Raw genomic sequence first — 57,671 nt, forward strand, 5'->3', positions numbered from 1 at the left:
GCCCCAGCGCGCATTGGCGGCATTGAGCGCATAGCGCGCGTTCATCACCGGCACGACCAGCTGCGGCCCGGCGACGATGGCGATCTCGGGGTCGACATGGTCGGTCGAGACGCTGAAGGCCGGCCCTTCCGACACCAAATAGCCGATCTCCTTCAGGAAGCCCTTGTAGCCCTCCTTGTCGATCGGTGCGCCGTTGGCGCGGTACCAGCCGTCGAGCTTCTCCTGCATGGCGTCGCGCTTGGCGAGCAGCGCCCGGTTCTTCGGCGCCAGCTCATGCACGATGGCCGAAAAACCGGTCCAGAATTGTTCGGCGTCGATGCCGGTGCCAGGCGCGGCCTCCTCGGCCACAAAGTCATGGAGCTCCCGGGCCACTCTAAGGCCGTAAAGGGCCACGCTAGTTTCAAATCGGCTCATTGCGTCCATGACGGAGGCCCCTTGGATCAAGCCGCAGCGGCACCGGCGTTGAACTGAGCAGAGACGCTTTCGGCAACCATCTGGGCGGTCACGGCCGAAAGCGTCCAGCCCAGATGACCATGGCCGGTGTTGTAGAACACTCCCGGCTGACGTCCCTTCCCGATCCTCGGCATCATGTTTGGCATCATCGGCCTCAAGCCCGCCCAAGGCACGACCTTGTGAGTGTCAACCGCTGGAAAAAGCGTACGCATCCACTCCACCAGCGGGGCGACACGATCATTGCGGATATCGCGGTTTGCGCCGTTGAACTCGGCCGTTCCCGCTACGCGGAAGCGGTCTGGCCCGAGACGGCTGGTGACGATCTTGGCTCGATCGTCGAGAAGACTGACCCAAGGTGCGGCCCCCTGGCTGCCGTCGTCCTCAAGATCCACCGTGATCGAATAGCCCTTCACTGGATATACGTTGACGCGGTCGCCAAGGATCTTCGCGAAATGGCGACTGGCAAGTCCGGCGCAGACGACGATGCCATCAACGTCAATTTCCTCCGACGGGCCGTCCAGACCATTGCGAGTGTAACCGATACGGAACTTCCCATCGCGCACAATGCTTTCGACTGTGGCATCGAAGACGAAATTCGCTCCTCGCCGCTCGCAGGCCTTGGCGAGGCCGGAGGTGAACTTGTGGATGTCGCCCGTTGAATCCGAAGGGGTGTAGAAACCTGCATGGAAGCTGCCGTGCAGCGCCGGTTCGATCGACTTGATTTCCGATGCCGTTACGGGTCGGCGGTCAAGGCCCCCCTCGACGAGCATGGAATTCACCTTGAGCGCGTGCTGAAAACTCGATTTGTCCCAGTAGACGTGCAAAATGCCGCGACAGACGTGGTTGAAGTCGATCTTCTCGCGTTCGGCGATGGCAAACAGGTGCTTGCGTGCCTCGATCGCCAGCTGTGTGGTCTTGACGGTGTTCTGACGGTAGTTCGCTATGTTGGAAACGAATTCGGCCAGCCATGAATATTTGTGCCACGTGGGCGCCGGATTCATGAGCAGGGGCGCGTCACGGCGCATCATCCACTTGATGCCCTTGAGCATGGTCGACCAGTGGTTCCAGACCTCGGCATTGCTTGCGGAGAGCTGACCTCCATTGGCGAACGAGGTCTCCATGGCCGCATAGCGTTGCCGCTCGATGACGGTAACCGAGTAGCTACGTTCCAACAGGGCATAGGCAGTGGTGACGCCGGTGATACCGGCACCGATGACAGCTATATGGGGCATTGCGCTCTCCGCGATAGGATGGGTGCGGGTTCGATCCCGCGGCTCTTCCCCAATCTGTCGCTATACCTGAGAGCTTAACCGCGCAGGCGTGGCCCGTTCGGCGTTCCCCTTCGGTGGGCGCCTTCCGCGCCTCTCTCCAGATCGTTCAACGGCATGGTCACCTTTGCCTGAGAGTTTCCTGGGGGGTTGCTCCGTCGGCGTCGCCTATCGCTCAAGCGATAGGTCGATCTCTCCCATGCCGCCATTTTTGAACGCATGTTAGTCAGCTAATTGGTCGTCGGGTTCTCCAGCTCCTGCCTATGCGACATCGCCTAGTTGCTCGAGCGATAGTCGAACAGCCTGTAGGGTTCCAACCGCTTTGCCTCGACCGTGGCGCCAAGACCCGGTTCTGACAGGACTTCGAGATAACCGTCCTTGATGCGATCCTCTGGAGCATTAGCAAGAACCTGCACATACCCGTCCGACTGGGGAAGATACGGATAGATCTCGAGCGGCATCGAATTGGCGCACGCCGCCCAGACCTGGAGCGAAGCCGCAGTGCAAAGCGTAGACGCGCAGTTGTGAGGCGATACACGCGCGTTGTAGGCCTCGGCCATGGCTGCGATCTGAACGAGTTCGAAGACGCCGCCGCAGTTGCCGACATCCGGCATCACCACATCGATCGCACCGGTGTCCAAAAGGTTGCGGAATCCATTGCGTGTGTAGACGCGCTCGCCGGCGGCAATCGGAAAGCGGAAACGCCCGGCAAGGTTCTTGAGACCAGCCAGATTGAACGCATCAAGGGGCTCCTCGACCCACATGACCTTCAATTCTTCACAGAGATCGAGGATGCGCAGCAGCTGGTCATTGCTGAGGCCACCGGACAGGTCGATCATCAACTCCGCTTGATCACCCACGACTTCCTTCAGGTTGCGAATGCGATCGACGGCGCGTGTGAACTCCTCTGGCGACAGCATACGGCGCTGAACATGTGTCAGCGTCCGGCCAGGTTGCTGCGTAGCCAGAGGATAACTTTTCAAAATCCTGTAACCGTCCTTCAAAGGCCGCTCAGCAGCCTTGGCCCATTCGACGGCATCGTTGCAGTGGTAGTTCCACCCGTTGGCATAGACCTGAGCCTTCGGCTCGAAGGAACCACCGAAGAATTCGTAGACTGGCATCCCGGCAGCCTTGCCCTTGATATCCCACAGGGCCTGGTCGATCGCACTGATAGCTGCAAACGAGATCGCGCCGCCGCCCTTGGTCCAGAATGAATTGTCGTAGAGATGGTGATAGACGTGCCGTGGGTAACGCGGATCGGCGCCAATCACCCGGTGAGCGTAGTCCGATATCATGCCAACGGCTGCCCGAGCGCCTAGACCATAAGCGACCGCCGCCTCACCCCATCCGGTGATGCCCTCGTCGGTCTCTACCTCAACCAGAACCGGGCGCACGCCGCCCGTGGGGATATGATAGGCACGGATGTTGGTGACGCGCATTGGAGGTTCCTCTAGCAAGGGAGACCTGAACATGCGCGTTGCTGATCATAAGAGCAAAATCGAAATCTTGATACCCGCATAAGCAATTCTTATGGCGAGACCAAATTCCTCCCGCACCTCGACAACCTAAGCGTCAGAAGCCGTGGCTTCAAAGGTCTGGTGCTTGCTGAGCTCCACGCGCAGGGCCTCGTAGCTCTGATCCGCCATGTGGGACCATGGCCGGTACCGCGTCCGCATCAGGTAGTATGGCGAGGGCTCGATACCTTCGAGCGCCCGGCATTCCGCGGGCAGGGTGTTGCGAGTCAGAGCTAGAAGCGTGCTGCACGTGATAGCATCGGCAATCGCGACGCTGCCACCAAGGACCGCGTAGCAGGCCATCGGAAAAAAGCTTCCGAACTCTACCCTCGGCGAACCGAGCTTCGCCCTCACAGCCTGTGCCGCTAGGTTTTCCTCGTACAGAGAGCAGATCTCAAGTCCGGCCAAATCCTGCAGAGAAAGGCTTGAACCTCGATTCGCGACAAGCCCCTTAGGGTAAATTGCGCAGACCGGAACATGAAAGACCTCGGAATCGAAAAGAGGGGATCCCAACGGAATCTCTCTGATGCCCAGATCGGTTATCGCGATGTCATGTCTCTGGTTCTCCATCTCCAGCACAATGGAGTCAGACGAGCCGTTCATGACCCTGAATTCCTGTCCACTCGCCGCGAGTTTTGTGATCGCGTGAGGCACAAGGTGAGTCGCCAGGTTACTGGACGCTATGATGGAAATCCGCGGCACTGGAAACGCGTCCAGTCGGTTGAACCGACCGCGAATTTCGCGAAGCTGCTGCATCACGGGGTTTATTTGTTCGAACAAGACCTTCGCTTCAGCTCTCGGCGTTATTCGACCGGCATGCCGGTCGAATAGTTTGACGGCCAATAGGTCTTCGAGACCGCCTATCGTCATGCTGACAGCAGGCTGCGTACGGCCCAGGTTCTTCGCAGCCTGTGAAATGCTGCCGGTCAGCATGACCTGGTAGAATGCTTCGAGCTGATTGTACTTCATCGTTTTCTACCACTCGTAGCTAGGCCATCGCGCGAAACTTGGCAACGCACAGCAATTTAGCCACCTACCGTACTAACGAGGCAGCGGCGATACCAATCGAAGCGATTCCTATGCAACTGCTGGATCGCTCAGGTAGTGCATTTGCGCCCTTCCTACCTGCGCCCTTCATAACATCGCGACGATGCGTGTTGGTGATGAATGGTTGCGAATGGGGTTGGCTTCACTCGGTTGAACCCCTCGCGACCATTTGGGGGATAGCCAAGGTCGTGTCCCATCAGGTGGTGTAGGTGAGGGTTATGAAGCCGCTCGCGAGCGCGCCGTTAGTAGCGCTGTAGCGAGCGAGCGGCCTGTCGGTGGTCATCGGCGCTTTCCGGTAGGGTTTGGTTGTTGACGCCAACCCATTTCGGAAGGAACCACCGATGACCGACGACATGATGAACCTGCGCGCGCTCGTGGAGAAGACCCCCGATGCGGATCTGCTGCGCGAGATGATCGGCTTTGCCGCCGAGCGGCTGATGGAGCTGGAAGTAGGTGCCGCCACGGGCGCCGGCTATGGCGAGAAGACCCCGCTGCGGACCACCCAGCGCAATGGCTACCGCGACAGGGACTGGGAGACCCGAGACCGGAACGGTCGAGCTGCGCATCCCCAAGCTGAGGAAGGGCTCCTACTTCCCCAGCTTCCTGGAGCCTCGCCGCATGGCTGAGAAGGCGCTGACGGCCGTCATCCAGGAGGCCTACGTGCAAGGCATCTCGACCCGCTCGGTCGACGACCTGGTTAAGGCAATGGGCATGAGCGGCATCTCCAAGAGCCAGGTGTCGCGGCTGTGCGAAGAGATCGACGGCAAGGTGAAAGCCTTCCTCGAACGGCCGATCGAGGGTGATTGGCCGTATCTTTGGATCGATGCGACTTATCTCAAGGTGCGCCGCGGCGGCCGCATGGTCTCGGTCGCCGTCATCATCGCAGTGGGCGTGAACAGCGACGGCCGGCGTGAGGTGCTCGGCATGGAGATCGGCACCTCGGAGGCCGAGCCGATCTGGACGGAGTTCCTGCGCAAGCTCACCCGGCGCGGTCGCGCGGGGTCAAGCTCGTCGTCTCCGATGCCCATGAGGGTCTGAAGGCCGCGGTGACCAAGGTGCTCTCAGCCACATGGCAGCGCTGCCGCGTTCACTTCATGAGGAACGTGCTGTCGCACGCCGGCAAGAGCGGGCGACGCGTCGTCTCGGCCTTCATCGCCACCGCCTTCGCCCAGGAAACGCCCGAGGCCGCGAGCACCCAATGGCGCGCCGTGGCTGATCAGACCCGGCCCAAGGTCCCGAAGCTGGCGACAATCATGGATGACGCCGAGCCCGACGTGCTGGCCTATATGACCTTCCCGAAGGAACATCGCGCCAAGCTCCACTCGACGAATCCGATCGAGCGTCTCAACGGCGAGATCAAGCGACGCACCGAGGTCGTCGGAATCTTCCCGAACGACGATGCGATCGTGCGCCTCGTCGGGGCGCTGCTGCTCGAACAGAATGATGAGTGGGCCGTCCAGCGGGCCCGCTATATGACCCTTGAGACAATCAGCCAGATGAGTGATGATCCCCTCATCAGCTTGCCAGCCGTGGCGCGCTGATCAGCCCGGCCCACGCCGGACAGCTCGGCGAACCAATGCCGTCAGCTACACCACCCCAGTGGGCACGATCATAGCCAACCGGGCAACACACTACGCAAGACGCTACCGCGCCCGCTCAAGGCATCAATGCCGCCCGCAAAACAAGCCACACGAACTAGGCGCGCCACCCATTCCGGGAGTTGCGCGTTTCAACTTCGACCTTGAGCCAGGTCAACCTTTCAAGCAATGGCCCAGTTTGTGTTTCCTTCCTCAGGGCACAGACCGAGAGCGTCGTATTTGGCATAGCTATCGTGTTTTCCGAAGGGCTAGATGAGACCGATGAGTGACGTTGATACGTAATCGTAATAGCCTGAATTCAATCGATTCAGCTGCTGATATCTGGGCTTCGCCCGTACGTGAGGAATATGAGCGACCAGAGAAAATCGATGCGGAAAGTCGAGTCCCCAGGCACGGCCACTGATGCTAAAGTCGACCTGATCGCGGTCGTAGTGGCCATAAACAGTGGCAAGCCAAGCGTTCTCACAGTCGGCGGCACGGACACGCTGCCGTCAGGCCCATTCGAGCTCGGCCATCGCTCCCTCCAATCTGGCTTACGGGTCTGGGTGGAACATCAAACGGGTCATCAGCTTGGCTATATCGAGCAGTGTATACGTTCGCTGACCGTGATCGAGCCGATGAGCAGCGCGAGCCGCGGGTCATCTCGATCAGCTATCTTGCGCTCACACGCGCCGAAGACGCCATTGGCGCTTCCCCGCCTGTCTGGCGGAGCTGGTACGACTACTTCCCTTGCGAGGATCATCGCTCCGGGGCGCCTGCGGTGGTCGAGAACGTTCTTCAGCCACGTCTGTTGGCCTGGGCTGAGGAGGCCACCCACGTCCCAGTGAGGCGCGAGCGTCGGCAGCGTGCGGCAATCGCGTTTGGCTTTGGCGGCTGCGACTGGAACGAGGAACTCGTCCTGCAACGTTACGAACTTCTCTATGAGGCAGCCCTGGTCGAAGAGGCGACGCGGCGGTCCCAGCAGAGCGCATCCCTTCCAATACCCGGAACTTCAATGATAGCTGACCATGGGCGTATCCTGGCGACGGGGATCGCGCGATTGCGTTCGAAGATCAAGTATCATGCATATGACCGCCAGCTTCCGGGCGACGGCGACAGCGGCTCGCTTGAAACCGAGTTTCTCACGAAGTTTGAGCCCCCAGGTTCGCAACTCACTTTCCGCATGAGTGCGCGTCAAGATCACGGTCGCGGCCTCATACAGAAGAGCTGGAAGAACGGCTCTCAACAGACACCGCCCTCATGAGGCGCAGGTCGGCGGTCGATTGAGCAAAATGCTCAACTGTTTGGTCCGTTTGCGCCGTTCCGGCTGAGCGATCCGCATCTCACAATTGCGGTACCTAGACCTTCACTGGAGGACCGCCATGACAATCTACAATATTGCTCTAATCGGCTTCGGCGGCGTTAATCGCGCTCTGGCCGAGCTCATCGCCACCAAGAACCATCTGTGGGAGCGCGACTTGGGGTTTCGATTGAATATCGTAGCGGTCAGCGACCTCTATCTGGGTTCGGTCATTTCTCCCAACGGCCTTGATGCCAAGACACTGGTCGAAGCCAATTTCGCAAAAGGCGGTTTTGGGCAGCTTTCGGGCGGGAGTTCCGAGGCTGACAATGAGACGATCATCAAGACGGCGCCCGCAGACATAGTCGTCGAGGCGACCTTCACCAATCCGAAGGACGGTGAACCCGCCGTTTCCCATTGCCGTTGGGCACTGCAGACCGGCCGGCATGTCGTCACCACGAACAAAGGCCCGGTGGCTATTGCAGTGCGGGAACTAAAGGCCCTGGCAAAGGCAAACGGAGTTCGTTTCGAATACGAAGGTTCGGTCATGAGCGGAACCCCGGTCATCCGGATGGCGGAGAAGACCCTTGCAGGTGCTGAAGTAAAGGGCTTCGAGGGAATTCTGAACGGAACATCCAACTTCGTCCTCGGCCGCATGGAAAGCGGCCTAGACTTTGCTGCTGCGGTCAAGGAGGCACAGGAACTCGGCTATGCCGAAGCCGACCCCACTGCCGACGTCGAGGGCTTCGACGTGCGCCTCAAGGTGGTCATTCTGGCGAACGAGTTGCTAGGGGCGAACCTGAAGCCGGAGGACGTGACGTGCAAGGGCATTTCCGATCTCTCGCCTTCCGAGATTGAGGCTGCTGCAAAGGCACACAGCCGCTGGAAGTTGATCGGATCTGCTGTCCGGGCGGAGGACGGAAAGGTAACAGGCAGTGTCGCGCCGAAGCGGCTTGCACTGGAGCATCGGCTGGCATCGGTCAGTGGGGCGACCAACGCCGTTTCGCTGAACACCGAGCTGCTAGGCGCTGTAACGATCACAGGACCCGGCGCCGGCCGGATCGAGACCGCATACGCGCTTCTTTCCGACATCGTTGCCATTCATGCCGCCGCCACGTCTGGCATCACCAAGGAGGCCGCGTGATGTACAATCGTGCGCTTGGCAAGACGACGGGCGCCGGGGAAATTGTCGTCAGCAATCCGTTTGACGGTTCGGTTGTCGGAACAGTCTCTGAGACCTGCGCTGCAGGCATACACACGCTTTTGGAACGAGCAAGCCGCGGTGCGCAGATTGCGAGAGATCTTCCACGACACCAACGGGCCACAATCCTGGAAAAGGCCGCCGCTGCAATCGAAGCCGCAAAGGAGGAATTCGCGCTCCTCATCGTAAGGGAAGCCGGCAAGACGATCACTCAGGCGCGCAAAGAGACGACCCGGTGCGTCAACACTCTGAAACTCTCCACCGATGAGGCGAGGCGTAATGCTGGCGAGGTTATTCCGTTCGACTCCTACGCCGGCTCGGAGTGCCGGAAGGGCTGGTACACAAGAGAGCCACTTGGCATCATCGCCGCCATCACGCCTTACAACGACCCTCTCAACCTCGTTGCTCACAAACTCGGTCCGGCAATAGCCGCCGGGAACGCAGTGATTTTGAAACCTTCCGAGCTCACCCCCCTTTCGGCGATCAAACTTGTCGAGGTTCTTCTCGAGTGCGGCCTTCCCGAGGAAATCGTGACGGTTGCGGTTGGCGGACCCGAGCTCGGGGAAGCTCTCGTTTCAGCAAAGCACGTCCGCATGATCTCCTTCACCGGCGGCTTCGCCACCGGCGAGGCAATTGCAAAGGCCGCGGGCATCAAGAAACTTGCGATGGATCTGGGCGGCAATGCGCCCGTCATCGTGATGGAGAATTGCGACTTTGACGCTGCTGTCGAAAGTTGCGTATCAGGGGCCTACTGGGCAGCCGGCCAAAATTGCATTGGCACGCAAAGAATCCTGGTTCAGCGTCCTATCTACCATCGTTTCAGGACGGAGTTCGTAGCTGCAACAAAGAAACTCAAGACTGGCAATCCCCTGGACGCGGATACCGACGTCGGCCCGATGATATCGAGCAAGGCCGTCGGTCGAGCCGCCGCGATGGTCAACCGCGCTCTCGCCGCTGGCTCGACACTGCTTTGCGGCCACGAGCCCGCCGGCAACCTTTACCCGCCGACAGTCCTGGAGAGCGTCCCCGCGTCTTGCGATGCGTGGATTGAAGAGGTGTTCGCCCCGATCGTCATTCTTGAGCCCTTCGATGAGCTCAGCGACGCGATCGTCCTTGCAAATGGCCCCGAGTACAGCCTCCACGCCGGCATTTTCACCAATGACCTCGATGGAGCTCTCGAGGCTGCCGATAAGATCGAGGCCGGCGGCGTCATGATCAACGACTCCTCGGACTACCGCTTCGATGCGATGCCATTTGGGGGTTTCAAGTATGGCAGCATGGGTCGCGAGGGCGTGCGGTTTGCTTATGAAGACATGTCGCAGCCCAAGGTCGTGTGTATCAACCGTTTGAGGCGGTGACGACAGCCTTCAGCTAATTCCCCTTACCGCACCCAGAGGTATTTATATGTTCAAAGGTTCCATTACCGCGCTAGTTACGCCGTTCGCTGAGGGTCGTGTCGATGAGGTTGCCCTGCGCACCCACGTCGAGTGGCAGATCAAGGAGGGATCCTCCGGCTTGGTTCCCTGCGGAACCACAGGCGAGAGCCCTACCCTCAGCCACGCCGAGCATAAGAAGGTTGTCGAGATTACTATCGAGACAGCCAAGGGCCGGGTCCCGGTGATTGCGGGGGCCGGCTCAAACAGTACGGCCGAGGCGATCGACTTTGTGCGTCACGCGCAACAGGCTGGCGCCGACGGGCTGCTAATCGTGTCACCCTACTACAACAAACCCACGCAGGAAGGCATCTATCAGCACTTCAAGGCTATCGATGCCGAGGCGACGGTTCCAATCATCGTCTACAACATTCCCGGGCGAAGCGTCATCGATATCCAGGTCGAAACGCTGGCGCGCATTTTCAAGGAATGCCGAAATGTGTCGGGCGTCAAGGACGCGACCGGCAACATCTTGCGCCCGTCTCTGGAACGGATGGCCTGCGGAAGAGAATTTAATCTTCTCACTGGCGAGGACGGGGCCGCCCTGGGCTACATGGCTCATGGCGGACATGGCTGCATCTCGGTCACGGCAAATGTCGCTCCCCGCCTTTGTGCGGACTTTCAGAAAGCATGCCTGAATTTTGACTTTGCCGCTGCCTTGGAGCTGCAAGATCGCCTGATGCCCCTCCACCGGGCCCTTTTCCTGGAGACCAACCCTGCCGGGCCCAAATATGCCCTGCAGCGCCTTGGTCGGATGCGCGATGACTTGCGACTGCCACTTGTCACAGTTAGTCCCTCGGTCCAGGCGGCAATCGATGAGGCTATGCGTTACGCCGGAATCCTGTCCTAAGAGGGGAACAATGATCGTCGAACGCATCGAATCGGACCTGATCGGACCGATCGCTATCCCTGGCAACGTCCTCTACGGCGTACATACCCGTCGCGCGGAACAGAACTTTGATGTGTCGGGATTGCGCCTGAGGGATTTTCCCGAGCTCATCCAGTCCATGGCCATGGTGAAAAAGGCTGCTGCACTCGCAAACACGGAGCTCGGACTGCTCTCGTCCGAGAAGGCGCAAGCGATATCAGACGCTTGTGACGACCTTGTGGAGCTCAGGGAAATCGACGAGAATTTCCCAGTAGACATGATGCAGGGCGGAGCAGGCACGTCCACAAATATGAATGTGAACGAGGTCGTGGCGAACCTGGCGTTGATCAAACTTGGCGCCGCCGTTGGCGACTATGCAAAACTGCACCCCAATGATGACGTCAACCTGTCCCAGTCGACGAACGATGTCTATCCAACCGCGATCCGCCTCACGGTATTGCGAGCTTGCGACGGGCTGGTATCGGCACAGGCCAGCCTGCGCGACGCCTTTCGAACAAAAGCAGCTCGATACGGAAATTCTGTGAAGGTCGGTCGCACGCAGCTTCAGGACGCCGTGCCGATGACGGCCGGTCAGGAGTTCGAGGCCTTTGCCGAGCTCATCGACGAGGACATCATCCAGCTTCAGTCGGCATCGAGACTGTTGTTGGAAATCAATCTCGGAGGGTCGGCCATTGGCACGTCGATCAATGTGCCTCGCGGGTTCCCAAGAATTGCCTGCGGTCATCTTTCACAGATTTCCGGCATCGAGCTTGTTGCCGCGCGCAATTTCATTGAGGCAACGTCGGACACCGGCGGTTTCGTTTCCTTTTCAGGCATGCTGAAGCGCATTGCTGTCAAGCTCACAAAGATCTGCAACGACCTGCGCCTGCTGAGCAGCGGACCGCTTGGCGGCCTGGGGGAAGTCCGCTTGCCGCCCGTCCAGGCAGGCTCTTCGATCATGCCCGGCAAGATCAATCCTGTTATCCCTGAGATGGTGAACCAGCTCAGCTTCCAGGTAATTGGCAATGATCTTACCGTGACGCTCGCCGCCAGCGCGGGTCAGCTGCAGTTAAACGCGATGGAGCCAGTGATCGTCTTGAACATTCTCCAATCCATGCGGATGTTGACGAGAGGGATGGAGATTTTCAAGCAGCGTTGCGTGGACGGGATCGAAGTCGACGTGGATCGTTGCAGAGACCTGCTTGACCGGTCCCTTGCTCTTGCTACGCCCTTGGCGAAGCTTATCGGCTACAGCAAAGCGGCGGAGCTGTCCAAACGGGCCTTGGCAGGGATGAGGAACCTGCGCCAGATCGTGGAAGAAGAGGGGGTTCTGCTTCCCGATCAGGTTGAGCAAATTTTCGGCAACTGTGCCGAGTTTGCGGGTTTCTCGCAAGCCTCTTCAGCTTAACGGGAGGCGAACGTGGCTGTATTTACCGCGCTGACAGACAAGGACCGCGACTTTATCGCATCGGCCTACGGTATGACCTCGTTGTCCTCTGTCGTTGGGATAGCGGATGGCGATCGGGAAACCACTTACCTGTTCCGAACCAAACAGGACGAGTTCATCGTAACTCTTTTCGAGAACGGCGCCGAACCGCTGGACTTGGAACGAGCCTTCGCGACCATGGAGACGCTGCATGAAAACGGCGTTCCATGTCCCAAGCCGATGCGCACGACAGACGGCCTTGCCACTCTTCATGCTGCTGGCCGACTGGTCGCAATCGTAAGTTTCGTATCGGGTTCGTCGACAAATGTGCCTACACTTGCCAGATGCGGAAGCCTTGGTCAGGTGATGGCACTCGTTCATACAATCCTGCAACGCAGTCCTAAAACGCAGGAAGCGCAGTTGCCGACCGGCGCTGTGCATGGGGCGCTGGTTCACCAGAATGTCTTCTTCCTCGGTGACGTGGTCAGCGGCGTGATAAACTTCAGGCTACGCCACGATGACGTCCTTGTTTCCGAGATTGCGGACGTGCTTGTCGGTTGGGCGAGCCAGCCGAATGGAGAGTTGGATAGAAACAAGACCAGTGCCATCCTTGCCGGGTATCAGAGCGTCAGGACACTTATGGACACCGAGAAAGCGGCCCTCCCCGGCTTTGTACTGGCGTCAGCAGCCAGGCGATATGCAAGCGATCACAACAAAAGCCGCCTCCCCGGAGCCGCCATATTGGCTTATGGGTCAATGCAGCTAGAAGTCATGGCCTGATCGGCTGGCTCAAACACACCATGAAGTATCTCCTCGACCGTACGGATGAACAGATCCTCAGTGAGTTGAGGACCAACGCGCGCATTTCCCACGCCGAGCTATCGGCCAAAGTAAATTTGTCCCGCAATGCGGTTCGAGTTCGAATCGAGCGGCTCGAACGAGAGGGTTTCATAAAGGGCTACACGATTGTCACCGGTGAAGGCGGGAATGAGCAGCACATCACCACCGCGCTGATGTTCGTTTATCGCCATGACCGCATGAGAGGCGGCGACGTCATCCATGCGCTGAAAAAGATTCCAGAGATTGTTTCTTGCGACGTGATGACAGGTGATTTCGACCTGCTGGTGAGAGTCGAGTCGCCAGAAGCCGATCGCATTCGCCAAATCTGGCAACAGCTATCAGAGTTGCCGGGCGTGCGGGATACCCTGACGGCATTTGTGTTGTCGTCAGTTATTCGAAAGTAGGTTGCTCGCCCAGAGAGGCTGAACCCCTGAGGGCAAAGCCCTGCTCTTCCAGTACCAAAGGCCGGACATGGCGATTCGCAAGTGCCGGGCCCCACTCGAGAAGATTCACCTTGGTTCCCGTGGCGTGGTGCGGGATGTGACAGCTGGCCCCTTGTCTCTCCAGCCGGTCTCGAATGAGATAGATACCGTTGGAAATGCGACGAACTGGGCCAGCCCGATTGCGCTTTGTCTCTTGTTCCGCGCCGGTCGGAAGCCAATCGTGTGCGTTATTAGTACAGCGGTAAGTTGCTATATTTTGTACAACCTAACGGCGTTGTCGTGAAACAATCTCTTCTTGTCGCCGGCTGAGAAGTCGTTCACGATATCTTTGAAGCAACTGAAGATCTCGTCGTACGTCTTGAACAGCTTGTCGACGGGGAAGTTGCTTGCAAACATGCATCGTTCGATACCAAAGCAATCGATCAGGTGCAATACCAGCGGCCGGATGCTCTCAAGTGTCCAATTCGGGTCGGACACACCGAATCCGGAGATTTTGGTCGCGATGTTCGGTGCACCGGCCAGCCGCTTCATCGCCGCGCGCCAGTTGATTAGGCCTTCCGCACTCTTGTCCAACGGAAAGCCGGCATGGTTGACGATGAACTGGGTGTTTGCGAAGCGTTTCGCGAGTTGGAACGAGTCCTCAGCCTGATGATAATAGGCTGCCAGATCAAATGACAGCGCCCGGTTTTCCAACTGCTGGAATCCGGCTCTGAATTCCACGCTATTGATGATATCTGGATGCTTTGAGAAGCTCTTTCTCGGATCCGGGTCATAGCAAAGCGTGTGCCTGATACCGCGGAAGTTCCCGTATTGCATGTGCTGGTCTAGAACATCGCCGGCATCGGCAGCAGCCAGGTCGGCATTGCCGACGATGCCATGCGGAAAGCCATGTTTGTCCGCATGGGCCTGTAGCCAGCGCGTCTCTTCGACTGGCTCCGTCTCATCGAACTCTGCTTCGATGTGAACGGATTTCACCACATTTTGGTTTTTCGTGTCCTCAAGATAGTCGCCGAGCAGATAATTCCGTTGGATCGCCGAGTAGTCGCCGAACACCCTGTCGCGGACCGGTCCGATTAACCAGTGGTGGCGTGCGAGGGACAAGTGCCAAAAATGCTGATGAGGGTCGACGATCGGCGAGGTCATTGTTGTTCTCCCGGCTAGACAGTTTTCAGGTATGATCGCATCGCAGCCAGACCGACCTCGAGGAGAAGTGCGAAGGCGATTAGGAGACCCTTGAACAGGTCCAGACTCGAGGGGTCCACCCCGGTGGTACGCAGTAGATGCGTTACCAGGCCAATGATGAGGGCTCCGCAGGCGATTCCAAAAACGGTGCCCTTGCCACCAAAAATGCTTGTTCCTCCAATGACGGCGGCAGCGATACCGTCCAGAAGAAGAGGCATGCCCCCGACGTTTGGAGTTACCACCAGGGTCCGAGAGATCATCACCACCGAAGCAACAAAGCAGATGACTGAGCTCGCTATAAAAACCATGAACTGATGGCGCTCGACCGCCAATCCTGCCAGCACGGCGTTTTCCCGGCTGGAACCAACCGCATAGGTCTTCAGTCCGAAACGTGACTGATGCAGCAGCAAATACGCTGTCAGTGCCGCGATCGCTGCGACGATATAGAGAAACGGAAAGCCGAGAACCGCGCCTCTTCCAAGGGCCTTGAGGACCGGGTCCTTGATGATGATGATGCCGGGCGAGAGGAAGATGTTTATTCCCTGCAGTGCAATGGCGGTTGCCAGCGTTGCCACGAATGCCGGCAGGCGCACAAAACCTGCAATCAGGCCGTTCCAAAAGCCGACAGCCGTCGCTGCAGCCAGTCCCAGCAACAGAGCGGGAACAGACGGCCAGCCCAGGTTCAAGCCGAAGCCGACAACGACGCTGACCAAGGCCACAGTAAGTCCGGCCGACAGGTCGATGCTCCCCGATATCAGGACCAAGCCTGCGGCCAGCGCGATCAGGAAGATTGGTATTGACTGGCTTGCCACTGCCGCCAGGTTGGCCCCCGATATTAGGGCCGGGTTGATGATGATACCGACGATGACGACTATCGCCAGCAAGACGGCTGGCGACCAGCCAAGCAAGCGGGACAAGATCTGGCGATAGGTTGCTGAAGCTGCAATCATGTCGACGCACCACCCAGTTGGAAGGCAATCGACATGACCTCGTTCTCGCTGCACCCGCGCGGGAGCTCGGCCGCAATGCGGCCATTCGACATGACGAGAATCCTGTCTGAAACCCCAAGCACTTCCGGAAGCTCGCTGGACACGAGCAGGATCGCCGCGCCTTGGGACTTATATCTGGAAATCAGCCGGTGAATTTCCGACTTTGCGCCGACATCGACGCCGTTGGTCGGTTCGTCGAGCAAGAGGACCTTTGGCTGGCCAGCCAACCATTTGCCTAACACGACCTTTTGTTGGTTTCCGCCGGAAAGTTCCCGGGCCTTCGCCTCGGGACGCGGGGGCTTGATCAGTAGCTCCGCGATCTTTTTTGTCGCCAGTTGCCTGATGCGCGGCGGCGAAACAAGCCCACCGCCATGGGTCATCCAAACCAGGCCGAGGTTATCTGCAACAGTCATCTGCGGGACAAAGCCCTCGGCATGCCGGTCTTCAGGCAAGTAGACGATTCCGTTTTGATAGGCTTGGCGGAGATCCCCGAACGCAATGGGCTTTCTACTCACCGTAATTTGGCCTTTCGCCTCTGGCGTAAGGCCAGCCAGGGCTCGTAGCAACTCGGTTCGGCCGCTGCCCATCAAGCCGCAGACGCCGACGATCTCACCAGCATACAAATCGACAGTCACATCTTGCAGAAGCCCGGCTTCGGCTATTTGCGCGCTCAGGATGAGATCCCCGCGCTGCACCTCGTCGTGAGGAAACACGTTCTCAAGTTTGCGGCCGACCATACCTTCGACAAGACTGGCAGGCGTGAAATTCGATATTTCGCCGCTTGCTACCACTTCGCCGTCGCGAAGAATGACGACATCGTCGCAGAGGCTAAAGACCTCTTCCAGCTTGTGCGAGATGTAAACGATCGCGCACCCCTTGGCCTTCAGATCGGAGACTAAGCTGAAGAGCCTGTCTCGCTCCCGAACGGAAAGTGCCGACGTGGGTTCATCCATGATGATGACCCAGGCGTGGGCCTCCAACGCTTTTGCAATCTCGACCAACTGGCGTTGCCCGACATTCAGTTGATCGAGGCGTGTCTCGGGATCGAAATCTAGGCCGAGAGCCTTAAGAGCGCTACGAGCGCGGGTGTTCATGTCACGCCTGGCAAGGAAGCCGTACCTGGTGCGTGGCTGGCCTAGAAACAGGTTCTCGGCAATCGTGAGATCGGGCAACAAGCTAAAATGCTGGTGGATTGCGGTTATCCCCGCCAGCCGAGCATCCCTGCTGCCGTTCACGGTTATCTCTGCACCATTGAGCGCGATGGACCCGGAGTCCGCCCGTTGAATCCCGGTCAGACACTTTACGAGGGTCGACTTGCCTGCTCCATTTTCGCCCACCAGTGCCAGCACGCGTCCGCCATGGATCTCAAGGGTGGCGTTGTCCAGCGCTCGGAAACTGCCGTAGGATTTGGAAAGACCATTAACAGACAGCGTCCGCTTTAAGCCGGGAGCCTGGCCTGACGCTTTGGTTGATTGACCCCAACCCAAGATTTTCGGGAAGGAAAGGGTCTCTGTCGTCAGCAACGCTGAAGCCAACAGGAGCGCGGCCTTGACAATGTATGTTGCTTCAAGTGGCACCTGAAGAAACGACAAGCCTGCAGAGATCACGCCCAGGAGAGTGGCGCCGAGGAGAGTGGGGAACATGGCTCCCTGCCCACCAGCCAAGGAAGCGCCCCCAATCATGGCTGCGGTGATAGCATCGAATTCGAGGCCCATTCCAGCCAACGGCTGCCCGGAGCCAAGCCGGCCGATGGTAACGACCGCGCATATGCCCGCGGACAGGCCGGCCAGCAAGTACACTACCAAATGGACGCGCCTAACCGGTACGAGAGAGGCGGCCGCCGCATTCTGATTGCCGCCGACGGCAAAAATCCAGCGGCCCAACAAGGTCCGGCTCATGAACAGGCTCCAGGCGACCGCCGCCAGTAGTGCCATCGCAAGAGGCGTTGGCACCCCAAAGATGATTGAGGAACCTGGCCAGATGAGAGCTTGATTGGCGACAGGGATGCTGTCTGCTCCAGACAGCACAAGGGTTGCACCTCGCATCATGGCCATTGTGGCGAGCGTGGCCATGAACGGTGCGACGCGCGCAAATCCGACGAAAAACCCGTTTGCAGCGCCCAGTGCACTGCCGCAGAGCAAGGCAGCCAGGATCGACGCAGCCCCGGACTGTGTAGCGTGTAAGGTGAGAGCCGCGACGATGCCGCTTAGTGCCAAGTTCGCACCGATCGAGAGATCAATGCCTCTGGCAATGATCAGCGCCGTCATGGGAAAGGCACATATCGCGATGACGGCGGTCTGTTGACCGATCGTCAAAAGGTTGCCGACGGATAGAAAGCCGGGAATGACGATCGCTAGAGCTGCAATAACAGCCAGGATTGCCAATGCCAGCAGCGAGGATGCGCTGTCGGAGGAAAATTGAGACACGCCAAAGCGATTGACGTGTCCCATATCCTTCATCTTTGACGAGGTCGCCACTGTTAGTCCGGTCAGTGCGAGCTCATCGCAGAAGCTGGAGCGTTTGGCCCAAGCTGCTGTGAATACTGACCGAGTTCCTCTGCGGCTTTGTCCGGCGTGATATAGTCGAACTTGAGCCCCTTGGCGGCTAGGGTATCGGCAGTTTGCTTCGAGGTAATGTACTTCACCGGCAGGTAGAGGGTGCGATCAAACTTTTCACCTCGCGCGATGCGTGCCGCGAGCGCAATGTTCCAATACCCCACGCGCGGCGCCCCGGTCAGGCCGTCAATGACCGTGGCGCCGGAGTTAAGTGAATCGGCCATCCCCGAGTCACCATCCCAGCCGGCATATTTGAGCTTGGCGCCAGCCGCATCAGCTATCGACTGCGCCGGATAGCAGAGATAGTCGGACAGGCACACTATTGCCTTGAGGTCTGGATTGGCGGCCAACCAGCTTTGCACTGCGTCGGCGGATTTTGCCGCATCCCAGTTGGTTGGCTGAATGCCGACGATCTGAATCTTCGGGAACTCGTTTTTGATCGTTTCGGTAAACGCTTTCTCGCGGTTATCCGATGTCCAGCTTCCACGCGCCCCGATAAGCAGGGCAATCTTGCCCTCTCCATCGATCGACTGTGCGAGCGCCCGGGCGACCGTCGGCCAGGTCTGCGCATCCGGGTAGATTGTGCTGTAGTTCGCTTTTCCCTCGACTTTGTTGCCCATGGTAATGACGGGGATGCCTGCATCGGTGGCCTTGTTGATCACCGGCATGAGCGCATTCTTGTCGAGAGGATCGACCAGGATCACGTCCACTTTTTGTGCTATGAAATTCTCTACGAGTGAAACTTCCTTCTCAAGACTCCCCTCTGCGCTCTGCCAGATAGCTTTGACTTTGTAGTCTTTCTCCGCCACATCGCCTGCCTTCTTCATATCCACGAAGAAGGAATTTTGCAGGTCTATAGCAACAACCCCAAGAATGGGGGGCTTGTAGTCAGCTAAAACTTCGGAACTGCCCAGAACGAAGCTGCATGAAAGCGTAGCGCTAAGCGCTATGGCGTTCAACATTGTGCGTCTTTTTATCACGTTCCACCTCCCATTTTCCTGTTCGGTGGAGTCAACCAGCGGCGTCGTCGGACGACAAGTCAGAATTCAGGCATCTGACCGTTGCCAAAAAGAGATGGTTGGGTGGGAGTGCTCGGCCCTTCCCTCGACTTTCGACTTCGGAGGATTTGATAGGCGCTGTTACGACGGCCGTGAAAATGTGGTAGGAGCCGACTAACGCACCGAGCCCGGCCGCTGCAAGTGATCAGATCGACCACACGTCAAAGCCTCGATTATTTCTTCCGCGTCGCTCAATTAGGCTCCATTCGCGCGGCGTCGGAGCATTTGCGCATTGCTCCATCCGCAGTCAGCCGCAAGGTTGCCCAGTTAGAATACGAGTTCGGTGTTGAGCTGATCATCCGGCAGGCGCGCGGTATCAAGCTCACCGAAGCTGGACAATACGTCTATCGGTACCTGCAGGAATCGAGAGTTCGTGACGCCTTGTTGTACGAGACAATCAGCGAGCTACAAGGATTGAAACGGGGGTCTGTTACGATCGCGGCAGGCAGCGGGTTTGTCGAAGGCTTGATCGCCCCGACGCTCACAAATTTCCTGCAGAAGTACCCTGACATACAGATCGAGATTCTGGCCGGCAATGCTGATGAGATCATAAACACCGTGATCGAGGACGAGGCCGACATCGGTATCGTATTTGGGACGATCTCGGAGGTCGGGATCGAGGTGGTATACGCAATCGAACAACCGCTGCGCCTGATCGTTTCCACGAACCACCCGTTGGCAACACGCGAGACAGTCGATCTGCGGTCGATCTGCGATTTGCCTTTGGCACTGCCGCCACTCACCGCTGGGATCAGGCAGGCGGTCACGCGAGCTTTCCGTGAGGCTGAACTCGAGCTATCTCCTAGTCTCACCGTCGGCCCAGTCCAGGGACTCGTCCAATACGCCGCCTCGGGTGTGGGGGCGACGTTTCTGCCGGAATTCAGCTGCAAAGCCGAAGTTCTGCGTGGGATGGTTCGCGCAATCCCGATAGAAGACGATATCGTCATGCGCACACGTACGAGCATGTTTATCCGGCACGAGCGGCATTTGCCTCCAGCGGCCAAGGCGCTCCTGGCCGCACTTGAGCTGGCATTCCCGTTTACAGCCTGATGTTGAGCTTCCCAGCTGGGATGGAGTGTACTGACTTCAGCAACGGTCGCATGCCGCTTTTGAGCTTGTCGGCGACGCGCCAACTCGTAGTTTTCCTAATCACCTCAATAGGAAATCGCGAGCATGACGTCACAAGTGGGAGTTGTTGGTCTAGGGCGGATGGGAATGGCGATGGCGGAGCGCTTCGCCGAGACCGGCCTAACGGTCATCGGAACGGACGTTAGCCAAGCCACTTTGGATCGGGCCGCAGAAGCGGGCATTCAAACGGCGCAGGACTCACTTGCCGTTATCAAGCAGGTTGACGTCGTGGTGCTGTCGCTGCCGACCGCCAACGACGTCAAGTTGACCTTGGACGGTCTGCCAGACGAAAATCTCGGTCGCGAGCTGTTCGTCATTGACACCACTACTTCCGATCCGCTGGTCACAAAGGAGCTGGCTGCAAAGCTCGAGCCGGCGGGTATCCATCTGCTCGATGCTCCCGTGAGCGGTGGCTTCTTTGGCGCCCGAGCCGGTACGCTTGGAATGATGGTTGGAGGCCAAGCAAGCCATCTCGATCGAGTTCGCGACTTGCTATCGAGAATTGCTGGCAAGATCGTCCACATGGGGCCGATTGGCAGTGGCCATGCGACTAAGCTGCTCAATAACCTGCTAGGCGCAGCCAACATGGTCGTGGCCTCCGAGATCGTGGAGCTTGGCGAATATCTTGGCTTGGCGCCGGCGGATCTGATTTCGGCCCTGAATGCGGGAACTGCACGCAATAGCGCGACCGAACTGAACTATCCGAAATGGATCCTGAGTGACAAGTTTGACTCCGGTTTCACCATGCGTCTGATGCGCAAAGATGTTGCACTCGCGGACCAACTCCTGCGTGCAAAGGGAAACCTGCCCGTGCTGACCGATGTGGCTTCAATCTGGGAGCAGAGCAAACCATCTGTGGCCGATGACGCAGATTTCAACAAGATCACACAATTCCACCCATCCAAGTGAGCTCGTGTCATGACAATCCTTGAAGACTTTAAAGCCGATCCACTCAACGAGGATCTGTTCGCCAGACTGACCACAGAATTCTTTGGCTCCGGACTCGAGATCGGAAGCTATGTCGACGGGCACATCATGCCAGGAAAAGGCAACTACATTGAGCTTGTCGAGCCGGCTTCGGGAACTGCGTACGCGAAATATCGGGACGCGGGGCCTGCAGTTGCCGCTGCCGCATGCGAAGCCGCGGCGCGTGCTCAGAGGGCCTGGTGGGCGATGACGGCCAGCGATCGCGGTCGAAAAATGCATGCAGCCGGGCGGCATCTTCGCACTAAGGCCGCAGCCGTGGCGCAGTTCGAAGCTTTGACCTCCGGCCGACCGCTTACAAGCACGGTCAATGAGATCGAAGCCGTCGCGCAGATGTTTGAGTACTTCGCAGGATGGTGCGACAAGCTGGAAGGCACAGTCATTCCGGTACCAACGACTCAACTCAACTATGTAATCAGGGCCCCATATGGCGTCGTGGTTCAAATGACGCCTTGGAACGCACCGCTTTCGACCGGAGGCTGGCAGATTGCCCCCGCACTAGCGTCTGGAAATTCGGTTGTTCTCAAGCCGTCCGAGCTGACGCCAGCCACCTCCATTATCCTGGCAAGGCTTTTGGAAGAGGGTGGTCTCCCACGCGGCCTGGTCAACGTTCTGGCCGGTCTTGGTGAAAGCACGGCGGCACCAGCGATTCTTGATCAGAACACCCGCATGGTTGTTTTCGTCGGATCCACCAGAACCGGCAGCATCATCGCCTCATTGGCGGCTAAACGTATCATACCATGCATTTTGGAGCTGGGCGGAAAGTCCGCGAACATTGTCTTCGACGATGCGGATTCCAGGATTGCGGTGTTAGGCGCGCAACGTGCCATATTCCAGAATGCAGGCCAGGCATGCACGGCTGGCTCGCGTTTGCTGGTTCAAAGGCGCGTCTACGACAAGATTGTGGGCCACCTAGCCGAAGTCACCCCGCAGATTCCCGTGGGACACCCGCTCGACCAGCGAACTCTTGTCGGGCCGATTAACAACAAGACGCAGCTAAATCAGATCAAGCGCATGGTCGACGAGGCCAAGACGGCAGGTGCAGAAGTGCTCGCCGGAGGCTCTGAGCTGGCATTGGTGAACCAGCCAGGCGGTATGTACTACGCTCCGACCCTGATTAGCGGCCTCAACGATCAGATCGAAGTCGGCCACGAGGAGGTTTTCGGGCCTGTTCTCGGCATTACGCCGTTCGAAGAGGAAGAAGAAGCGATCGCGATCGCCAACGCTTCACACTACGGTTTGGCGGGAGGAGTCTGGACGCAGAACGTTGGTCGCGCCCATCGCGTCGCCAGCAAGATCCAGGCCGGCACTTTCTGGATCAACGGTTATCGTTCGATCAGTGTCATGACACCCTTCGGCGGGTTCAAGAACAGCGGATATGGCCGTTCTAGTGGCTACGAAGGGCTCATGCAATATACTCAAACCAAGAGCGTCTGGGTGGAAACAGCGGAGACCTCGCCGGAAACCGGCACCCGGTATCCATTCTAGATCGCAAAAGGCAGACTTCATCAGAGGATCGCGGAACGAGGTAACCGACCTTCAAATTCGCAAATCCGAGCGCTGCGGAGTGGGTTGAGACGACGGCGTTGCACCTGTTTGGGTCCGGTGAGCCAACGCCGGCGATCAGATAGTTGGCGCAGCGGTAGACGCCTTGCGCGGAACTGACGCGCTTACATGCCAATCAGGGATATCCTCCCTTGACTGGCTCACCGCAGGACCGTCTCAGCCGAAAAAATCGCCTAAAGCAGGTCGCGTTTAATTGGCCTCATATCCGGCAGCTTTGAAGAAGTCTCTGCACTATATTGGGTCGAACAGGTCGCATATGTCCTTGAGCGCGTTGCATAAAGCGTCGAAGGATCGTGCGGCCTTCTTTCTGAGCAGCGCCTTGAGCTTCGAGAAGGCCATTTCGATTGGATTGAGATCTGGCGATTAGGCCGGCAGCGGCAGCAGCCAGGCACCGCGCTGGCGCACCAGTTCGGCCGCCCCGCTCGCTCTTGTGGAAGGCGACATTGTCGAGGATGACGACGTCGCCCGGCTTGAGTTCGGGTGCGAGCTGGGTCTCGACATAGAGTTCGAAACGCGCCCTGTTCATCGGCGCATCGACGATCCAAGGCGCGATCATGGCATGGCATCTCAAGCCGGCGATGAAGGTCTGCGTCTTCCGGCCGCCGAATGGTGCTGATGTTCGGTAGCGTTCGCTCTTGGGCGCCCAGCCGGTTCGCTTGGTCAGCCGTGTGTTGGTCGAGGTCTCGTCAATGAAGACGAGGCGCGTCAAGGCCTTGTCGAAGAACGGTTTGCGCCGCCACCTCCAATGCTCGCGCGCCTGCCGGATGTCGGGACGCTCCTGCTCGCTCGCCCGGAGTGTCTTTTTTTGTGACTGAGGCACAGCCGGTGAAGCAAACGCGCGACATTCGACCGGTGCACCGTAACGCCGCGCCCATCCAGTTCCACGCACAGCTCGTCGAGCGTCAGATCGCCATTCTCGGCCATCCGCTGGCGCACGAAGTCGGCGTGAGCGGCCAGCTTGCCGCCCCCCGTGCCATGGCCTTGCCGGCGCGGCTCAAGCGAACCCCTCTCGGCGCGCAGCTTCATCAGATCTTTCACGAACTTCGGCGAAACCCGGAAATGACGCGACGCCTCACGGTTGCTGTTGCCCTCATCCACAAACGCCGCAACACGCTTACGCAACGCCATCGCTAACGGCTTGCCCATCACGGTTCTCCCTTCCACCGCAATGAATCATCAAACCGTCAATCAGGGAATCCCCGAATCCTTTAAAAGGCGACGTGCTTTAGTCGCCCGCAATTATCACGGGACTTAGGCGGACCGCTGATCCTCTGCACACAAGGCGTGGCGAACAAGGGGCGCAGCGTAACCGCCATCGGCCCGCAATGGTGGAATTTGGCGGCGACCATCCGTGTCGTAGGCCCCGAGCTTGTCTTCGTCGATCTCGAGGTCGAGAACGGCAACTTGGCGCTTTATCTCGAGCGACGACCTGCGGCGAAAAGCCTAGGCCGGGGGAACAGCGCACACAGGGCGGCGGGTTGCTCGGTCAAGCCTCGCTAAACGACAGCATAACGCCGCCCAAGCGGTCGGCTTGCGGCAAGAGAATCATACCGTTGACCTCTCGTGGCACGAGCTCACTTTTGGCAAGCTGATCAAACAGTTTTGCTCGAGATCGAACTTTCAGGTCCACCGCGAATTCATATGGTTCGGCCGGAGCCGCAATCGAGGCCGGCAAGTCTCCATAGCGCTTGGCTGCACCGTTGCGATCCAGGACCAGGAATTTGCCATTGCCGGTGGGCACTTCAAATCCGCCGTCGATTGGCAGGATGCGATCTGTTCCGTGGAGCGTGCCTAGCCAGCGCTTCACTCCATCCTGATGATGCCGCTCAGCAAGGATGCAGACCGAGAGGAAGCCGTACGCAGAATTCGCATGGTCCATCCATTGTGGAAACTCGATAAGGTTGCGCTTGTGCTGCCGGCAGCCGAAATTGGACAGTCGCGGGTAATCGCGTGAGGCAAATATCTTCAGGGTTGTCTTTGTGCGGTCGTTGGTGCCGTCCGCCAGGACGACATCGCGTCCGAATTCGATCGTCCCTTGGCAGACCCCGCCGCGGCTGAGAACGGTTTGCTCGTCGCGCTCGGCGTCGTCGCTGTACAACGCTGTCAACGCAATTCCGTCCCGCTCCTTGATTGAGTTGGCGATGAAGCGGCCGAACCGGAAGTCCCCGGCAGGGTAGCTGTCGAGCAGAGCCGTGTCATAGATGCTCATCAACTCCAGAAGAGAGTTTTTGAACAACATTGCGCAGGTCGAAGTACCCCAGGGATGCTTGCCGATTGGCGTGACGTTGAAGCCAAGGGCGCCGTATGTATCACGCAGCGATGACAGGTCTTGAACGCAGACGATCGGATGGTCGATCCCCAGGACGTTGGTCATGGATGGTCTCCTGGGCCGAGGCTGAAGCCTGAAAATGAATGTGGCGAGCGCGACTTCAATTGGGCCGGGACGCCTGCCGCGGTTTGACCGGCCGGGACATCCTTGGTGACCACGGCCCCTGCCGCCACCACAGCGCCCTCCCCTATGGTGATGTCGCCCAAAATGCTGGCGCCGGCACCAATGACAGCGCCTCGCTTCACGGTCGGATGACGCTTGCCCTCTCGGCCCCTGAAGTTGCTGCCCAGAGTTACGCCGTGCCAGATGGAAACGTCATCCTCGATGACAGCAGTTTGGCCGATGACGATGCCCAGACCGTGATCGAACCACAACCCTCGACCGAATTCCGCCTCGGGCCTGATGTCACAGCCAAAAGCACGGCCCGTATGGCCCTTCACGGCAAGCGCCAACGATATCCGCTTGGCGCGATGCAGTGAGCGGCACACCCTGTAGGACAGCAAGACATGCAAACCGTTGGCAAAATGGAGCGTTGCGATCTCTCCACCCGGATCAAGGTCCTTGTTGGCGGTGGCATAGATGTCAGAAACCGCGTCCTCGAAGGCGCGCTCATCGTGAGAGAAAACGTCACGCGCGGCGGCGAAGACCACCTGCCGGCCACCTCCCGGTGGGATGCACCCCGCAAGCACATGCGCAAGGAGGGCGGCGTCATCCTCGAGGCCCCTCGGATCATATGAGAAGGCTTCCAGAAGATTTGGCTCGTGCCGAAAGAGCTGCACGGCAGCCCGCAACAAGCGATCGCGATGGGTCGTCTGGGAGGGATAAAGACGTTCAATTTGAATGGACATTGCTGGCACTGACTAGTGTTTCAGGACACGAGAAAGGAACGCCCTGGCCCGGTCATGCTGAGGATTCTGGAAGAAAGTCTCGGGATACCCGATCTCCGCAATTCTGCCGCCATCGATGTAGACGACCCTGTCGGCGACTTCACGGGCGAAGCCCATTTCATGCGTGACGATCATCATGGTCATTCCGTCGACCGCCAACTCGCGCATAACGTCCAGAACCTCTCCGACCATCTCAGGATCAAGCGCGGACGTCGGCTCGTCAAAAAGCATCACATGGGGATCCATTGCCAATGAGCGGGCGATGGCGACGCGCTGTTGCTGGCCACCTGAAAGTGCGGCAGGATACTTATGGGCTTGGTCTGATAGACCGACACGATCGAGCAAACGCCGTGCGTTTGCGTACGCGGCGTCCTTGGAGAGCTTTCGCACTCGGATTGGCGCCAGCGCTACGTTTTCCAGCACGGTCATATGGGGAAACAGGTTGAATTGCTGGAAGACCATGCCAACGCCCTTCCGAATCTGTTGGAGGTTCTTGTCGTCTCCAACCGCCCTTTCTTCCTCAACGGGCATTCGGTAACCGTCTACGATCAGGCTACCGTCCTGATATTGTTCCAGGCCATTCACACAACGGATCAGAGTCGACTTGCCCGAACCGCTTGGGCCGATGACGACCATGACTTCCCCCCTGGCAACAGATAAGCTCACCTCCTTCAGCACATGGAAATGTCCATAGTACTTGTTCAGCTGATCGAATTTGACGATCTCGGTGCCCTTCGCCGCTGTGCTATCGGCCTTCATTTGAGATTCCCTTAGAAAGGTGCGCTTCCAAGTGTCTGGCGAAATAGGTAACTGCGCTGCCAACGAGAAAGCAGACAATGAACAAGAATGTATACACCTCGTAGACTTTGTCGCTGTTCTGAGGGTCAGCCAATATCATTTGTCCGACACGTAGAAAATCTGCAAGGCCAATGATGAAAACAAGGGGGGCGTAGTTGAAGATGTCAAGGACGTTGCCAACCATGCCAGGGAGGGCCACACGCATGGCCTGCGGACCGACGATCCGGATTTTGATGTCCCAGGAACTCAGTCCAAGGGCCTCGGAGGCCTCGACCTGCCCGCGGGGGACCGCCTGCAAGCCGCTGCGGATATATTCGGCCGCGAACGCGGAATAGAAAATCACGAAGCCGATCAGTCCCCGCAGGACATCTGGGACCGGCACGGAGGGGAGAAGGAGAGGAAATGCGATCCAGATGAAATAGACCACCAGAATGAGCGGAACGGCCCGCATGAACTCGATGTATGCAGTGCAGAGGATCCTAATACTTCCGATCTTGCTTTGACGACCAAACGCCAGGGCAGCTCCGATCGGTATGGTCAGCGCCGCGGAAATGGCGGTAAGCAGCACCGACAGCAGAAAGCCGCCCCATGTCGCCGGCCCCGCCGGCACAAGAAGGTAGAGCGCGAGCCCCAGTGCGCCCAACGAGAGGCCGCCGGCCAGCTTGCGCACACGCGGGAGGGTTTGTCCTAAAAGCCATGCACATTCAAGTGAGCTGCCAACGAGGAAGGTGTTGATGCCCGCGGACCAAGACACCTGCAACGCCAGCGCAGTCACGGCCAGGATCCCAATGACGGTGCTAGCGGCACGCAATCCCCTCATGGGTATGATGGACGACACCAAAAGGCCCATCGCGACGGCGAACAGGAAGGCGGCAACCCATACGCGCCACAGCTCCGCGGCCGGGAATACTCCGACCATCAGAACCTTTGCGCTCTGCCCAATGACGTGCCACTGGGCGACCGCGAGAAGCCACGCGCAAAATGTCCAGATGCCCCAAAAAAGCGTGGGCACCACCAGTGCCGTGAGAAGCGTATCGAAGGGGGTGGCGAAGAGATTGACCTTCAGACGCTTGACCGCGTTTTCGATACCCATCAGCGAGCCCCCGGGATCTGTATCCTGGCATTGAGCCGATTGATGGTCGCGCTTATCCCAAGGCTGATCAGAAGATAGATGAGCGTAACGACGATTATGCCTTCGAGGCTTCGGCCAGTTTGATTGGCCACCGTGCCGTAGACGTTGAACAAGTCCGGAAATCCGATCGCGATCCCAAGAGAGGTGTTCTTGGCAAGACCGATATATTGGTTTCCAAACGATGGGAGGATCACGCGAAACACCTGGGGAAGGACGATGTCCTTTATGATGTCGTTCCTGGCGAGCCCGAGCGAGCGCGCCGCCTCCCATTGCCCGCGCGGCAGGCTTTCAATAGCGCCGCGCACAATCTCGCCAAGATATGCTGAGCTGTTGACGACAATACCGATCAGAATCGCCGTGAACTCAGGTGAAAGCATCGTGCCGCCGCTCGCCCGGAAGCGGCCGGCTTCGGGGATGTCGATGGTGAATGGGAAACCCCCAACAATCACGGCACCCAGCAGCAGGATGGCCGACAAGCCGACAATCACCCAGCGTCGTTTGCCCCCGGAAATGAAAGCGGACAGGACGCCGAGCACCAGAGCCAGAAGAAAGATGATGATCCCGGGTCCCGTGGCCGTATCTGTCGCTGCGATCGAGGGCAGCCAGATACCTTGCTGGCTTAATATCACTCCCGGAAACCCGGCCGCAGCGGAAATTGGAGGAAACTGCAGGACGACAGCGATGTACCAGAATGTCAGTTGTATGAGCAGCGGGGTGTTCCTGACGAACTCGACGAAATAGAAACAGAGCTGCCTTACCAGCCAATTCGTCGACAAACGTCCCACACCGAGCAGCGTTCCGAGCGCGGTAGCTACCACGATCGCCAAAATGGCGACTTTCAAGGTATTGAAAAGGCCAACTGTGAGCGCCTGCGCGTTGGTCATGCCAGAGGAGAACGGCACGAGGCCGAGAGGCGTGCTTATGGCAACGGCGTAACCTTCACTGATCTCGAATCCGGCGCCCGAGGCGAGATAGCCGAAACTGAAGGCAATTCCTCTTGCGGCCAGGCTGGACCGGATTGCGTAACCCAAGCCGATCATCAAGGCCGCAACCGCAGCAATGATCGCGGCCTGCACAAGATTTCTACGAAACGCACGTGCCTTAAGTGCGCGTCGTTCCGGTCTTTCGGAAACCGCACGATGCACCATCGTATCCATCGGAAGCCTTCGAGCGGAAAAGGTCAAGGGAATGGAGCGGCCCAGCCCTGCCGGGCCGCTCATCGACTTCACCACCACGGCGGCGAGATCATCGCCCCGCCGTCACGCGAGAGCGCATTTGGCGTGCCCTTGCGGTCGAGATAGTTGGGCGTTTTCGGGCCCAGGTTGCGATCATAGATCTCGCCGTAGTTTCCGACCTGCTTGAGGACTTGGGCAACGAAATCCGCCGGCAGACCGAAGTCGGCGCCGATCGTTCCGTTCACACCGAGGAACTTCTGGATGCCTGGGTCGGCCGACTTGGCCTCTGTGTCGACCTTGTCGGATGTGATGCCAACATCTTCGGCTTCAATCGTCGCGAAGACTATCCAGCGCAGGGCATTCCTCCAGCGCGAATCGTTAGCGACCACAAAGCCGGCAAAGGGCGATTTCGCCAGGATATCTGGGAGGATGACAAAGTCGTCGGGTTTGTTCGAGTTGCCGCGCCACGAGGCCAGCGCCGACTTGTCGGTCACCATGGCGTCACACCGCCCGCTGCTGAGGGCGCCGAACAGCTTCTCGAGATTCTCGTAGGTCAGCACCTGACTCTTCCAGCCCTTCTTCTTCAGAAGGTCGGCGATGATCGCCTCGGTGGCGGACCCTTGCGTCGTGCAGAAGCTGGCACCTGCGAGATCGTCGATTTTCGCCACCTTCGATGAGGCTTTCACCATGATGCCGCCGCCGTCCCAGAAATTCATTGGCAGGAAATCGATGGCAATCGCCGATTCCCGGACGGGGTAGACCGTTGTGTGGGCAAACACAACGTCGACTTGTCCCGTCTGCAGCGCCGTGAACCGGCTTTTGTCCGTGACAGTCACAAAATTGACCTTGTTGGCGTCGCCGAGGACGCCGGCAGCCACAGCGCGACAGAAGTCTACGTCCAAACCTTCCATCTTGCCGGTCTTGGTATTGAGATAGCCGAAACCAGGCGCCGTGTTGTCGGTGCCACAATTGAGCGTTCCCCGTTGCTTTACCGTATCCAGCACCCCCGCCTGCGAAGGTAGGGAGGCTACGGTCGCGAACGCTGCGAGTGCAGCGGAAATGAGAAGTTTCATCGAGTTCCCCTTTGCGATCGATCGGAGCTGCGCTGACGAAATTTTTATGTGCGCTCGGCAGCCGACGAACCGATCCTAGTTTGACACCGACACTTCAGTCTAGTTAAATGATTTTAGGCATTTGATTAGAAAAAGTGACGATTCTACGGAGAACGGCTTGAGCAACTTCATGGACATTCAGAGATTGAAGACGCTGCGCGAGCTGGCTGTCCGAGGGACGATGGCGGCTGTTTCCGAGATCCTTCGGATATCACCGTCGGCGGTCTCGCAGCAGATTTCGTTACTAGAGGAAGAGGTCGGCGCAGCGCTGGTCGAGAGGCGGGGCCGAGGGGTGTCAATCACGCCCGCGGGAAACGTGCTGGTCCAGCATGCCGAACGCATACTGGCTGTCATGGAAGAGGCGAAAACCGATCTCGCCGCCATCAGGGCGCAGGTGGCTGGTCAATTGTCGATTGCGTCCTTCCCTTCGATCGGCGCCAGTTTGCTGCCACCGGCGATCAGGCAAATGCAACTCGAGTACCCCGCGTTAGTCGTCTCCGCCATTGAATTGGAGCCATTGGCCGCATTAGCCGCGTTGCGCAGTTGGCAATGTGACATAGCGGTCGTCGACGACATAACCCTGAAACAGTCCAAGGACGCACCGAACCTGGAGACTTTTCCAATCTATCAAGATCAGTTGGTCGCCATCGTCAGGCGCGACCATGCGTTAGCTCAGAAAAGGGCCATTAGCATTTATGATCTGAAGGACGAGTGTTGGGCTATCGACACGCGTCCAAACACCTTCTCCGATGCCTTGCTCGCAATGTGTAACGAGAAAGGATTCCAGCCACGCATTGTTGCTAGATTTGATGAAACTGACGTCACTTGGGCAATGGTCGCTCACGGGTGCGCTATTGCGGTCGTTCCCCAGATTCGCACGCTCGTTAATCATAGCGGGCTCGCCGCTGTCCCGCTGTCGCCACCCCTGGGACGCGGAATCCTGCTCGCAATCCGAAATGGAGAGAACCGGCGGCCGTCGGTCAAAACAATGATCGAATCCCTCAAGCATCACGCAAGGCACCTACCCAGAGCCGATCAGTGAAACAGCTGCATAGCGCCGGCACAGGTGGCCGCACAGCCGCTTTGGTGGCCAATGCGCTCAAATCCTCCTTTTTGGACTCGCTCGGCCGAGGGTTGGCCGGGACGCCGGGGCTGGCAATGGTCCATCCATAAGTGATGACCCTTAAGGGACAAGCGAGCTTTCATAGAACATCGACGGCCACCGCCTTGCAGCGTTTCGATCTCATGGCCCGACTTTGAATTTGCTTCCCTAGCGTCATGCCCGCTGGCGTCGCATTTGGCACAATTTTGTATAGATCGAAAGGCTAAGCTGATGACGGAGCGTGCCGTGTTGACACCCAAAATGTGCTACTCCACGCTGCTTAAATCGATTGAGATGCTTCGCACTGGAAGCTCTGCCCAACCTATTCAGGCATCATGGACGTCCGGGCAAAAGGAACACGCAACGCTAGCGCCCCCGCTAAGGCTAAAGAAGTCGAGGCGGAGCTGATTGCCGTGGTTGTAGCCGTCAATGACGGCGAACCGGCCGCGCTCACTATCGGGCAAGCGCGTTCCCTGCCGTCGGGGCCGTTCGCGCTTGAGCATCGATCGCTGCAGTCCGGGTTGAGGGCATGGGTCGAGGAGCAGACCGGCCATCCGCTTGGCTACATCGAGCAACTCTATACATTCGCGGATCGCGACCGCATTGATGACGGGCATCAGCAGCGCGTTATTTCGATCAGCTATCTGGCTTCGACCCAAAAAGAACGGGCCGCCGGCTCGTCCGGCCGCGGGTGGCGCAGCTGGTACGAATATTTTCCGTGGGAGGATCATCGCGCCGGCACGCCGAAGGTGCTGGCAGATATCGTGAAGCCTCGTCTGCTTGCCTGGGCGGCCGACGCCGAGGAGGCCTCCACGCGCCGCGAGCGACAAAGGCGGGCGGCCATTGCCTTCGGCTTCGAAAACTACTCCTGGAACGAAGAGCTGGCGCTTCAGCGCTACGAATTGCTTTACGAAGCTGGCCTGGTGGCAGAGGCGACCCGCGATGGACGTTCGAGCGCTTTTGCCGCAATCCTCGGGATTGCCATGATTGCCGACCACCGCCGCATCCTGGCGACAGGCATTGCCCGCTTGCGCTCGAAGATCAAATATCGGCCGGTCGTCTTCGAGCTGATGCCACCTGTCTTCACGCTGCTACAGTTACAACGAGCCGTGGAAGCCTTGGCCGGTCGGCTCATCAACAAGCCCAATTTCCGCCGGCTGATTGAACAGCAGGAGCTGGTCGAGGAGACGGGCGAGACGTCTGTGGACACGGGTGGACGGCCCGCCAAGCTCTATCGATTCCGCCATGCCGTCCTGGACGAGACAGCCGCGGCGGGCACAAAATTGCCGCTCGCCCGGGGTTGACATGCTTATAGTCAACCGGGATATATGCCCCTTATAGTCAAATAGATTATAATTGGAGGGGCCATGAGCGGGGCGTTGCCTTCAGCCGCGTCTTTGTATCGGCGCGTCTGGCGCGTCATTCCGCCAGCGGAATGGGCAGCCTTCAGCCATGACGTAGAGGCTATCCTGGCGCTTAAGCGCGAGCGCAACGCAGTCATTCTGGCTCATAACTACCAGACGCCTGAGATCTTCCACTGCGTGGCCGACATTGTCGGCGACAGCCTGGCTCTTGCGCGCAAAGCCATGACGGTCGATGCGGATGTCATCGTGCTCGCCGGCGTGCATTTCATGGCCGAGACGGCCAAGCTCCTCAATCCGGACAAGACAGTCCTTATTCCCGATCTCGGCGCCGGGTGCTCGCTGGCCGACTCGATCACAGCTGACGACGTTCGGCTCATGCGGCAGCGCTATCCTGGCGTGCCGGTCGTCACCTACGTGAACACATCCGCTGCCGTGAAGGCCGAATCTGACATTTGCTGCACCTCCGGCAATGCGCTGGCAGTTGTGGAATCGCTGGGTGCGCCGCGCGTCATCATGCTGCCCGACGAATATCTGGCCGGGAATATCGCGGCGCAGACGGAGGTCGAGATAATCGCCTGGCAGGGACACTGCGAGGTGCATGAGCGTTTTGGCCCAGCCGACATTCGCGAACTGCGCGATGCCTATCCTGGCGTCACCGTGCTTGCCCATCCGGAGTGTCCGCCCGAGGTTGTGGCGGTCGCGGATTTCGCCGGCTCGACCGCGGCGATGTCCGACTATGTCGGACGGCACAAGCCCGCGCGGGTCGTACTGATGACCGAATGTTCGATGAGCGACAACGTCGCCGTCGAGCACCCCGAAGTCGAGTTCGTGCGGCCGTGCAATCTCTGCCCGCACATGAAGCGCATCACGCTCGCCAACATCCGCGCTGCACTCGAACAAGACCGCTATGTCGTCACCATCGATCCTGACGTCACTGACCGGGCGCGCCGCGTGGTGGAGCGGATGCTCGTCGTATGACCCAGCATATCCGCGACATCGGCGGTGCGCCGGTCATCGTCGGCGCCGGCATTGCCGGCCTGATGTGCGCGCTTCATCTGGCGCCGCAACCGGTGGTCCTTCTTTCCCGGACGCCACTGGGAAGCGAAGCTTCCAGCGCACTTGCCCAAGGCGGGCTGGCCGCGAGTGTAGGCGGCGATGATAGTCCGGAGCTGCATCTTGCCGACACACTTGCTGCCGGCGACGGGCTTTGCGACGAAGCCATGGCCAGGAGGGTGGTCGAGGGGACATACCGAGCCATCGGCAATCTGGTCCATCTGGGCGTCGCCTTCGATCGCACATCGGACGGGGCGCTGCGGCTTGGGCTCGAGGCGGCGCATTCCCGCCGCCGGATTGTCCACGCGGCCGGGGACGCCACTGGCCGCGAGCTTGTCCGGGCGCTCGCCACTGTCGCGCGGCGTACCCCTTCGATCACAATCCTTGAGGGCATGGACGCGCGCCGGCTTCTCGTCGAAAATGGTGCAATCGCCGGTGTGCTCGCGGTCGCTAACGCGGGTGCGGTAATATTTCCGACGCGTCGCGTGGTGCTTGCGACCGGCGGCATCGGCGCCCTGTTCAGGGACACGACAAATCCGACCGGCTCCTTCGGCCATGGCTTGGCGCTCGCTGCCTGTGCCGGTGCAGAACTGGCGGACCTCGAATTTGTCCAGTTCCATCCGACCGCGCTCGACATCTCACGGCGGCCGATGCCTCTGATAAGTGAAGCCGTCCGCGGCGAGGGGGCGGTACTGGTCAATGAACACGGTCAGCGCTTCCTTGCCGATACGCCTGGCGGCGAACTCGCATCGCGCGATGTCGTGACGCGGGCCATATGGCAACAGCTTGCGAAGGGAAGTCGGGTGTTTCTTGATGCCCGGCATTGTCTCGGTCCGACCCTTCCCAAGCGCTTTCCCAGTATCACCCGTCTATGCCAAGAGGTGGGAATCGATCCTGCTGTCGAACCAATCCCGGTACGTCCGGCAGTCCACTATCACATGGGCGGCGTGGCCGTTGATGCCGAAGGCCGCAGCTCGGTGAGCGGCCTATGGGCATGCGGCGAGGTTGCATGTACGGGTTTCCACGGCGCCAATCGGCTGGCCAGCAACTCGCTGACTGAAGCGGTGGCAACCGCCCTCTGGGTCGCCGAAACAGTGGCGGCTGCTCCTGCCGGCTGGCAGTGGCCAATGCTTGTTACGACCGTGCCACCGCCGCCCGACCCCTCCTCCATTAGACAGGTGGTCTCGGAGAGCCTCGGTGTCATCCGGCACGGCGAGTTGTTAGCCGAAACGGTGTCAGCGCTGCTGCCAATAGCGGCTGGCAACTCGGCCGCCTCAGATCCTGCTTTGGTCGCGCTGATGATCGCGGTTGCCGCACTTCGGCGTGAAGAAAGCCGAGGAGCTCATTACCGCTCGGATTTCCCCACACGCAACGCGGACACCCGATCTTCCCGCTTGACGCTTGCGACAGCAACGAAATTTGCGGCCACGCTTAGCCCGCGGCTCGCCGAACGGAGTGCCTCATGACATCACTTCCACCACTGACCGGGATCGCGATCGAACCGATCGTGCGCAGCGCTCTTCTGGAGGACTTGGGCAAAGCCGGCGATCTTACGAGCGATGCGATTGTACCCCTCGACCACAAGTCCACTTTCGCCTTCAGGACACGACAGTCCGGCGTTCTGGCCGGCCTTGATCTCGTGGCTTACGCTTTCCTGCTTGTAGATCAATCGATCGACATGCGTTTCGCGCGCTGCGACGGGAGCAAGGTCATGGCGGGCGAAACCATCGCAACGGTGAGTGGACCGGCGCGCGGGATGCTCGCGGCCGAGCGCACAGCGCTCAATTTCCTGTGCCATCTCAGCGGCATTGCAACGGCAACAGCCGAAATCGTCGAAGCGGTGCGCGGGCAGAAAGCAAAGATCGTGTGCACGCGAAAGACAACGCCCGGCCTGCGCGCGCTGGAAAAGTACGCGGTGCGCGCCGGCGGTGGCGCCAACCACCGCTTCGGGCTCGATGACGCCATGCTCATTAAGGACAACCACATTGCCACCGTCGGCGATGTCCGCACGGCGATAGAGCGAGCGCGGGCGACCGCAGGTCACATGGTAAAGATCGAGGTCGAGGTCGACACGCTTGAACAGCTCGATATCGCGCTGGCGACAGGGGTTGACGCGGTGCTGCTGGACAATATGTCTGTCGAGCAGCTGACCCAGGCAGTAGCGATGGTCGGCGGCCGCGCAATCACCGAGGCGTCCGGTGGGGTAACCGTGCAGACCGCACCAGCGATTGCCGCGACCGGAGTCGACTTGATTTCGGTCGGTTGGATCACGCATAGCGCGCCGGTCCTCGACATAGGCTTGGATGTCGCCGTCAATGTCAACAAGAACAACCTTTTGAACTAAGGGCCAAATACAGTCGAGTTCAGATCGGGCTTGGCTGATCGAAGGCAACCATCGCCGCCTGCACCCCAGAAGGTATGCGACGTGGAAGAGACTGTTTGGAGGAGAGGCATGCGTAAAATCGTCGCCGGCAAGCTGCACGGCATCTACGTCACCGAGGCCAATCTCGACTACCATGGCTCGATCACGCTCGATCCGGACCATTGCGAGGAGGCAGGCATCCTGCCGATGGAATTCGTGGAGATCTGGAACAAGAATTCGGGCGCACGGATCTCGACCTATGTCATCCTCGGCGAACGTGGATCGCGTTGCTGCATCCTCAACGGCGCCGCGGCGCGTACGTGCCAGCCAGGCGATCAGGTCATCATCTGCAACTCCGCCTATCTCGACGAGGCAAAGCTGACCGCGCTCAAGCCGCGTGTGCTAACGTTCGACAAGGACAATCGCATTGTTGACCGATTGACCTATTCGGTCGAGAGCAATGCCGAGGGGGGCTACAGCTTTTCCATACTCGATGAGGCCCGCAACGCTCTCCCCGTGCCGGCACTGGTGGGCAGATCATGACAGGCTTCCATGCTTGTTCTCTCGCGGCTGACGCCTAAACTTTGAAAATGGATGTGGCATGAACGCGGAACTCTGCCTGAACGCAGCCGTTGGGCCGTTCAACATGACATCGCCTCAATGGACCCGAGAGGTGGCCCAGGCCATCCACGACTTGCCCTTCAACGACCTCCTCTTCCAGGCGCAGACCATTCACCGCCAGAACTTCGATCCAAACAAGGTCCAGCTCAGCCGGCTTCTCAGCATCAAGACGGGCGGCTGTCCGGAGGATTGCGGCTATTGCAGCCAGTCGGCGCACCACGAAAGCGGGTTGAAGGCGTCGAAGCTGATGGAGGTCAGGCGCGTCATCGCCGAGGCGACCAAGGCACGCGACGCCGGCGCCACCCGCTATTGCATGGGCGCCGCCTGGCGAAATCCCAAGGGGCGCGACATGGATGCGGTCGTGGCGATGGTCGAGGGCGTCAAGGCGCTGGGCATGGAGACCTGCATGACGCTCGGCATGCTCGACCTCGGCCAGGCGCAGCGGCTGAAGGAGGCCGGCCTCGACTACTACAACCACAACTCGACACCTCCGAGCGCTACTACTCAGAGATCATCTCGACCCGGACGTTTGCCGACCGGCTGGACACACTGGCCAATGTCCGCGACAGCGGCATCAAGGTCTGCTGCGGCGGCATTGTCGGGATGGGTGAAGAGCCGGTGGACCGGATCGACATGCTGGTGACATTGGCCAACCTGCCGAAACATCCAGAAAGCGTGCCGATCAACATCCTCATCCCGATCGCCGGCACCCCGCTTGCCGATGCCAGGCCGATCGAGCCGATCGTGTTCGTGCGCGTGATCGCGCTGGCGCGCATCATGATGCCGAAATCGCATGTTCGGCTTTCGGCCGGGCGCACCGCCATGACCGACGAGATGCAAGCGCTGTGCTTCTTTGCCGGCGCCAACTCGATCTTCGTCGGCGACACGCTGCTGACTGCGGACAATCCCGGCGAGGACAAGGATAGCCTGCTGTTCCGCCGCCTCGGCATCGAGCCTATGGAACTCGAGGCGCTATGAACGGGGCACCGCTTGCCCGCTATGACGCGACCTTGCAGGGACTGGCGCGCAAGGACCGGTTGCGGACACTGTCGCCGCGCTCCGGTCTCGATTTCTCGTCGAACGACTACCTCGGCCTCGCCGCCTCGAGAAGGCTTGGCGACGCGGTTACGGCGGCGATCGCGCGGGGCACCCCGGTCGGCGCGACCGGATCTCGGCTGCTGCGCGGCAACGCGCCGGAACACGAGGCACTGGAGGCGGACGCGGCGGCGTTCTTCAGAGCCGACCGCGCGCTGTTCTTCGGCACCGGCTACATCGCCAATTTCGCCCTGCTGACCGCCCTGCCGCAGAAGGGTGACCTTTTGGTCCTCGACGAATTGGCTCATGCCAGCATGCATGAGGGGGCCCGCGCTGGCCGCGCCGAGTTCAAGCTCGCCGTGCACAACGACGTCGATGCCTTCGAGGATGCAATCACGCGCTGGCGCGCCGAAGGCGGCACCGGGCGCGTCTGGATCGTGGTCGAAAGCCTCTACAGCATGGACGGCGACCGCGCGCCGATGGAGGACCTGGTCGCGCTTGCCGACCGGCACGAGGCCTTCATCGTCCTCGACGAGGCGCATGCCACCGGCGTCTGGGGGCCCGACGGCCGCGGCCTTGCCGCCGCTTTCGAGGGTCGCGACAACATCGTCGCGCTCCACACTGCGGCAAGGCGCTCGGCGCGGCCGGTGCGCTCGTCACCCGGCCGGGACTGCTGTGCGACTATCTCGTCAACCGCTGCCGGCCCTTCATCTATTCCACCGCCCCTTCGCCGCTGATGGCCGTGGCAGCGCGCGAGGCGATTGCATTGCTGTCCGACGAGCCCCAACGCCGTGCCCAGCTGCAGGACCGCGTTGCCTTCGCGGGCCGCCGATTGGCCGAGCGCTGCGGCGTGGCCCCTAGCGGCTCGCAGATCCAGCCCTTCGTCATCGGCGACAACAGGCGCACCATGGCGGTGTCGGCGGCGCTGCAGGCCCGCGGTTTCGACATACGCGGCATTCGCCCGCCGACGGTTCCCGAGGGCACGTCGCGCCTGCGCATCTCGCTGACGCTCAACGTCGAGGAAGCCGACATTTCGGCCATGGTCGAGGCGCTCGTCGAGGTGTTGGCCTCGGCATGACCAAGCGCATCGTCATCACCGGAACCGATACCGGCATCGGCAAGACGGTGTTTTCGGCGGGATTGGCCGGCCTGCTCGACGGCTTCTACTGGAAGCCGGTGCAATCGGGCCTCGACGGCGAAACCGACAGCCAGGTCGTGGAACGGCTCGCCGGCCTGCCGCCGGGGCGCGTGCTGCCCGAAGTCTATCGGCTGAAGGAGCCGCTGTCGCCACATCGTTCAGCCGAACTCGACGGCGTCGCGATAGACGTCGCAGAGCTGTCGCTTCCGGACCTGCCGGGCCCGATCGTCATCGAAGGTGCCGGCGGACTGATGGTGCCGCTCAACCGGCGCACCAAGTTCATCGACATATTCGCTCAGTGGCGGGTACCGGTCATCCTGTGCGCCCGTACCAAGCTCGGCACGATCAACCACACCCTCTTGTCGATCGAGGCGCTCAGGGCCCGTTCCATCCCGCTCATCGGCATTGCGTTCATCGGCGACGAGGTGGCCGATACGCAAAGAACAATCGTGGAATTCAGCGGCGTTCGCCAGCTTGGCAGGCTGCCGCTGCTCGATCCGCTGACGAGTGGGACGCTGCGGGAAGCGATGATTGCCGGCTTCGACCTCACAGCGATCGCGGGAGGCGAATGATGTCGCAGTCCAGTGTGTGGCATCCCTTCACGCAGCACGCGCTCGAGTTCGCCATCCCCGAGATCGTCCGGACCGAAGGCGCCTACCTCCCCAAGGCCGACGGCACGCGCATCCTGGATGCCATTTCTTCCTGGTGGGTCGTCACCCACGGCCACCGCCATCCCCGCATCGTCAAGGCGATCGAGACGGCCGCTGCGAGCCTCGACCAGATCATCTTCGCCGGCTTCACCCACGAGCCGGCCGAACGGCTGGCCAAGGCGCTTGTCGGCCTCGCGCCGCCCGGCCTCGACTGGGTGTTCTACTCCGACAGCGGCTCAACCTCCGTCGAGGTCGCGCTGAAGATGGCGCTCGGCTATTTCCGCAACATCGACGCGCCGCGCTCGCGCATCGTCGTCATGGAGCACAGCTATCATGGCGACACGATCGGCACGATGAGCGTCGGCGCCCGCGGCGTGTTCAACGCTGCCTACGAGCCGCTGCTGTTCGAGGTCGACACCATCCCGTTCCCGGCCACCGGGCGAGAGCAGGAGACGCTCGATCGGTTCGAGGCCGCTGTCGCGACCGGCGCGCGGCCGCGCTGATCGTCGAGCCGCTGGTGCTCGGCGCCGGCGGCATGCTGATGTATCCGGCCTGGGTTCTGGCCGAGTTGAAAAAGATCGCACAGGCCTCCGGCACGCTGTTGATAGCCGACGAAGTGATGACCGGCTGGGGTCGCACCGGGACCATGTTCGGCTGTGAGCAGGCAGCGATCTCTCCGGACATACTGTGCACCTCGAAGGGGCTGACGGGCGGCGTTGTCCCGCTGGCCGCAACGCTTGCGACCGATGCCATTTTCCAGGCCCACTATTCGACGGACCGCAAGAAGACCTTCTTCCACTCGAGTTCCTACACCGCCAATCCGATCGCCTGCGCGGCGGCACTCGCCAATGTCGAGATCTGGCATGACGAGCCGGTGGCTGAGCGGGTCGCGGCCCTGGGAGCAAAACAGGCTGCTGGGCTTCGGCGTTTTCGCGACAACCCTCGCTTCACTGACAGCCGGGTTACCGGCACGATTGCGGCCCTCGATCTGCGCACCGGCTCCGCCGGCTATCTGGCCGAGATCGGGCCGAAGCTGCGCGCTTTTTTCCTCGAGCGCGGACTGCTCGTGCGTCCGCTCGGCAATGTGCTGTATCTCCTGCCGCCCTACTGCATCACCGGCGAGGAGCTGGATGGTCTCTATCACGCCATTGAGGAGGCCGGCGAACGCTTCGGCGCGAAGCATTGAGCCGATCGTCGCGCATCCTCGGGTTCGGCCATCATGCGCCGGCGCGCAAGGTCGAGAACCCGGAGATCGAAAACCGTCTCGGGCTCGAGCCCGGCTGGATCGAGCGGCGCACCGGGATACGGTCGCGCTTCTGGGCCACGGAAGGAGACACGCTGTCGGGCCTTGCCACGCAAGCCGGCGACATGGCGCTGGCCGATGCCGGCACCGACCGGAGCGATATCGGCCTGTTGTTGCTTGCCACCTCGACGCCCGATCACCTCTTGCCGCCGAGCGCGCCGCTGGTCGCGCATCGGCTCGGGCTCGGCCGCGCCGGCGCGATCGATCTCACCGGCGCCTGCGCCGGCTTCATCTATGCGCTGATGTTCGCGGACGGCTTCACCCGCCTGCACGGCAAGGCGAGCCTGGTCATTGCCGCCAACATCCTCAGCCGCCGTATCAACCCGGCCGAGCGCGCCAGCGCGGTGCTGTTCGCCGACGCCGCCGGCGCCGTGGTGATCGGTCCCTGCGAGGATCCCGACCGGGGCATCCTCGGCGCATCGGTGGATTCCGACGGCTCTCGCTACGGACTGATCCAGATTCCGGCGGGCGGAAGCAACAAGCCCTTCCACGCCGACCTCGACCTCGCTGAGACCCGGATGACCATCACCGACGGCCGCGAGGTGTTCGCCAAGGCGGTCGAGATGATGACAGCCTGCTCGCGGGACGCGCTCACTGCAGCCCGAATAGAGCCGCAAGACATCGACCGGTTCGTGCCGCATCAGGCTAACGCCCGGATTTTCGACGCGGTCGGCAGGAACCTCGGCATTGCCGACCATGCAGTCGTCAAGACGATCACCGACTACGGCAACTCGTCCGCCGCGACGATCCCGCTGTCGCTGTCGCTCGCCAATCAGGCTGAGCCGTTTCGGCCGGGCGAGAAACTACTGCTGGCGGCGGCGGGCGCCGGGCTCAGCGGAGGCGCTGTCGTGGTCGGAATATAGGCGGTTAACCGTCTGCGCCGCGAGGGGACGGTTGCCCGAATCGAGGATGAAGTGACCAGCGGGCTAACAGGCCGTGGATCGGCTTCGGATATGACCAGGGGCACCGTAGGCAACCTCCGCGGCATACCGGGCGATCCGGCAATGAGAGCCGCCGCCATCATCGCCGAAAAAGCGCCTGGTCGGCGTCAAAATTACCGCCCCAGTGAGCGCCAATAGTCCAATAGCAATAGAGGACCATACCGGTCCTCGCTACGACACGACGCATTGTCAGGCTTCAATAACAACGTCCGCTGTTGGCGTGGCCTGGCAAGAAAAGCATGACACGTTGCCGGCGTGACTGAAGTCTATCCGGTGCATGCACTCCCCGCCAAGAATGCGTAACTCGCAGGATTCACATTTTCCTGCTCGGCACCCGTTAGTCATCTCGATCCTGCGGAGTCGGTAGACTCGGGAAGCGATCCTGTCGCGAGTCAAGGTCAGCGTCCTTCATGGCCGCTCGGATCGGGTCATTAAGTTGGTCCGCCCTCGACCTACTTGAGGCTAGCAGCTTCTCGCGCCTGCAGTTCAAGCCTTTTCAAATGCTCAAACAGAATGGTGCCCTCCCGCTCATTGTGAGCCGCGGCGGCTTCAACAGCGCTCTTCTCATCGCCACGGAGCAGCGTGTCGATGATCGGAGCGTGCTGCGAAAGGATGTCGGCCGGGTCTTGGACTAGCTCGTCACTGGACCGAATGTATATGCGGGCCTGATGTTCGATCAGGGAATACTGGTCCCGCAGTCGCCCATGTTGGGCCAAGGCCACGATCGACTTATGAAGGTTCATGTCTTCCTGCGCGATGGCTCTATGATTGTTGCGCTTTGCACAGGCGGCCTTCAATCGTTCGTAAGCCGATCTCAGCGCTGCCGCCACTCGCCCATCAGGATCGTTGTTCCTCACACGTAGAGCGACCAGCCGGCTAGCCAGTGCCTCCAGGCTGGCTCTCAAGGTATAGAGCTCCCAAGCATCGTGTGAACTCAGTGTCATGACGGTCCATCCGGTGTAGGGCACCTGCACGAGAAGGCCTTCCTGCACTAGCTGGTGGAAGGCGGTGCGAATCGTGCCGCGCGACACTCCGACCTGCTCGGACATCAATATCTCGGTGAGCCTCGACCCAAGAGGTATGTCGCCCTCCAGTATTGCCTCGCGCAGCCTATCGGCTGCCTGGGCTTCAGTGCTGCGCTTCTGCACTTTCTTCACGGAGAATGCCGAGCCTGAATCCATAAGCGCCCCCAATTGCGAGCCCGCACGCTGGTTTTTGGAAACGACCGGTGAGCGACGCTCCGAGGGACCTCACGAGTTCCACCCATCAGGGCTAGCCCTGCGCCGAGATGGCCGCGACGCTGCCGACAGCGCAGCAGTCGATTCCAACATAACATTCCATGCCCCGGTTAGACAGGCGCAGATTCTCGACTATCCAAAAATCAATCGTCGGTCAATTGATTGTTTGACAATCGACAATAAGTGAGGCATTAGTCCTCTCGGCTACGGCAGCTCGCAACGTGCAAGCGGCCGCCCGTTAACCGAACCAAAGCCGAGTTCTCAATGTCGAAAATTCGCAACCTCGAAGAGATCCTGTCACGGGGTGAGATTGCGTCGCGAAGGATAGTCGCGGAGATTGCCAACCGCACTCTCGAGCGGCTCGACAGCTACCAGCGCATCCGCACGCTAATGCGTCTGGAGGGCGACACGCTTCATATCGGCGTGCGGTCTTGGGACCTGTCGCTTAAGCGCAACGTGTACCTGTTTGGCGCCGGGAAAGCCTGCAACCACATGGCCATGGCGGTTGATCACGTGCTGGGCGACCATCTGACGCACGGAATCGCGATCGTGAAAGTTGCGGAGGAGACCGACCGCTTCAACAAAACCGAAGTGTTCGTAGGAGGGCATCCTCTTCCAAACGAGGAAGGCCTTCGCGCGTCGAGAAAGATGATCGAAATCATCGATCACTCAGGCCCGGACGATCTGTTCATCGTGGTCATCAGTGGCGGCAGCTCGGCCTTGATGTCCTGTCCCCGGGACGGAATTTCGCTGCAGGACGAAATAGACGCAACCAATGTCCTGCTGAAGTCGGGTGCCGGCATCTTCGAGATCAACGCCGTGCGTCGCCACATCTCGGCTCTGAACGGCGGCATGCTGGCAAAGCGCATCCAAGACGTCGGAGCTGAACTGATTGGGTTTGGCATCAGCGACGGCGTCGGGTCGCCTGCGACGGGCGACGTTGCCGTTCCCTATACCGCTTACAAAAGCACGCCGATGGGCCCCGATCCGACGACGTTGGACGATGCCCGCGCGACGATCGTCAACCGCAATCTATCCGATCGCATGCCGAAAAGCGTTTTCGACTACTTGATGAACGCCGGACCGGAAGCGGAGACGCCCAAGGCCTTTCCGGACAATACGTACTTCCTTCTCAACACGCTGCCCGACTCCTGCATCTACGCCAAGGAGATCTGCGAGGAGATGGGGATTCCGGCCATCATCGTAACGTCTTTCCTTGAGGGTGAAAGCCGCGACGCCGGCACATTTTTCGCCTCCCTGGCCCGGGAGATTCAAACGTATGGAAACCCCGTGAGGGCTCCCTGCGTGCTGCTGAGCTCCGGGGAAGTCACGACGCAGATCCTGGACGATAGCGTGATCAACGGGCACGGCGGGCCAGGCCAGGAAATGGCTGTGGGCTTCGCCATCGCAGCCGACAAGAGCCCAGGCGCCTGCCTGTTGTCGATCGACAGCGAAGGCACGGACGGCACCACTAAAGTCGCCGGCGGCATCACCGACTCCAGTTGCCTGAAGGCCGCGAAGGGCAAAGGCATCAACCTCTATCAGGCATTGCGCGAGCATAGCTGCTTCGAGGCGCTCGACGCCATTCAGTCCACGGTCTTCACGGGCAACACGGGCACCAACCTATGCGACCTAAACATCCTTTACGTTCCGGATTTGAAGCATGGCCAGCGATAGACAAGACGGGATTGCGTCCGTAAGGGCGCAGCAGATCATCGACTGCAAGTGCCGCCCCGCCGTCGAAGTCGAGGTCTGCACCGAAAGTGGCGCGATCGGCCGTGGCGCGGCGCCAACCGGTACCTCGGTGGGAATGCACGAGTCCTTCGTCCTGCGCGACGGCGACCCTTCCACCTACGAGGGGCTCAGCGTCCACAAGGCGGTGCACAAAGCCACCGACGTGATCGGTCCGGCCTTATTGGGGATGAATGTCTTCGACCAGCGCGCGATCGACCACAGAATGATCCAACTCGATGGCACGCCGAACAAGCGGAACCTCGGGGGCAATACCATCTATTCGGTGTCGATCGCGACGTTCCGCGCTGCGGCAGCCGCGCTAAACGTGCCTCTTTACGACTACATCGCCGGCGGCAACATCCAGACCGTGCCAGTGCCTTGCTTCAACATCGTCAACGGCGGCCGCTACGAGCAACTGACGCAAGCGTTCAACGAATTTCTGATCGTTCCGTATGGCACCGACAGCGTCGACTTCGCAATCGAGATGGCCGTGGCCGTTTTCCGCAAACTTGGCGAAGTGCTGACCAGCTACCTCGGTCACAAGCCACACGTCGCAAGCTCATATGGCTACGCGGCCCCGTCAGACGATCCGGCGGTAGTCCTGGGACTCATGCAACAGGCGATCGATGCCTGCGGGTACACTGGCCGGATCGCGTTTGCTCTCGATTGCGCCTCGAGCGAAATATACGATGCGCAGACGCGGACTTATTTGCTGAAGGGCAAGCGGATCAGCTCCGACGAGTTGATCGCATATGCCAGGTCGCTGACCGAAACATTCGATCTCGTCTTCATCGAAGACCTGCTCGATGAGAATGATTGGTCTGGCTTTCCAAAGGCGGTCCAGGAGATTCCGCGGACCATCATCCTTGGTGACGATCTGACGGTCACCAACGCCGGCCTGCTGCAGAAGGCCTTTGAAACTCGCGCCATCGGCGGTTTCGTCCTGAAGCCCAACCAGGTAGGCACGGTCACCGAGGCACTGGACGCCTACTACTTGGCCCAGAAGCACGGAATAATCGCAGTTCCGTCAGGACGGTCCGGCGGGGTCGTCGACGATGTCGTCATGGACTTCTCCGTGGGCCTGCAGGTTCCGTTCCAGAAGAATGGCGCGCCGCGTTCGGGGGAGCGTATCGAGAAGTTGAATTTCCTGATGCGCGCAAACGCGCGCAGCCCGGGCTGCCACCTCTACGACATATCGAACTTGCTGCGTTTTGGCCGCGACGCATCGGCCGCATGAACAGTCTTCACTCACCTAAACAAGGGTCGCCCAGATGTATCCGAAAATCGACTTCCTCTACCTCTCTGAACCCGACATGATCGAAGCCGGCGTCCTGGATGCAAAACGCTGCGTCGAGGTTTGCGAAGAGACCTTCGCCCTCCTCGGCAAAGGCGACTATTTGATGGGCGGAGCAAATCACAACAATCACGGGATGAACATCGTCTTCCCGAAGACGTCGGAGTTTCCCAACATGCCCGTCGCCGGACCGGACCGTCGCTTCGCGGCGATGCCTGGTTACCTCGGCGGGCGCTTCGATGTCTGTGGCAACAAGTGGTACGGATCGAACCACGCCAACGCCGAAAAGGGATTGCCGCGGTCGATCCTTACCATGATGCTCAACGACAAAGACACAGGCGCCCCGCTCGCGCTGATGTCGGCCAATCTCCTCAGCGCCGCAAGAACCGGGGCCGTGCCAGGCGTCGCGGCGAAGCATCTCGCGAACAAGGACGCAGAGACCGTCTCCGTGATCGGTTGCGGCCCGATTAACAAGGCCTGCTTCACAGGCGTCATGACGCAGCTCTCCAACGTCAAAAAGGTCGTTTGCTTCGACCTGTTCCTTGACAAGGCGAACGAGTTCGCCAGTTGGGCAGCCGAGAAGTACGGAGTTGAGGCGGTGGGCGTTGACGACGCCGAAGCAGGCTTCCGCGGCGCCGACGTCATCACCATCGCGGCTTCGCGGCTCAAGCCACTCCATTTCAAGGACGAATGGATCAAGGAGGGGGCCACCCTGCTGGTCTCAGGCCCGGTCAATGCGGACGAGTCGTTCCTGACTAAATGTGGAATCGTCTACGACCATACCCCGCTGCAGGAAGCCTATGTCGAGGACGCTATCGGCTCCGGCAACAAGGACGCCTATTACAGCAACGTGATCGGTGGGCCGTTCTATCGGCTGATCGACGCCGGCAAGCTCCCGGCGCTCAAAGACTCGACTGGCCTGGGCGACGTGGTCAACGGCAAGAAGCCCGGCCGCCGGGGCAAGAAGGATCGCGTGATCTTCATCGCGTGCGGGATGGCTGTCTTCGACATAAGCTGGGGTTTCGAGCTGTATAAGACCGCTCAAAAGAAGGGACTTGGGACATCGCTGAACCTCTGGGACCGACCCAGCGGACTTTGATCGTCAGGCATTCGACCGCGATTTCGCCGTCCGGCGGGGCCAGCGTTGCGCATTATTACCGACTAATTTTTCAACGCGAGGGGACGGGCTGGCCAGCGGGCGCGCACGCGCGGTCGCTGGCTTTGTGCCGCACGTTGACGCGTGAAAGCTACGGTGGACAGCGTGGAAGGCGCTGTTCTGAGCGATCTTCAAGCAAGCATCACAAAGCTCTTGACTTTGTCGACATAATGAAGACATTAAGTCGGTAACCCTCTGAGTACCTGCTTGGCACTTGCCAGGCGCATAAGAAAGGCCGCTGTTCAAAGCGGCCGGGGAAATGGTCGGGAGCGATCAAAGTTGCTTCCGAAAACATCCCGCGTGTCGGGACTAGGCTGGGAGTTGCAAGTGAGCGATCAACCATTCGTATCGGTTCGTGGCCTGCAGAAGAACTACGGGGCGCTCAAGGTGCTCGACGGTCTCGACCTGAACATGAATCGCCGCGACCGGATCCTGGTGATCGGGCCAAGCGGCGGCGGCAAGAGCACGCTTCTACGCTGCCTCATGGGCCTGGAACAGATCCAGGGCGGGAACATTTCGATCGATGGCGCCAAGTACATCGTCGGCGGACCCCGCAAGACGCAGATCAGCGCTGACATCCAAAAGCAGATCGGCATGGTGTTTCAGAGCTACACGCTATTCCCTCACCTGACGGTGCTCGGGAACCTCACGCTCGCCCCAATCAGGTCTCGAGGCGTCAATCGGGAAAAGGCCGAGGCGCGCGCTATCGAACTGCTGCGGCGCTTCGGGCTCGAGTCCAAAGCGAAGGCGTTTCCGGCTGCCCTTTCTGGTGGCCAGAAGCAGCGCGTGGCGATCGCGCGCGCACTGATGTTGGATCCCAAGCTTATGCTCTTCGACGAGGTTACCTCGGCTCTTGACCCCGAACTGGTCAACGAGGTCATCGCCATGATCACCGAACTCGCCGACGGCGGCATGCCGATGATGATCGTCACGCACGACATGTGGTTCGCGAAGAAGATCGCGACACGCGTGATATTCTGCGCCGGCGGGGTCATCGCGGAAGACGCGCCGCCAGAAGAATTCTTTGCCTCTCCGAAGACGTCGAGGGTGCGGGATTTCATTCACAATGTCTTGCACGCCGACTGAAGGAGACGGCGACCATGCAAAACATCGATTTCTTCTATGTGATCAACAGCTGGCCGATGCTGGTCCAAGGATTGGTAGTTACGCTCCAGCTGACGCTATGGGCGAACGTGATCGGGCTTGTCGCCGGGTTCCTGCTTGCGTTCCTTGCGAACGCGCCGATCGCGCCTGTCCGCTGGATAGCCCGGCTGTACATAGACTTTTTCCGGTGCACTCCGGTGCTCGTCCAGGTCGTTTGGTTCTTCTTTTGCATTCCGATGCTGTTCAATGTTTTCTGGTCGCCGGTATTTATGGGCATCCTGATCCTGGGCATGAACCAGACGGCATTCAACGGCGAGGCATTTCGCGCAGCAATCCAGTCGATACCTAGCGCGCAGAAGGATGCCTGCGTCGCGCTTGGCCTAAATCCGTGGACACGGATCTTCCACGTAATCTTGCCTCAAGCGTTTCGGACAGCGACACCTGTGCTCATCACCAACGCGATCGGCATTTTCCAGCAGAGCTCGCTCGTCGCGCTCGTGGGCGTCGCAGACCTCATGTACCAGGGCAAACTCCTCTCGACGCAAACCTACCGTCCGATTGAGACCTTCACGTTTCTCGCGGCGTTCTACCTGGTCATCGCCGTGCCGTTCGGCCGGCTAGCCGCATATTTCGAACACCGCAGCGAACGTCAGAGCAGGGTTTGACGGCAATGGCTGATCTGGATTTTTCCGTCCTTGTCACTTACCGCGACGCACTTCTCCGAGGCCTGCTCTACTCGATCGAGCTGACGGCCCTGTGCGGGCTGGCGAGCCTCTTGTTTGGTTTCGTGATCAGCCTTGGAAGGCAATCCAGCCTCGTTCCAATCCGTTGGTTGTCGTCCCTGTACGTCGAGATTTTGCGCGGAACGCCCGTCCTCATCACGCTGTTCTGGGTATTCTTCTGTTTTCCGTTACTTTTCGGCGTGGAGTTTGGACCTTTCCTGTCGTCGTTCATCGCCCTGACGCTTTTCACATCGGCAATCACCAGCGAATCCTTTCGGTCGGCGTTGAAGTCGATCGGCCGCGACCAGTACGACGCCTGTAAGGCGCTGGGGCTTTCGGCATTTACGCAGGCGACGTTTGTCGTGGCGCCGCAAGCCGTCATCCGGGCGATTCCGAACTTGATGTCGAACCTCGTGAGCCTGTTCAAGGAGAGCGCACTCGTCTCGGCCGTCGGGGTGGTGGAGCTGATGTATACGGCTCAAAACATATCGAACATCACCGCGAGACCCGTGGAGGTTCTGACCACGGCTGCTCTCATCTATTTCGTCATCGGCTGGACTCTCACCCGCCTGGTGAACGTCCTTGAGAGGCGTCTGCTTTTCCGGATGAGCGTCTAGCCACCTGATTTTCGCTGAACAGGCTCCCGCGAGAACCGACAACACCGAGATTGTCCCCGGCCAAAAAAAGGATTCGTCATGCCCATCACCCGCCATCAAATCGGCACCCGCATGAGCCAAGCGGTGATTTGCAACGGAATTGCCTTCCTGGCCGGACAGGTTGCCCACGGAGCCCGCGGCGCTTCGGTTCACGAGCAGACGCTCGATATCCTTGCGCGCATTGATGCTTTGCTCGCGGAGATCGGAACCTCGAAGGACCGCCTCCTTTCGGCCACCGTCTGGCTGGCCGACATTGCGACGTTCAACGAAATGAACGCTGTTTGGGACGCTTGGGTCTCCAAGGGAAACACGCCGGCGCGAGCATGCGTGGAAGCTCGATTGGGTTCGCCTGATTTCACGGTTGAAATCATGGCAACGGCGGCCTGCGGAGCCAACGCCTAGGCGGATCAATCGGCTGGCGGCTGCATCGGCGGCCGCCAGGAGAAGAAACGCTGCAGCTAGTCGCCTTCTCTGGCGAGACGCATTTCCGATGCGACGCTGCGATTCAGGTATTGAACGAAGCGGCCTCTGAACTGTTCGGCGTGGAGATGTGCAGCCTGTTCGGCTGCATCGGCATCGCGCCTGACAATGGCCTCAACGATGTCCGTGTGTCCTTGGGCCAGTTTCTCGACCGTGGTGCCTCGTCGCTCGAACTCGAAATGGAAGTGGAGGATCCGGCGCCCCTCATCCAAAAGACGCTGGTAGGCAGCCGTGAAATATCTGTTTCGTCCGGCCCGCGAGACCGCCATGTGGAACGCATAGTTGGCCTCAATCATCGGCAGCGAGTCCCCGGTCTCCAGGCTGACCCCCGCGGCCTCTTCGTAACCCCGCTGGGTGGCGACCAACGTTTCGATGTCTTTCTCGGTTCGGAAATGAGCCGCTGAACGATGGGTGACACGCTGCAATAGGTCGAGCGCGTCGAGAAAATCGGGTATCGCCTGTATATCGAGCGGCGCGACGATCGTGCTTCGGTTGGGCAAGATTTGAACAAGGCCCTCGCTGGAAAGACGCACAAGCGCCTCACGAATTGGCGAACGAGAAAGGTTGAACCGCTCGCTAAGCCGGACCTCATCCAAGGCTGCCCCAGGATTTATCTTAACCCGCAGAATGTCTTGGCGGAGCTGCAGGTAGACGCGGCTGCTGCCGGTTTCCTTCTTCGGCCCGTCATCAGTAGTGCCGTTCGCAGTCGTCTCCTTGGCATGCGCTCCTTTGGTGCTGCGCTTGCCGCGAACGCTCTGATCCATATTCTAAGCCTTTGATTTTGCTCGGGCCAGGCGTCGCCAAACTACCACGTTGTCCGAAGCGCGTAAGTCAAACATCACCTCCTCATTCTACATATTGCATGCGGAATGTCGACGCGCTTTCGAAATTCAGCAAGGACTAAATGCACGGGGAACCAAGGCATTTGGCCAAAGGCTGCCCTTCCTACGATTGCGCGCTGCCGAATATGCCATTGACATCGGCGACCTAATGTCTATAGTTTGTCGACAATAGATATGCATAAGGCGAACAGCGCCTTGCGCTGCGGCCCCTCGGGGAGAGAAAGCGATGCCCAACGTGCGCATTGAAATGCTTGCTGGCCGCAGCCGGGAACAGAAACGAGAGCTGGCAGAAGTGTTTACGCGCGAGATGGCTCGCATAGCGAACTGCAAGCCTGAAGCAGTGCACGTAGTGTTTGCAGATGTCGATCGGAGCGACTGGGCGATCGGCGGAGCGCTGACGGATGAGCCTTCCGCTCGCAAATAAGGCTCGGCACGGTCATAGCGAACGCTTGGAAAACCGCCGCTTCTTCGGCCGTCGTTAAGGCCAATTGGAGCGGCCCGGGCAGGCCCGATGCACCGGCGCCCGGAAGGAATGTCCACTCTTGCAAAGAGCAGAAAGGAGGCGCGTCAACCTGGCAACCGATGTTGCAAGCCGACCAATTACCCTAACAGCAGACCAACCTAACAGCCGAAAGAATGGGAGTAGCGAAATGAAAATTGGGAACCTCGTTAAGTCGATCATGGCCGCGGCGTTCATCGCGGGAACTGCGATGTCTGTCGCCAAGGCAGATTCCGAATCCGGCTACTGGCAGGATATCCAGAAGAGCGGCACGCTTCGCTGCGGTGCCGCGGTGGCGCCGCCTCACGTTATCCGCGATCCGCAAACCGGGGAGTTCAGCGGCACGTTCGTCGACCTTTGCAAGCAGTTCGCCGATGTCCTCGGCGTGAAGGCGCAGATGGTGGAGACATCCTGGGACAACATCGTAGCCGGCCTGCAGGCGAACCGCTGGGACATGTCGATGGCCCTGAACCAGAACCCCAAGCGCGGCATGGCCATCGCCTTTAGCGAGCCTGTCGTCCAGTTTCAGGTCAGCGGCATCTATGACAAAGCCAACCCGAAGTTCGCGACGCCTCCGAAGTCGCTAGCCGATCTCGACAAGGCAGGGACGACGATCATCATCATGTCGGGCACTTCGATCGACGGCACGCTGACGCCGCAGATCAAGAACGCCACGATCCTCCGGCTGCCCGACATTGACGCGACCCGCCTCGCCCTCTCCTCGCATCGCGGCGACATCCTAATGGACGACGGCGACAGCAACGCGCTCTTCGCGGCCACTGCAAAGGACCGTTGGGCCACGCTCTTGCCGAACCCCGCGATCTCGAAGCAGGGCATCGCTTTCGGTCTGCGCCGCTCCGCGTCTTACGCCGACATCCAGGCCCTAAACTACTTCATCACCGAGAAGAACGCGATCGGCGAGATCGACAAGATCGCGCAGGGCTACGTCGACAAGCTGGCCTCCCAAGGCAAATAATGGCTGGCAATGCGGCAGCGCCCGGCGGTGCTGCCGCATTGCGGAATTCTCAGACGTTACTTAGCCGGTAGGAAAAGAGGGCCAATCCTCCGGCCGCGCATTACGGATCAGGCCCTGCGGGATGGAGAGTGTCATGGCTAGCGAGAAGCCCCCCCTGCGTAGCGAAGCTTGGTTCAAGCGCATCGACAATACTGGCTACGAGCATCGGACGCACCTCAAGGCGCGAGGTGCGCTGCCTGACATGTTCGAGGGCAAGCCAGTGATCGGCATCGCCAACTCGGCTTCCGACCTGGTCCCTTGCAATGCCCATCTGACTGGCCTCGCGGAATGGGTCGCGAAAGGCGTTCTTGAGGCGGGCGGCTTCCCATTGATCTTCTCGACGATGTCTATCGGCGACTCGATCATGCGTCCGAGCGGTATGCTGTTTCGAAACATGATGAGCATGGAGCTCGAAGCGACCCTGCGCGCCAATCCCCTCGATGGCGTCGTGCTCCTCACAGGTTGCGACAATACCGCCCCCGCTTACATGATGGGCGCCGCAAGCGTCGATCTTCCCACCATCGTGGTTCACGGTGGCGGCATGATCAACGGCAAGGTCGGCGTACGACAGGTCGGGTCTGGCTCCGACATCTTCCGGATGCATGGCGAGTACAAGGCGGGCCGGATGACCAAGCAGGCTTTCCTGGACTCCGAATACGGAATGTCGCGCAGCAACGGCCATTGCAACACGATGGGTACTGCTACGACGATGGGATGCCTGGCGGAAGCGCTTGGCCTGAGCCTGTCAGGATCGGCAGCTATCCCTGCGGTAGACGGACGCCGCAAAGGCTCGGCACAGCTGTCGGGGCGCCGGATCGTGGAGATGGTGAGGGAAGATCTGACCTTCTCAAAGGTCGTGGACCGCCGCGCCCTGGAGAATGCAATCCGAGTCAATGCTGCGCTCGGCGGCAGCACCAACGCGATCATCCATCTGACTGCCTTGGCGGGCCGACTTGAAATCCCGCTGACCTTGGAGGACTTCGAAGAGAACTGCCGCTCGATCCCGCTCCTCGCCAACATCGTGCCCAATGGCAAGTTCCTGGTGGAGGAATTTTACTCGGCGGGCGGACTGCCTGCCCTCATAGCTTCGCTCGGCGAGCGTCTGAATCTGGATGCGATTACCGTCAGCGGAAGGTCGCTGCGCGAGGACATTGGCGATGCGACGACGCTCGACGAGGAGATCATCGCGCCCTTTGACAGGCCTGTCAAACCGCAAAACGCGCTTCGCGTCCTCAAGGGAAACCTTGCCCCCAGTGGCGCGGTGATCAAGCCGTCGGCCGCCAGCCCGAACTTGCTGAAGCACACCGGACGCGCAGTCGTGTTCGAGTCGGTAGAAGACCTCGACAAGCGAATTGACGATCCGGCCTTGAACATAGACGAGACCTGCGTGCTGGTGCTCAAGGGTATCGGTCCGAGGGGATATCCCGGGATGCCGGAACTCGGCAACATCCGCCTGCCTGCCCATTTGCTGGCCAAGGGCGTGACAGACATGGTCCGGGTGTCGGACGGACGCATGAGTGGCACCGCATATGGAACGGTCGTTCTTCACGTGGCTCCGGAGTCATCGATCGGCGGGCCGCTCTCGCTGGTGCGCGATGGCGACATGATCTCGCTTGACGTGACAGCCGGGTCGCTGACCCTCGAGGTACCGGAAGATGAATTGGAGCGCCGCCGTTCGGACAAACCCACGGGGATAGCTAACCCGAAACGCGGTTATGAGCGCCTGTTCGTCGATCACGTGCTGCAGGCAGACAAAGGTCTGGATTTCGACTTCCTGGTGGGCCGCAGCGGCAGTGCCGCGCCAACGCGGCGACCATTCTAGAGTCCCCGGCGCGATTCCCTCCAGGGCGACGGCGGCTTTTACGCCAAGTGACCCGGCAGTGCTCCGCCCGACTGCCACCAACGTCGACACGAGTTGAACAAGACTCACGTTGACAGAGTAAGGTTTTTTCTGCATATCTTTTGTCGACATGAGATCGACTTATTGTGGAGGAATGGTTCTATGAGGCATGGCCGGATTGGAGTGGACATCGGCGGCACCTTTACAGACCTGGTCCTTTTGGACAGTGAGGGACAAACCTTTTTCACGAAGGTGTCTTCGACCCCTGCGGCGCCAGAAGACGCGGTGCTGACGGGCACGCAGCTCATCCTCGAGCAGGCAGGCCTGGGCGTAAGTGCGGTCACGGAAGTTCTCCACGGTACCACCGTGGGCTCCAACACCCTACTCCAGAAGGCCGGGGCCAAGACCGGACTGATCACGACCAAGGGTTTTCGAGACGTTCTGGAGATCGGCCGCGTGCGAACGCCTTCGATGTTCGACCTCACTTGGACCAAGGCCGAACCGCTGGTCACCCGTCGCTACCGTCGTGAAGTCGACGAACGCGTCAGTGCCTCGGGCGAAATCCTGAAGCCCGTGGACGTGGAAGACGTGATCGCGATCGGCCGCGACTTCGAGGCCGAGGGCATCGAGTCGGTAGCGATCTGCTTTCTCAACTCGTACCGGAATCCGGAAAACGAGAGGAACGCGCTGGAGGCGTTCAGCAAAGCCTTCCCATCCATCTGGGTCACCGCATCCGTCACAGTGCTGCCTGAGATCCGTGAATACGAGCGGACGTCGACCACGGCGGTCAATGCCTACGTTTTACCGGCGCTCCGGCGGTATCTTACCAGTCTCGAGAACGGCCTCCGCGGGCTAGGCGTGAAGGCGCCGCTGCTGGTGTCCAACTCGAACGGGGGGCTCTCGACGGCCGCGCTAGCGCAGGAGAAGCCAGTCTTCTTCATCTCGTCGGGCCGCTCGGCGGGCGTCGTCGGCGGCGGACGCCTAGCAAGCTCGATCGGCGAGCAGGATCTGGTGGTGTTCGACATGGGCGGCACCACTGCCTCTGCGTCCTTGATCCACGAAGGCCAGCTTACCCGCACGAACGAATACGAGTTTCGGGCGGGGATCTCGACCCCCAGCCGGTTCATCAAAGCCGGCGGCTATCTGATGCGCGTGCCCACTGTCGACGTGGCGGAAGTGGGTAGCGGGGCAGGATCCATCGCCTGGCTGGACTCCGGCAACCTCCTGCATGTCGGGCCTGTCTCCGCCGGTGCGTTTCCGGGGCCCGCCTGCTACGGCAAGGGAGGCGAACGGCCGACTGTTACCGACGCTAACGTCGCGCTGGGGTTCTTGCCCGACACGCTCGCCGGCGGCAGCCTCAAGCTCGATGTAGAGGACGCGCGTGGGGCGATCCGCCGTGATATCGGCGATCAGCTTGGCCTTACCGTCGAAGAGGCGGCGATCGGTATCCGTGAGATCGTCAACGTCAACATGGCTCGCGCCATTCGCGCTGTTACGGTCGAGCGCGGCGTCGATCCTCGCGATTTTACGCTGCTTGCTTTCGGCGGGTCGGGCCCCGTTCACGCATGCGACCTCGCTCGCACTCTCGGCATTCGTCGCGTGCTGTTCCCGCGGGCCCCTGGTGTGTTCACCGCCATGGGTATGCTTGCAGGCTCCGTCGAACGCTATTTGATCGAGAGCATGCCCGGCGCACTGCATGAGGCCAAGCCGGGGAACGTCGCCGAGGCAGTGGAGCGGCTGAAGGCGGAGGCGACCGAGGCGCTGGCGGAGGAAGGCTATAGCGCCGATCAGATCGGGTGGGAGTTCGAACTCGACCTCCGCTACAGAGGCCAGGACTCCGAGCTGCAGATCGGGCTGGACGATACAACGGCCTTCGACCCCGTGGCGACCCGAGAGGCGTTCCTGAGGGCTTATCGATCCATGTACGGGTACGCGTCATCGGATGATGTCGACATCGTAAACCTGCGGCTTAGGGCCCGCGGGATAAGCGCAGAGAGCCTCGACTTCACCGCGCTCAAGTCGGAGCAGCTCGTCACGGCAAATGCCGCGGCCAATTGCCGCCGCGTCTACTTCAGCCGCGAGAGCGGATGGATCGACACTCCGGTGATCGATCGATCGGCATTGCGCGACTCGATTTCTGGACCCGTGATCCTGCAGAGCGTGGACACCACGATCGTCGTCCCGCCCGAAGCTAGTGCCGCGCTGGATGACGCTGGCAATGTCGTCGTCACACTCTGAACGGATGGGAGCCCGCGTCATGACTTTTCCGAAGAACGAAAGAAAAATCGACCCCATCACCTTCGCGGTGATCAAGAGCGCACTCGACACCATCGTCGACGACATGGCCTACGCTGTGATGCGCACAGCCCGCTCACCGATCGTGCGCGACGTGCTCGATTACTCGGTGACAATGTGCGACCGACAGGGGCGCATCATGTCCCAGGCCAAGACCGTCGCCCTTCACCTCGGGGCGGTGCCGGATGCCATGGAAGTGGTCCTCGCGAAGTTCAAGGGTGACCTGCATCCCGGAGACGTGGTGGTCCTCAACGACCCCTACCAAGGGGGAATGCACCTTCCAGACATCTTCATGTTCAAGCCGATCTTCCATCGAGACGAACTGCAGGGCTTCTCGATCGTCGTCGCTCATCACTGCGACGTGGGAGGACGCGTTCCTGGGTCCAATGCGAGCGACTCCACCGAGATCTTCCAGGAAGGCATCCGCATCGCGCCGATGAAGCTCTACGACCGCGGCGTTCCGAACCGCACGCTTCTGACTATCATCGAAAAGAATGTCCGCCTACCCGATCTGGTGATCGGCGACCTCGAGGCTCAATACGCCACGTGCAACATCGGCGAGCGCGAGCTGTTGAAGCTGTTCAACCGATACGGCGCCGACGACTTCAACATCTATCTCGACGAGCTCATCGACTATGGCGAGAAGCTCACGAGGAACGCGATCAGCAGTTGGCCAGACGGAGACTACGAGTTCACCGACTACATAGACGGTGACGGCTTCGATCTGGCGCCGATCCCGATCAAATGCCGGATCACCGTCAAGGGCGACCATCTCGCGGTCGATTTCGACGGTTCATCGCCCCAGGTGCGCGGCGCGATCAACTCGACCTTGTCATTCGTCAAGTCGGCGACTTACCTCAGCGTTCGCTGCGCCCTTGAGGCCGAAGTCCCCAACAACGCCGGCGTCTACCGCTGCATCGACGTGACTGCGCCAGAGGGTTCCATCCTCAACCCGCTTATGC

Annotated in this window: 46 protein-coding genes, 7 pseudogenes and 1 riboswitch (1 of these 54 running past the window's edge); of the genes and pseudogenes, 34 read left to right on the top strand and 19 right to left on the bottom strand. The window is 60.0% G+C overall.

Annotation, left to right across the window (positions count from 1 at the left end; translation table 11 throughout):
* From P9230_RS21345 to P9230_RS21360, 4 genes and pseudogenes are all read right to left on the bottom strand, one after another.
* Positions 1–423 (bottom strand): annotated as a pseudogene (locus P9230_RS21345) (malate synthase G); the annotation flags it as partial.
* 17 nt (positions 424–440) lie between these two features.
* Complete coding sequence (locus tag P9230_RS21350) at positions 441–1,685, bottom strand: D-amino acid dehydrogenase (protein ID WP_278055488.1); 1,245 nt, start codon at positions 1,683–1,685, stop codon at positions 441–443.
* Between the two features lie 44 nt (positions 1,686–1,729).
* A riboswitch (glycine riboswitch) is annotated at positions 1,730–1,835 on the bottom strand.
* A 161-nt stretch (positions 1,836–1,996) separates the two neighbouring features.
* Positions 1,997–3,160: a mandelate racemase/muconate lactonizing enzyme family protein gene (locus P9230_RS21355; RefSeq protein WP_278055491.1), complete on the bottom strand. Its 1,164-nt coding sequence runs from the start codon at positions 3,158–3,160 to the stop codon at positions 1,997–1,999.
* Between the two features lie 126 nt (positions 3,161–3,286).
* Complete coding sequence (locus P9230_RS21360; RefSeq protein WP_278055493.1) at positions 3,287–4,204, bottom strand: LysR family transcriptional regulator; 918 nt, start codon at positions 4,202–4,204, stop codon at positions 3,287–3,289.
* 419 nt (positions 4,205–4,623) lie between these two features.
* On the opposite strand from P9230_RS21360, the pseudogene P9230_RS21365 reads away from it, so the two are divergent.
* Positions 4,624–5,823 (top strand): annotated as a pseudogene (locus P9230_RS21365) (IS256 family transposase).
* A 425-nt stretch (positions 5,824–6,248) separates the two neighbouring features.
* Positions 6,249–6,940, top strand: a pseudogene (locus P9230_RS21370) (hypothetical protein); the annotation flags it as partial.
* Here the strand turns inward: P9230_RS21370 and P9230_RS21375 are convergent.
* Positions 6,872–7,084: pseudogene (locus P9230_RS21375) on the bottom strand (IS110 family transposase); the annotation flags it as partial. The pseudogenes P9230_RS21370 and P9230_RS21375 sit on opposite strands and share 69 nt — an antisense overlap.
* Positions 7,085–7,241: 157 nt before the next feature.
* Here P9230_RS21375 and P9230_RS21380 point away from each other — a divergent pair.
* From P9230_RS21380 to P9230_RS21405, 6 genes are read left to right on the top strand one after another with little or no spacing between them, the layout of a single operon-like run.
* The gene (locus P9230_RS21380) at positions 7,242–8,303 is read left to right on the top strand and encodes a homoserine dehydrogenase (protein ID WP_278055494.1); all 1,062 of its coding nucleotides are present in this window, start codon (positions 7,242–7,244) and stop codon (positions 8,301–8,303) included.
* Entirely contained in the window at positions 8,303–9,718 is a 1,416-nt protein-coding gene (locus P9230_RS21385) for an aldehyde dehydrogenase family protein (protein WP_278055496.1), read from the top strand. The genes P9230_RS21380 and P9230_RS21385 overlap by 1 nt, the downstream gene beginning before the upstream one ends.
* 46 nt (positions 9,719–9,764) lie before the next feature.
* Positions 9,765–10,643, top strand: coding sequence for a 4-hydroxy-tetrahydrodipicolinate synthase (gene dapA / locus P9230_RS21390; RefSeq protein ID WP_278055498.1), 879 nt, complete (start codon positions 9,765–9,767; stop codon positions 10,641–10,643).
* 10 nt (positions 10,644–10,653) lie between these two features.
* Positions 10,654–12,069 carry an aspartate ammonia-lyase gene (locus P9230_RS21395; RefSeq protein WP_278055500.1) on the top strand — a complete coding sequence of 472 codons (1,416 nt, stop codon included), beginning with the start codon at positions 10,654–10,656 and terminating at the stop codon, positions 12,067–12,069.
* Positions 12,070–12,081: 12 nt separating this feature from the next.
* Entirely contained in the window at positions 12,082–12,867 is a 786-nt protein-coding gene (locus tag P9230_RS21400; RefSeq protein ID WP_278055502.1) for a phosphotransferase, read from the top strand.
* Between the two features lie 20 nt (positions 12,868–12,887).
* On the top strand, positions 12,888–13,331 hold the full coding sequence (locus tag P9230_RS21405; RefSeq protein ID WP_278055504.1) for an Lrp/AsnC family transcriptional regulator: 444 nt from the start codon (positions 12,888–12,890) through the stop codon (positions 13,329–13,331).
* Between the two features lie 288 nt (positions 13,332–13,619).
* On the opposite strand, the gene P9230_RS21410 is transcribed toward P9230_RS21405, so the two are convergent.
* The 4 genes from P9230_RS21410 to P9230_RS21425 are packed head-to-tail and all read right to left on the bottom strand — an operon-like array spanning position 13,620 to position 19,058.
* Entirely contained in the window at positions 13,620–14,513 is an 894-nt protein-coding gene (locus P9230_RS21410) for an amidohydrolase family protein (protein WP_278055506.1), read from the bottom strand.
* 14 nt (positions 14,514–14,527) lie between these two features.
* Positions 14,528–15,502, bottom strand: a complete 975-nt coding sequence (locus P9230_RS21415) for an ABC transporter permease (RefSeq protein ID WP_278055508.1) — start codon at positions 15,500–15,502, stop codon at positions 14,528–14,530.
* A complete protein-coding gene (locus tag P9230_RS21420) occupies positions 15,499–17,991 on the bottom strand; it encodes an ATP-binding cassette domain-containing protein (protein WP_278120812.1) in 2,493 nt (830 codons plus the stop codon). Before P9230_RS21420 ends, P9230_RS21415 begins: the two co-directional genes overlap by 4 nt.
* A gap of 38 nt (positions 17,992–18,029) precedes the next feature.
* Positions 18,030–19,058 carry a sugar ABC transporter substrate-binding protein gene (locus P9230_RS21425; protein ID WP_278055511.1) on the bottom strand — a complete coding sequence of 343 codons (1,029 nt, stop codon included), beginning with the start codon at positions 19,056–19,058 and terminating at the stop codon, positions 18,030–18,032.
* A gap of 237 nt (positions 19,059–19,295) precedes the next feature.
* Here P9230_RS21425 and P9230_RS21430 point away from each other — a divergent pair, with 237 nt between their 5' ends.
* The 3 genes from P9230_RS21430 to P9230_RS21440 all read left to right on the top strand — a co-directional run bounded on the left by P9230_RS21430 (position 19,296) and on the right by P9230_RS21440 (position 22,754).
* Entirely contained in the window at positions 19,296–20,204 is a 909-nt protein-coding gene (locus P9230_RS21430) for a LysR family transcriptional regulator (protein ID WP_278055513.1), read from the top strand.
* Between the two features lie 123 nt (positions 20,205–20,327).
* Positions 20,328–21,191 carry an NAD(P)-dependent oxidoreductase gene (locus tag P9230_RS21435; RefSeq protein ID WP_278055515.1) on the top strand — a complete coding sequence of 288 codons (864 nt, stop codon included), beginning with the start codon at positions 20,328–20,330 and terminating at the stop codon, positions 21,189–21,191.
* A gap of 9 nt (positions 21,192–21,200) precedes the next feature.
* The gene (locus tag P9230_RS21440) at positions 21,201–22,754 is read left to right on the top strand and encodes an aldehyde dehydrogenase family protein (protein ID WP_278055517.1); all 1,554 of its coding nucleotides are present in this window, start codon (positions 21,201–21,203) and stop codon (positions 22,752–22,754) included.
* A 277-nt stretch (positions 22,755–23,031) separates the two neighbouring features.
* Here P9230_RS21440 and P9230_RS21445 read toward each other — a convergent pair whose 3' ends face one another.
* The 8 genes from P9230_RS21445 to P9230_RS21480 all read right to left on the bottom strand — a co-directional run bounded on the left by P9230_RS21445 (position 23,032) and on the right by P9230_RS21480 (position 30,226).
* Positions 23,032–23,541, bottom strand: coding sequence for a transposase (locus P9230_RS21445; protein WP_278120813.1), 510 nt, complete (start codon positions 23,539–23,541; stop codon positions 23,032–23,034).
* Positions 23,538–23,978 carry a transposase gene (locus P9230_RS21450; RefSeq protein ID WP_278055521.1) on the bottom strand — a complete coding sequence of 147 codons (441 nt, stop codon included), beginning with the start codon at positions 23,976–23,978 and terminating at the stop codon, positions 23,538–23,540. Before P9230_RS21450 ends, P9230_RS21445 begins: the two co-directional genes overlap by 4 nt.
* Positions 23,979–24,318: 340 nt before the next feature.
* Positions 24,319–25,206 carry a VOC family protein gene (locus tag P9230_RS21455; RefSeq protein ID WP_278055522.1) on the bottom strand — a complete coding sequence of 296 codons (888 nt, stop codon included), beginning with the start codon at positions 25,204–25,206 and terminating at the stop codon, positions 24,319–24,321.
* Positions 25,203–26,009 carry a serine O-acetyltransferase EpsC gene (gene epsC / locus P9230_RS21460; RefSeq protein ID WP_278055523.1) on the bottom strand — a complete coding sequence of 269 codons (807 nt, stop codon included), beginning with the start codon at positions 26,007–26,009 and terminating at the stop codon, positions 25,203–25,205. Before epsC ends, P9230_RS21455 begins: the two co-directional genes overlap by 4 nt.
* Positions 26,010–26,021: 12 nt before the next feature.
* Positions 26,022–26,807, bottom strand: a complete 786-nt coding sequence (locus P9230_RS21465) for an amino acid ABC transporter ATP-binding protein (RefSeq protein ID WP_278055524.1) — start codon at positions 26,805–26,807, stop codon at positions 26,022–26,024.
* Entirely contained in the window at positions 26,794–27,939 is a 1,146-nt protein-coding gene (locus P9230_RS21470; RefSeq protein ID WP_278055526.1) for an amino acid ABC transporter permease, read from the bottom strand. Before P9230_RS21470 ends, P9230_RS21465 begins: the two co-directional genes overlap by 14 nt.
* A complete protein-coding gene (locus P9230_RS21475) occupies positions 27,939–29,198 on the bottom strand; it encodes an ABC transporter permease subunit (RefSeq protein ID WP_278055527.1) in 1,260 nt (419 codons plus the stop codon). The genes P9230_RS21470 and P9230_RS21475 overlap by 1 nt, the downstream gene beginning before the upstream one ends.
* 5 nt (positions 29,199–29,203) lie before the next feature.
* Positions 29,204–30,226 carry a transporter substrate-binding domain-containing protein gene (locus P9230_RS21480; RefSeq protein WP_278055528.1) on the bottom strand — a complete coding sequence of 341 codons (1,023 nt, stop codon included), beginning with the start codon at positions 30,224–30,226 and terminating at the stop codon, positions 29,204–29,206.
* Between the two features lie 157 nt (positions 30,227–30,383).
* On the opposite strand from P9230_RS21480, the gene P9230_RS21485 reads away from it, so the two are divergent.
* The 11 genes and pseudogenes from P9230_RS21485 to P9230_RS21535 all read left to right on the top strand — a co-directional run bounded on the left by P9230_RS21485 (position 30,384) and on the right by P9230_RS21535 (position 41,756).
* The gene (locus P9230_RS21485; RefSeq protein WP_278055529.1) at positions 30,384–31,307 is read left to right on the top strand and encodes a LysR substrate-binding domain-containing protein; all 924 of its coding nucleotides are present in this window, start codon (positions 30,384–30,386) and stop codon (positions 31,305–31,307) included.
* A 395-nt stretch (positions 31,308–31,702) separates the two neighbouring features.
* Positions 31,703–32,671 carry a hypothetical protein gene (locus tag P9230_RS21490; protein ID WP_278120814.1) on the top strand — a complete coding sequence of 323 codons (969 nt, stop codon included), beginning with the start codon at positions 31,703–31,705 and terminating at the stop codon, positions 32,669–32,671.
* Positions 32,672–32,734: 63 nt separating this feature from the next.
* Positions 32,735–33,709, top strand: coding sequence for a quinolinate synthase NadA (gene nadA, locus P9230_RS21495; RefSeq protein WP_278055531.1), 975 nt, complete (start codon positions 32,735–32,737; stop codon positions 33,707–33,709).
* On the top strand, positions 33,706–35,250 hold the full coding sequence (locus tag P9230_RS21500; RefSeq protein ID WP_278055532.1) for an L-aspartate oxidase: 1,545 nt from the start codon (positions 33,706–33,708) through the stop codon (positions 35,248–35,250). The genes nadA and P9230_RS21500 overlap by 4 nt, the downstream gene beginning before the upstream one ends.
* Complete coding sequence (gene nadC / locus P9230_RS21505; RefSeq protein ID WP_278055533.1) at positions 35,247–36,128, top strand: carboxylating nicotinate-nucleotide diphosphorylase; 882 nt, start codon at positions 35,247–35,249, stop codon at positions 36,126–36,128. The genes P9230_RS21500 and nadC overlap by 4 nt, the downstream gene beginning before the upstream one ends.
* A gap of 108 nt (positions 36,129–36,236) precedes the next feature.
* Positions 36,237–36,689: an aspartate 1-decarboxylase gene (panD, locus tag P9230_RS21510; protein ID WP_199651266.1), complete on the top strand. Its 453-nt coding sequence runs from the start codon at positions 36,237–36,239 to the stop codon at positions 36,687–36,689.
* A gap of 58 nt (positions 36,690–36,747) precedes the next feature.
* Positions 36,748–37,745 (top strand): annotated as a pseudogene (gene bioB, locus P9230_RS21515) (biotin synthase BioB).
* Positions 37,742–38,880 (top strand): annotated as a pseudogene (locus P9230_RS21520) (8-amino-7-oxononanoate synthase). Before bioB ends, P9230_RS21520 begins: the two co-directional pseudogenes overlap by 4 nt.
* A complete protein-coding gene (gene bioD / locus P9230_RS21525) occupies positions 38,877–39,512 on the top strand; it encodes a dethiobiotin synthase (RefSeq protein WP_278055535.1) in 636 nt (211 codons plus the stop codon). The pseudogene P9230_RS21520 and the gene bioD overlap by 4 nt, the downstream one beginning before the upstream one ends.
* Positions 39,512–40,776: pseudogene (locus P9230_RS21530) on the top strand (adenosylmethionine--8-amino-7-oxononanoate transaminase). Before bioD ends, P9230_RS21530 begins: the two are co-directional and overlap by 1 nt.
* Complete coding sequence (locus tag P9230_RS21535; RefSeq protein WP_278055536.1) at positions 40,773–41,756, top strand: beta-ketoacyl-ACP synthase III; 984 nt, start codon at positions 40,773–40,775, stop codon at positions 41,754–41,756. The pseudogene P9230_RS21530 and the gene P9230_RS21535 overlap by 4 nt, the downstream one beginning before the upstream one ends.
* Positions 41,757–42,286: 530 nt before the next feature.
* Here P9230_RS21535 and P9230_RS21540 read toward each other — a convergent pair.
* On the bottom strand, positions 42,287–43,015 hold the full coding sequence (locus tag P9230_RS21540) for a GntR family transcriptional regulator (protein WP_278055537.1): 729 nt from the start codon (positions 43,013–43,015) through the stop codon (positions 42,287–42,289).
* A gap of 321 nt (positions 43,016–43,336) precedes the next feature.
* On the opposite strand from P9230_RS21540, the gene P9230_RS21545 reads away from it, so the two are divergent.
* From P9230_RS21545 to P9230_RS21575, 7 genes are all read left to right on the top strand, one after another.
* Positions 43,337–44,749: a DUF4147 domain-containing protein gene (locus tag P9230_RS21545; RefSeq protein WP_278055538.1), complete on the top strand. Its 1,413-nt coding sequence runs from the start codon at positions 43,337–43,339 to the stop codon at positions 44,747–44,749.
* A complete protein-coding gene (locus P9230_RS21550; protein ID WP_278055539.1) occupies positions 44,736–46,043 on the top strand; it encodes an enolase in 1,308 nt (435 codons plus the stop codon). The genes P9230_RS21545 and P9230_RS21550 overlap by 14 nt, the downstream gene beginning before the upstream one ends.
* A gap of 34 nt (positions 46,044–46,077) precedes the next feature.
* Positions 46,078–47,199, top strand: coding sequence for a tyramine oxidase subunit B (locus tag P9230_RS21555; RefSeq protein WP_278055540.1), 1,122 nt, complete (start codon positions 46,078–46,080; stop codon positions 47,197–47,199).
* Positions 47,200–47,583: 384 nt separating this feature from the next.
* Positions 47,584–48,342 (top strand): amino acid ABC transporter ATP-binding protein, encoded by a 759-nt coding sequence (locus P9230_RS21560; protein WP_278055840.1) that lies wholly within the window; start codon positions 47,584–47,586, stop codon positions 48,340–48,342.
* A 14-nt stretch (positions 48,343–48,356) separates the two neighbouring features.
* Positions 48,357–49,025 (top strand): amino acid ABC transporter permease, encoded by a 669-nt coding sequence (locus P9230_RS21565; protein WP_278055541.1) that lies wholly within the window; start codon positions 48,357–48,359, stop codon positions 49,023–49,025.
* Positions 49,026–49,030: 5 nt separating this feature from the next.
* Positions 49,031–49,699, top strand: coding sequence for an amino acid ABC transporter permease (locus P9230_RS21570; RefSeq protein WP_278055542.1), 669 nt, complete (start codon positions 49,031–49,033; stop codon positions 49,697–49,699).
* 78 nt (positions 49,700–49,777) lie between these two features.
* A complete protein-coding gene (locus P9230_RS21575) occupies positions 49,778–50,140 on the top strand; it encodes a RidA family protein (protein ID WP_278055543.1) in 363 nt (120 codons plus the stop codon).
* A gap of 56 nt (positions 50,141–50,196) precedes the next feature.
* On the opposite strand, the gene P9230_RS21580 is transcribed toward P9230_RS21575, so the two are convergent.
* Positions 50,197–50,982 (bottom strand): GntR family transcriptional regulator, encoded by a 786-nt coding sequence (locus P9230_RS21580; protein ID WP_278055544.1) that lies wholly within the window; start codon positions 50,980–50,982, stop codon positions 50,197–50,199.
* 304 nt (positions 50,983–51,286) lie between these two features.
* On the opposite strand from P9230_RS21580, the gene P9230_RS21585 reads away from it, so the two are divergent.
* The 5 genes from P9230_RS21585 to P9230_RS21605 form a co-directional block, all read left to right on the top strand.
* Entirely contained in the window at positions 51,287–51,484 is a 198-nt protein-coding gene (locus P9230_RS21585) for a tautomerase family protein (RefSeq protein ID WP_278055546.1), read from the top strand.
* 226 nt (positions 51,485–51,710) lie between these two features.
* Positions 51,711–52,535, top strand: coding sequence for a transporter substrate-binding domain-containing protein (locus tag P9230_RS21590; protein ID WP_278055547.1), 825 nt, complete (start codon positions 51,711–51,713; stop codon positions 52,533–52,535).
* 133 nt (positions 52,536–52,668) lie between these two features.
* Entirely contained in the window at positions 52,669–54,396 is a 1,728-nt protein-coding gene (locus tag P9230_RS21595) for a dihydroxy-acid dehydratase (protein ID WP_278055549.1), read from the top strand.
* 201 nt (positions 54,397–54,597) lie between these two features.
* A complete protein-coding gene (locus P9230_RS21600) occupies positions 54,598–56,652 on the top strand; it encodes a hydantoinase/oxoprolinase family protein (RefSeq protein WP_336618916.1) in 2,055 nt (684 codons plus the stop codon).
* A 19-nt stretch (positions 56,653–56,671) separates the two neighbouring features.
* Positions 56,672–57,671 carry the 5' portion of a hydantoinase B/oxoprolinase family protein gene (locus P9230_RS21605; protein WP_278055553.1) on the top strand. 701 nt of this gene lie beyond the right edge of the window, so the window shows 1,000 of its 1,701 coding nt (coding positions 1–1,000); it begins with the start codon at positions 56,672–56,674; the stop codon falls past the right edge of the window.

The sequence above is a fragment of the Mesorhizobium sp. WSM4887 genome, from assembly GCF_029625865.1.
Taxonomy (GTDB): domain Bacteria; phylum Pseudomonadota; class Alphaproteobacteria; order Rhizobiales; family Rhizobiaceae; genus Mesorhizobium.

Bases quoted from the DNA above. Each gene is read 5' to 3' on its own strand.
- nadA (WP_278055531.1), top strand. From the start codon at position 32,735: ATGAGCGGGGCGTTGCCTTCAGCCGCGTCTTTGTATCGGCGCGTCTGG.
- P9230_RS21555 (WP_278055540.1), top strand. From the start codon at position 46,078: ATGTATCCGAAAATCGACTTCCTCTACCTCTCTGAACCCGACATGATC.
- P9230_RS21380 (WP_278055494.1), top strand. From the start codon at position 7,242: ATGACAATCTACAATATTGCTCTAATCGGCTTCGGCGGCGTTAATCGC.
- bioD (WP_278055535.1), top strand. From the start codon at position 38,877: ATGACCAAGCGCATCGTCATCACCGGAACCGATACCGGCATCGGCAAG.
- nadC (WP_278055533.1), top strand. From the start codon at position 35,247: ATGACATCACTTCCACCACTGACCGGGATCGCGATCGAACCGATCGTG.
- P9230_RS21545 (WP_278055538.1), top strand. From the start codon at position 43,337: ATGTCGAAAATTCGCAACCTCGAAGAGATCCTGTCACGGGGTGAGATT.
- P9230_RS21455 (WP_278055522.1), bottom strand. From the start codon at position 25,206: ATGACCAACGTCCTGGGGATCGACCATCCGATCGTCTGCGTTCAAGAC.
- P9230_RS21490 (WP_278120814.1), top strand. From the start codon at position 31,703: ATGGACGTCCGGGCAAAAGGAACACGCAACGCTAGCGCCCCCGCTAAG.
- P9230_RS21450 (WP_278055521.1), bottom strand. From the start codon at position 23,978: ATGGGCAAGCCGTTAGCGATGGCGTTGCGTAAGCGTGTTGCGGCGTTT.
- dapA (WP_278055498.1), top strand. From the start codon at position 9,765: ATGTTCAAAGGTTCCATTACCGCGCTAGTTACGCCGTTCGCTGAGGGT.
- epsC (WP_278055523.1), bottom strand. From the start codon at position 26,009: ATGTCCATTCAAATTGAACGTCTTTATCCCTCCCAGACGACCCATCGC.
- P9230_RS21590 (WP_278055547.1), top strand. From the start codon at position 51,711: ATGAAAATTGGGAACCTCGTTAAGTCGATCATGGCCGCGGCGTTCATC.
- P9230_RS21475 (WP_278055527.1), bottom strand. From the start codon at position 29,198: ATGAGCGGCCCGGCAGGGCTGGGCCGCTCCATTCCCTTGACCTTTTCC.
- P9230_RS21360 (WP_278055493.1), bottom strand. From the start codon at position 4,204: ATGAAGTACAATCAGCTCGAAGCATTCTACCAGGTCATGCTGACCGGC.
- P9230_RS21470 (WP_278055526.1), bottom strand. From the start codon at position 27,939: ATGGGTATCGAAAACGCGGTCAAGCGTCTGAAGGTCAATCTCTTCGCC.
- P9230_RS21395 (WP_278055500.1), top strand. From the start codon at position 10,654: ATGATCGTCGAACGCATCGAATCGGACCTGATCGGACCGATCGCTATC.
- P9230_RS21385 (WP_278055496.1), top strand. From the start codon at position 8,303: ATGTACAATCGTGCGCTTGGCAAGACGACGGGCGCCGGGGAAATTGTC.
- P9230_RS21405 (WP_278055504.1), top strand. From the start codon at position 12,888: ATGAAGTATCTCCTCGACCGTACGGATGAACAGATCCTCAGTGAGTTG.
- P9230_RS21585 (WP_278055546.1), top strand. From the start codon at position 51,287: ATGCCCAACGTGCGCATTGAAATGCTTGCTGGCCGCAGCCGGGAACAG.
- P9230_RS21575 (WP_278055543.1), top strand. From the start codon at position 49,778: ATGCCCATCACCCGCCATCAAATCGGCACCCGCATGAGCCAAGCGGTG.
- P9230_RS21540 (WP_278055537.1), bottom strand. From the start codon at position 43,015: ATGGATTCAGGCTCGGCATTCTCCGTGAAGAAAGTGCAGAAGCGCAGC.
- panD (WP_199651266.1), top strand. From the start codon at position 36,237: ATGCGTAAAATCGTCGCCGGCAAGCTGCACGGCATCTACGTCACCGAG.
- P9230_RS21500 (WP_278055532.1), top strand. From the start codon at position 33,706: ATGACCCAGCATATCCGCGACATCGGCGGTGCGCCGGTCATCGTCGGC.
- P9230_RS21595 (WP_278055549.1), top strand. From the start codon at position 52,669: ATGGCTAGCGAGAAGCCCCCCCTGCGTAGCGAAGCTTGGTTCAAGCGC.
- P9230_RS21420 (WP_278120812.1), bottom strand. From the start codon at position 17,991: ATGGGACACGTCAATCGCTTTGGCGTGTCTCAATTTTCCTCCGACAGC.
- P9230_RS21350 (WP_278055488.1), bottom strand. From the start codon at position 1,685: ATGCCCCATATAGCTGTCATCGGTGCCGGTATCACCGGCGTCACCACT.
- P9230_RS21435 (WP_278055515.1), top strand. From the start codon at position 20,328: ATGACGTCACAAGTGGGAGTTGTTGGTCTAGGGCGGATGGGAATGGCG.
- P9230_RS21425 (WP_278055511.1), bottom strand. From the start codon at position 19,058: ATGTTGAACGCCATAGCGCTTAGCGCTACGCTTTCATGCAGCTTCGTT.
- P9230_RS21415 (WP_278055508.1), bottom strand. From the start codon at position 15,502: ATGATTGCAGCTTCAGCAACCTATCGCCAGATCTTGTCCCGCTTGCTT.
- P9230_RS21565 (WP_278055541.1), top strand. From the start codon at position 48,357: ATGCAAAACATCGATTTCTTCTATGTGATCAACAGCTGGCCGATGCTG.
- P9230_RS21580 (WP_278055544.1), bottom strand. From the start codon at position 50,982: ATGGATCAGAGCGTTCGCGGCAAGCGCAGCACCAAAGGAGCGCATGCC.
- P9230_RS21355 (WP_278055491.1), bottom strand. From the start codon at position 3,160: ATGCGCGTCACCAACATCCGTGCCTATCATATCCCCACGGGCGGCGTG.
- P9230_RS21410 (WP_278055506.1), bottom strand. From the start codon at position 14,513: ATGACCTCGCCGATCGTCGACCCTCATCAGCATTTTTGGCACTTGTCC.
- P9230_RS21465 (WP_278055524.1), bottom strand. From the start codon at position 26,807: ATGAAGGCCGATAGCACAGCGGCGAAGGGCACCGAGATCGTCAAATTC.
- P9230_RS21440 (WP_278055517.1), top strand. From the start codon at position 21,201: ATGACAATCCTTGAAGACTTTAAAGCCGATCCACTCAACGAGGATCTG.
- P9230_RS21570 (WP_278055542.1), top strand. From the start codon at position 49,031: ATGGCTGATCTGGATTTTTCCGTCCTTGTCACTTACCGCGACGCACTT.
- P9230_RS21550 (WP_278055539.1), top strand. From the start codon at position 44,736: ATGGCCAGCGATAGACAAGACGGGATTGCGTCCGTAAGGGCGCAGCAG.
- P9230_RS21480 (WP_278055528.1), bottom strand. From the start codon at position 30,226: ATGAAACTTCTCATTTCCGCTGCACTCGCAGCGTTCGCGACCGTAGCC.